The sequence below is a fragment of the Marinobacter sp. MBR-105 genome, assembly GCF_053628895.1.
Genome location: NZ_JBRJHG010000012.1, coordinates 1 through 54,452 on the forward strand (window position 1 = coordinate 1; position 54,452 = coordinate 54,452).

Annotated in this window: 64 protein-coding genes (1 of these 64 running past the window's edge); 44 read left to right on the top strand and 20 right to left on the bottom strand. The window is 55.3% G+C overall.

Features of this window, described 5'->3' with window-relative positions; genetic code table 11:
• The 29 genes from ACSSVV_RS14060 to rplQ form a co-directional block, all read left to right on the top strand.
• The coding region (locus ACSSVV_RS14060; protein ID WP_020411129.1) for an EF-Tu C-terminal domain-related protein at positions 1-95 on the top strand (95 nt) is incomplete at its 5' end.
• Positions 96-279: 184 nt separating this feature from the next.
• The gene (gene rpsJ / locus ACSSVV_RS14065; RefSeq protein ID WP_004580743.1) at positions 280-591 is read left to right on the top strand and encodes a 30S ribosomal protein S10; all 312 of its coding nucleotides are present in this window, start codon (positions 280-282) and stop codon (positions 589-591) included.
• A 75-nt stretch (positions 592-666) separates the two neighbouring features.
• A complete protein-coding gene (rplC, locus tag ACSSVV_RS14070) occupies positions 667-1,305 on the top strand; it encodes a 50S ribosomal protein L3 (protein WP_454106429.1) in 639 nt (212 codons plus the stop codon).
• A gap of 11 nt (positions 1,306-1,316) precedes the next feature.
• Positions 1,317-1,922: a 50S ribosomal protein L4 gene (rplD, locus tag ACSSVV_RS14075; RefSeq protein ID WP_011784247.1), complete on the top strand. Its 606-nt coding sequence runs from the start codon at positions 1,317-1,319 to the stop codon at positions 1,920-1,922.
• Positions 1,919-2,212, top strand: coding sequence for a 50S ribosomal protein L23 (gene rplW / locus ACSSVV_RS14080; RefSeq protein ID WP_008174862.1), 294 nt, complete (start codon positions 1,919-1,921; stop codon positions 2,210-2,212). Before rplD ends, rplW begins: the two co-directional genes overlap by 4 nt.
• Positions 2,213-2,229: 17 nt before the next feature.
• Entirely contained in the window at positions 2,230-3,057 is an 828-nt protein-coding gene (gene rplB / locus ACSSVV_RS14085; protein ID WP_011784248.1) for a 50S ribosomal protein L2, read from the top strand.
• A gap of 23 nt (positions 3,058-3,080) precedes the next feature.
• Positions 3,081-3,356, top strand: a complete 276-nt coding sequence (gene rpsS / locus ACSSVV_RS14090; RefSeq protein WP_007154011.1) for a 30S ribosomal protein S19 — start codon at positions 3,081-3,083, stop codon at positions 3,354-3,356.
• Positions 3,357-3,372: 16 nt separating this feature from the next.
• Positions 3,373-3,705 carry a 50S ribosomal protein L22 gene (gene rplV, locus ACSSVV_RS14095; protein ID WP_008940674.1) on the top strand — a complete coding sequence of 111 codons (333 nt, stop codon included), beginning with the start codon at positions 3,373-3,375 and terminating at the stop codon, positions 3,703-3,705.
• 11 nt (positions 3,706-3,716) lie between these two features.
• Positions 3,717-4,400, top strand: coding sequence for a 30S ribosomal protein S3 (gene rpsC, locus ACSSVV_RS14100; RefSeq protein WP_011784249.1), 684 nt, complete (start codon positions 3,717-3,719; stop codon positions 4,398-4,400).
• A gap of 12 nt (positions 4,401-4,412) precedes the next feature.
• Complete coding sequence (gene rplP, locus ACSSVV_RS14105; protein ID WP_011784250.1) at positions 4,413-4,826, top strand: 50S ribosomal protein L16; 414 nt, start codon at positions 4,413-4,415, stop codon at positions 4,824-4,826.
• Positions 4,826-5,017, top strand: coding sequence for a 50S ribosomal protein L29 (rpmC, locus tag ACSSVV_RS14110; RefSeq protein WP_008174877.1), 192 nt, complete (start codon positions 4,826-4,828; stop codon positions 5,015-5,017). The genes rplP and rpmC overlap by 1 nt, the downstream gene beginning before the upstream one ends.
• A 1-nt stretch (position 5,018) precedes the next feature.
• Positions 5,019-5,285, top strand: coding sequence for a 30S ribosomal protein S17 (gene rpsQ, locus ACSSVV_RS14115; protein ID WP_011784251.1), 267 nt, complete (start codon positions 5,019-5,021; stop codon positions 5,283-5,285).
• 18 nt (positions 5,286-5,303) lie between these two features.
• A complete protein-coding gene (rplN, locus tag ACSSVV_RS14120) occupies positions 5,304-5,672 on the top strand; it encodes a 50S ribosomal protein L14 (protein WP_454106430.1) in 369 nt (122 codons plus the stop codon).
• A gap of 17 nt (positions 5,673-5,689) precedes the next feature.
• Positions 5,690-6,010, top strand: a complete 321-nt coding sequence (gene rplX, locus ACSSVV_RS14125) for a 50S ribosomal protein L24 (protein WP_011784253.1) — start codon at positions 5,690-5,692, stop codon at positions 6,008-6,010.
• A gap of 15 nt (positions 6,011-6,025) precedes the next feature.
• Positions 6,026-6,565: a 50S ribosomal protein L5 gene (rplE, locus tag ACSSVV_RS14130; RefSeq protein WP_011784254.1), complete on the top strand. Its 540-nt coding sequence runs from the start codon at positions 6,026-6,028 to the stop codon at positions 6,563-6,565.
• A 12-nt stretch (positions 6,566-6,577) separates the two neighbouring features.
• Complete coding sequence (gene rpsN / locus ACSSVV_RS14135; RefSeq protein WP_011784255.1) at positions 6,578-6,883, top strand: 30S ribosomal protein S14; 306 nt, start codon at positions 6,578-6,580, stop codon at positions 6,881-6,883.
• 88 nt (positions 6,884-6,971) lie between these two features.
• Positions 6,972-7,364 (top strand): 30S ribosomal protein S8, encoded by a 393-nt coding sequence (rpsH, locus tag ACSSVV_RS14140; RefSeq protein ID WP_023010931.1) that lies wholly within the window; start codon positions 6,972-6,974, stop codon positions 7,362-7,364.
• 9 nt (positions 7,365-7,373) lie between these two features.
• Positions 7,374-7,907, top strand: coding sequence for a 50S ribosomal protein L6 (gene rplF / locus ACSSVV_RS14145; protein WP_011784257.1), 534 nt, complete (start codon positions 7,374-7,376; stop codon positions 7,905-7,907).
• A gap of 9 nt (positions 7,908-7,916) precedes the next feature.
• On the top strand, positions 7,917-8,264 hold the full coding sequence (gene rplR, locus ACSSVV_RS14150; protein WP_011784258.1) for a 50S ribosomal protein L18: 348 nt from the start codon (positions 7,917-7,919) through the stop codon (positions 8,262-8,264).
• 12 nt (positions 8,265-8,276) lie between these two features.
• The gene (gene rpsE, locus ACSSVV_RS14155) at positions 8,277-8,777 is read left to right on the top strand and encodes a 30S ribosomal protein S5 (RefSeq protein ID WP_023010932.1); all 501 of its coding nucleotides are present in this window, start codon (positions 8,277-8,279) and stop codon (positions 8,775-8,777) included.
• A 4-nt stretch (positions 8,778-8,781) separates the two neighbouring features.
• Positions 8,782-8,970, top strand: coding sequence for a 50S ribosomal protein L30 (gene rpmD, locus ACSSVV_RS14160; protein WP_008174894.1), 189 nt, complete (start codon positions 8,782-8,784; stop codon positions 8,968-8,970).
• A gap of 1 nt (position 8,971) precedes the next feature.
• Complete coding sequence (gene rplO, locus ACSSVV_RS14165; protein ID WP_011784260.1) at positions 8,972-9,406, top strand: 50S ribosomal protein L15; 435 nt, start codon at positions 8,972-8,974, stop codon at positions 9,404-9,406.
• 17 nt (positions 9,407-9,423) lie between these two features.
• Complete coding sequence (gene secY, locus ACSSVV_RS14170; protein ID WP_011784261.1) at positions 9,424-10,746, top strand: preprotein translocase subunit SecY; 1,323 nt, start codon at positions 9,424-9,426, stop codon at positions 10,744-10,746.
• A gap of 33 nt (positions 10,747-10,779) precedes the next feature.
• Positions 10,780-10,893 (top strand): 50S ribosomal protein L36, encoded by a 114-nt coding sequence (gene rpmJ, locus ACSSVV_RS14175; RefSeq protein ID WP_008174902.1) that lies wholly within the window; start codon positions 10,780-10,782, stop codon positions 10,891-10,893.
• Positions 10,894-11,035: 142 nt separating this feature from the next.
• Positions 11,036-11,392 carry a 30S ribosomal protein S13 gene (gene rpsM, locus ACSSVV_RS14180; RefSeq protein ID WP_011784262.1) on the top strand — a complete coding sequence of 119 codons (357 nt, stop codon included), beginning with the start codon at positions 11,036-11,038 and terminating at the stop codon, positions 11,390-11,392.
• Positions 11,393-11,405: 13 nt separating this feature from the next.
• Entirely contained in the window at positions 11,406-11,795 is a 390-nt protein-coding gene (rpsK, locus tag ACSSVV_RS14185) for a 30S ribosomal protein S11 (protein WP_007153992.1), read from the top strand.
• 18 nt (positions 11,796-11,813) lie between these two features.
• Positions 11,814-12,434: a 30S ribosomal protein S4 gene (gene rpsD / locus ACSSVV_RS14190; RefSeq protein WP_014420494.1), complete on the top strand. Its 621-nt coding sequence runs from the start codon at positions 11,814-11,816 to the stop codon at positions 12,432-12,434.
• A gap of 35 nt (positions 12,435-12,469) precedes the next feature.
• Positions 12,470-13,474: a DNA-directed RNA polymerase subunit alpha gene (locus ACSSVV_RS14195; protein ID WP_008174911.1), complete on the top strand. Its 1,005-nt coding sequence runs from the start codon at positions 12,470-12,472 to the stop codon at positions 13,472-13,474.
• A gap of 33 nt (positions 13,475-13,507) precedes the next feature.
• A complete protein-coding gene (gene rplQ, locus ACSSVV_RS14200; RefSeq protein ID WP_022992024.1) occupies positions 13,508-13,906 on the top strand; it encodes a 50S ribosomal protein L17 in 399 nt (132 codons plus the stop codon).
• A gap of 71 nt (positions 13,907-13,977) precedes the next feature.
• On the opposite strand, the gene uvrA is transcribed toward rplQ, so the two are convergent.
• On the bottom strand, positions 13,978-16,800 hold the full coding sequence (gene uvrA / locus ACSSVV_RS14205) for an excinuclease ABC subunit UvrA (protein ID WP_454106431.1): 2,823 nt from the start codon (positions 16,798-16,800) through the stop codon (positions 13,978-13,980).
• Between the two features lie 164 nt (positions 16,801-16,964).
• On the opposite strand from uvrA, the gene ACSSVV_RS14210 reads away from it, so the two are divergent.
• On the top strand, positions 16,965-18,335 hold the full coding sequence (locus ACSSVV_RS14210) for an MFS transporter (protein ID WP_153741279.1): 1,371 nt from the start codon (positions 16,965-16,967) through the stop codon (positions 18,333-18,335).
• Between the two features lie 57 nt (positions 18,336-18,392).
• Positions 18,393-18,917 (top strand): single-stranded DNA-binding protein, encoded by a 525-nt coding sequence (ssb, locus tag ACSSVV_RS14215; protein ID WP_113880451.1) that lies wholly within the window; start codon positions 18,393-18,395, stop codon positions 18,915-18,917.
• 56 nt (positions 18,918-18,973) lie between these two features.
• Here the strand turns inward: ssb and ntrC are convergent, their stop codons facing one another.
• The 4 genes from ntrC to glnA form a co-directional block, all read right to left on the bottom strand.
• Positions 18,974-20,404, bottom strand: coding sequence for a nitrogen regulation protein NR(I) (ntrC, locus tag ACSSVV_RS14220; RefSeq protein ID WP_303293364.1), 1,431 nt, complete (start codon positions 20,402-20,404; stop codon positions 18,974-18,976).
• Positions 20,401-21,501, bottom strand: a complete 1,101-nt coding sequence (gene glnL / locus ACSSVV_RS14225) for a nitrogen regulation protein NR(II) (protein ID WP_023010937.1) — start codon at positions 21,499-21,501, stop codon at positions 20,401-20,403. Before glnL ends, ntrC begins: the two co-directional genes overlap by 4 nt.
• A gap of 243 nt (positions 21,502-21,744) precedes the next feature.
• A complete protein-coding gene (locus ACSSVV_RS14230) occupies positions 21,745-22,269 on the bottom strand; it encodes a DUF4124 domain-containing protein (RefSeq protein ID WP_031209479.1) in 525 nt (174 codons plus the stop codon).
• Between the two features lie 205 nt (positions 22,270-22,474).
• Positions 22,475-23,878: a glutamate--ammonia ligase gene (gene glnA, locus ACSSVV_RS14235; RefSeq protein WP_011784288.1), complete on the bottom strand. Its 1,404-nt coding sequence runs from the start codon at positions 23,876-23,878 to the stop codon at positions 22,475-22,477.
• A gap of 393 nt (positions 23,879-24,271) precedes the next feature.
• Here glnA and typA point away from each other — a divergent pair, with 393 nt between their 5' ends.
• The 5 genes from typA to ACSSVV_RS14260 all read left to right on the top strand — a co-directional run bounded on the left by typA (position 24,272) and on the right by ACSSVV_RS14260 (position 30,170).
• Complete coding sequence (typA, locus tag ACSSVV_RS14240) at positions 24,272-26,083, top strand: translational GTPase TypA (protein WP_011784289.1); 1,812 nt, start codon at positions 24,272-24,274, stop codon at positions 26,081-26,083.
• A gap of 119 nt (positions 26,084-26,202) precedes the next feature.
• Entirely contained in the window at positions 26,203-27,165 is a 963-nt protein-coding gene (pip, locus tag ACSSVV_RS14245) for a prolyl aminopeptidase (protein ID WP_183580426.1), read from the top strand.
• A gap of 107 nt (positions 27,166-27,272) precedes the next feature.
• A complete protein-coding gene (dtd, locus tag ACSSVV_RS14250; protein WP_014420516.1) occupies positions 27,273-27,743 on the top strand; it encodes a D-aminoacyl-tRNA deacylase in 471 nt (156 codons plus the stop codon).
• A 463-nt stretch (positions 27,744-28,206) separates the two neighbouring features.
• Complete coding sequence (locus ACSSVV_RS14255; protein WP_023007593.1) at positions 28,207-29,214, top strand: porin; 1,008 nt, start codon at positions 28,207-28,209, stop codon at positions 29,212-29,214.
• Between the two features lie 95 nt (positions 29,215-29,309).
• Positions 29,310-30,170 (top strand): CYTH domain-containing protein, encoded by an 861-nt coding sequence (locus ACSSVV_RS14260; protein WP_023007594.1) that lies wholly within the window; start codon positions 29,310-29,312, stop codon positions 30,168-30,170.
• On the opposite strand, the gene ACSSVV_RS14265 is transcribed toward ACSSVV_RS14260, so the two are convergent.
• Entirely contained in the window at positions 30,147-31,340 is a 1,194-nt protein-coding gene (locus tag ACSSVV_RS14265; RefSeq protein ID WP_454106432.1) for a potassium channel family protein, read from the bottom strand. The two genes, ACSSVV_RS14260 and ACSSVV_RS14265, sit on opposite strands and share 24 nt — an antisense overlap.
• Before the next feature lie 80 nt (positions 31,341-31,420).
• Between ACSSVV_RS14265 and glnE the strand changes: the two genes are divergently transcribed.
• The 3 genes from glnE (at position 31,421) to ACSSVV_RS14280 (ending at position 36,145) form a co-directional block, all read left to right on the top strand.
• Positions 31,421-34,321 (top strand): bifunctional [glutamate--ammonia ligase]-adenylyl-L-tyrosine phosphorylase/[glutamate--ammonia-ligase] adenylyltransferase, encoded by a 2,901-nt coding sequence (glnE, locus tag ACSSVV_RS14270; RefSeq protein WP_454106433.1) that lies wholly within the window; start codon positions 31,421-31,423, stop codon positions 34,319-34,321.
• A 79-nt stretch (positions 34,322-34,400) separates the two neighbouring features.
• A complete protein-coding gene (locus ACSSVV_RS14275; RefSeq protein ID WP_022992054.1) occupies positions 34,401-35,324 on the top strand; it encodes a branched-chain amino acid transaminase in 924 nt (307 codons plus the stop codon).
• Positions 35,303-36,145, top strand: a complete 843-nt coding sequence (locus tag ACSSVV_RS14280) for a 3-deoxy-D-manno-octulosonic acid kinase (protein ID WP_081432058.1) — start codon at positions 35,303-35,305, stop codon at positions 36,143-36,145. The genes ACSSVV_RS14275 and ACSSVV_RS14280 overlap by 22 nt, the downstream gene beginning before the upstream one ends.
• On the opposite strand, the gene ACSSVV_RS14285 is transcribed toward ACSSVV_RS14280, so the two are convergent.
• From ACSSVV_RS14285 to ACSSVV_RS14325, 9 genes are read right to left on the bottom strand one after another with little or no spacing between them, the layout of a single operon-like run.
• Positions 36,135-37,241 (bottom strand): glycosyltransferase family 4 protein, encoded by a 1,107-nt coding sequence (locus tag ACSSVV_RS14285; protein ID WP_011784298.1) that lies wholly within the window; start codon positions 37,239-37,241, stop codon positions 36,135-36,137. The two genes, ACSSVV_RS14280 and ACSSVV_RS14285, sit on opposite strands and share 11 nt — an antisense overlap.
• Positions 37,238-38,485 (bottom strand): O-antigen ligase family protein, encoded by a 1,248-nt coding sequence (locus tag ACSSVV_RS14290; protein ID WP_011784299.1) that lies wholly within the window; start codon positions 38,483-38,485, stop codon positions 37,238-37,240. The genes ACSSVV_RS14285 and ACSSVV_RS14290 overlap by 4 nt, the downstream gene beginning before the upstream one ends.
• Positions 38,482-39,489, bottom strand: a complete 1,008-nt coding sequence (locus tag ACSSVV_RS14295) for a WavE lipopolysaccharide synthesis family protein (protein WP_049756919.1) — start codon at positions 39,487-39,489, stop codon at positions 38,482-38,484. The genes ACSSVV_RS14290 and ACSSVV_RS14295 overlap by 4 nt, the downstream gene beginning before the upstream one ends.
• A gap of 20 nt (positions 39,490-39,509) precedes the next feature.
• Complete coding sequence (locus ACSSVV_RS14300; RefSeq protein ID WP_011784301.1) at positions 39,510-40,586, bottom strand: hypothetical protein; 1,077 nt, start codon at positions 40,584-40,586, stop codon at positions 39,510-39,512.
• Positions 40,587-41,450 carry an aminoglycoside phosphotransferase family protein gene (locus tag ACSSVV_RS14305; protein ID WP_011784302.1) on the bottom strand — a complete coding sequence of 288 codons (864 nt, stop codon included), beginning with the start codon at positions 41,448-41,450 and terminating at the stop codon, positions 40,587-40,589.
• A gap of 40 nt (positions 41,451-41,490) precedes the next feature.
• On the bottom strand, positions 41,491-42,045 hold the full coding sequence (gene gmhB / locus ACSSVV_RS14310) for a D-glycero-beta-D-manno-heptose 1,7-bisphosphate 7-phosphatase (protein ID WP_011784303.1): 555 nt from the start codon (positions 42,043-42,045) through the stop codon (positions 41,491-41,493).
• Positions 42,042-43,085, bottom strand: coding sequence for a glycosyltransferase family 9 protein (locus tag ACSSVV_RS14315; RefSeq protein WP_011784304.1), 1,044 nt, complete (start codon positions 43,083-43,085; stop codon positions 42,042-42,044). The genes gmhB and ACSSVV_RS14315 overlap by 4 nt, the downstream gene beginning before the upstream one ends.
• 1 nt (position 43,086) lies before the next feature.
• Positions 43,087-44,535, bottom strand: a complete 1,449-nt coding sequence (gene hldE, locus ACSSVV_RS14320; RefSeq protein ID WP_396627806.1) for a bifunctional D-glycero-beta-D-manno-heptose-7-phosphate kinase/D-glycero-beta-D-manno-heptose 1-phosphate adenylyltransferase HldE — start codon at positions 44,533-44,535, stop codon at positions 43,087-43,089.
• Entirely contained in the window at positions 44,532-45,116 is a 585-nt protein-coding gene (locus ACSSVV_RS14325) for a D-sedoheptulose-7-phosphate isomerase (RefSeq protein WP_022992058.1), read from the bottom strand. The genes hldE and ACSSVV_RS14325 overlap by 4 nt, the downstream gene beginning before the upstream one ends.
• Positions 45,117-45,378: 262 nt before the next feature.
• On the opposite strand from ACSSVV_RS14325, the gene rfaD reads away from it, so the two are divergent.
• The 3 genes from rfaD to ACSSVV_RS14340 are packed head-to-tail and all read left to right on the top strand — an operon-like array spanning position 45,379 to position 48,070.
• A complete protein-coding gene (gene rfaD, locus ACSSVV_RS14330) occupies positions 45,379-46,320 on the top strand; it encodes an ADP-glyceromanno-heptose 6-epimerase (protein ID WP_011784307.1) in 942 nt (313 codons plus the stop codon).
• A complete protein-coding gene (gene waaF, locus ACSSVV_RS14335) occupies positions 46,317-47,324 on the top strand; it encodes a lipopolysaccharide heptosyltransferase II (RefSeq protein ID WP_011784308.1) in 1,008 nt (335 codons plus the stop codon). Before rfaD ends, waaF begins: the two co-directional genes overlap by 4 nt.
• On the top strand, positions 47,321-48,070 hold the full coding sequence (locus ACSSVV_RS14340; RefSeq protein WP_011784309.1) for a glycosyltransferase family 2 protein: 750 nt from the start codon (positions 47,321-47,323) through the stop codon (positions 48,068-48,070). The genes waaF and ACSSVV_RS14340 overlap by 4 nt, the downstream gene beginning before the upstream one ends.
• On the opposite strand, the gene ACSSVV_RS14345 is transcribed toward ACSSVV_RS14340, so the two are convergent.
• On the bottom strand, positions 48,054-49,085 hold the full coding sequence (locus ACSSVV_RS14345) for a glycosyltransferase family 4 protein (RefSeq protein ID WP_454106434.1): 1,032 nt from the start codon (positions 49,083-49,085) through the stop codon (positions 48,054-48,056). The two genes, ACSSVV_RS14340 and ACSSVV_RS14345, sit on opposite strands and share 17 nt — an antisense overlap.
• Before the next feature lie 133 nt (positions 49,086-49,218).
• Between ACSSVV_RS14345 and ACSSVV_RS14350 the strand changes: the two genes are divergently transcribed.
• Positions 49,219-50,247 (top strand): glycosyltransferase family 4 protein, encoded by a 1,029-nt coding sequence (locus tag ACSSVV_RS14350; protein WP_022992060.1) that lies wholly within the window; start codon positions 49,219-49,221, stop codon positions 50,245-50,247.
• Positions 50,248-50,270: 23 nt separating this feature from the next.
• Here the strand turns inward: ACSSVV_RS14350 and ACSSVV_RS14355 are convergent, their stop codons facing one another.
• The 3 genes from ACSSVV_RS14355 to ACSSVV_RS14365 form a co-directional block, all read right to left on the bottom strand.
• Positions 50,271-51,179 (bottom strand): lysophospholipid acyltransferase family protein, encoded by a 909-nt coding sequence (locus ACSSVV_RS14355; RefSeq protein WP_011784312.1) that lies wholly within the window; start codon positions 51,177-51,179, stop codon positions 50,271-50,273.
• Positions 51,176-52,594, bottom strand: a complete 1,419-nt coding sequence (locus ACSSVV_RS14360) for a mannose-1-phosphate guanylyltransferase/mannose-6-phosphate isomerase (RefSeq protein WP_011784313.1) — start codon at positions 52,592-52,594, stop codon at positions 51,176-51,178. Before ACSSVV_RS14360 ends, ACSSVV_RS14355 begins: the two co-directional genes overlap by 4 nt.
• A gap of 83 nt (positions 52,595-52,677) precedes the next feature.
• Entirely contained in the window at positions 52,678-53,349 is a 672-nt protein-coding gene (locus tag ACSSVV_RS14365; protein WP_011784314.1) for a YrbL family protein, read from the bottom strand.
• Positions 53,350-53,373: 24 nt separating this feature from the next.
• Between ACSSVV_RS14365 and ACSSVV_RS14370 the strand changes: the two genes are divergently transcribed.
• Positions 53,374-54,030 (top strand): SGNH/GDSL hydrolase family protein, encoded by a 657-nt coding sequence (locus ACSSVV_RS14370; protein ID WP_011784315.1) that lies wholly within the window; start codon positions 53,374-53,376, stop codon positions 54,028-54,030.
• Here ACSSVV_RS14370 and ACSSVV_RS14375 read toward each other — a convergent pair.
• A protein-coding gene (locus ACSSVV_RS14375; RefSeq protein ID WP_011784316.1) for a glycosyltransferase crosses the window boundary here: on the bottom strand, positions 54,008-54,452 show its 3' end. The gene runs 569 nt beyond the window's last position; the window shows 445 of its 1,014 coding nt (coding positions 570-1,014); the start codon falls outside the window, past its right edge — the gene reads right to left on this strand; the stop codon is at positions 54,008-54,010. The two genes, ACSSVV_RS14370 and ACSSVV_RS14375, sit on opposite strands and share 23 nt — an antisense overlap.

Consider the following 54,452-nt stretch of genomic DNA (forward strand, 5'->3'; position numbering starts at 1 on the left):
TCGCTCCGATCGCCATGGAAGATGGCCTGCGCTTCGCGATTCGCGAAGGTGGTCGTACCGTTGGTGCCGGCGTGGTCGCCAAGATCATCGAGTAATTTATTCGATTGATCAGGAAAAAGGGGCTGAGCGTTCAGCCCCTTTTTCTGTTTAGGTCGCAAATGTCGCTCAACCCTGTCAATGGCAATGCTGTTGACAGGGTTGGGTATTATGCATACAATGCGGCTCCTTTTTTTGAAGGTCGGCTAACTAGTAGCTGCTACGAGTGGAGTTTGGTGCATCATGCAAAGCCAAAAAATTCGAATCCGGTTGAAGGCGTTTGATTATCGCCTGATCGACCAGTCCACGCAGGAGATTGTCGATACCGCCAAGCGGACCGGCGCTCAGGTGCGTGGTCCCATTCCTCTGCCGACGCGGAAGGAAAAGTACACGGTATTGATCTCTCCGCACGTCAACAAAGACGCGCGTGATCAGTATGAAATTCGTACGCATAAGCGTTTGCTCGACATTGTTGAGCCGACGGAAAAGACAGTAGATGCTCTGATGAAACTGGACCTGGCAGCAGGTGTAGACGTTCAGATCAGCCTCGGCTAATACCGCCCGGTATTAGTCTGTGTAACTGTCATAGGCCATAGAGGGTGCAAGCCCCGTACACTTAAGAGGTGAAACATGGCAATTGGTGTTGTCGGTCGTAAGGCCGGTATGACCCGTATTTTTACGGATGAAGGGCAGGCGCTGCCTGTCACGGTAATTGAGGTTGAGCCCAACCGCATTACCCAACTCAAGACCCTCGAAAGCGACGGCTACCGTGCAGTGCAGGTAACCGTAGGTTCTCGTCGTTCCTCCCGTGTAAACAAGGCGGCTGCCGGGCACTTTGCAAAAGCAGGTGTTGAAGCTGGTCGTGGCGTTTGGGAATTCCGTTTGGCTGATGGCGAAGGTGAAGACCTGGCCGCCGGTGGCGAGCTGACCGTTTCCGTGTTTGAAGACGGTCAGATGGTTGACGCAGTAGGTCAGTCCAAGGGTAAGGGCTTCCAGGGCGGTGTTAAGCGCTGGAACTTCTCCATGCAGGACGCTACTCACGGTAACTCCCTGTCTCATCGTGCTCCGGGTTCCATTGGTCAGAACCAGACTCCGGGTAAGGTGTTCAAGGGCAAGAAGATGGCCGGTCAGATGGGTAATGCGCAGGTTACTGTGCAGAACCTGAAAATCGTCCGTGTCGATGCCGAGCGCAACCTGCTGCTGGTAAGTGGTGCCGTACCTGGCGCAACTGGCGGCGACGTTGTCATCAAGCCTGCAGTTAAAGCCTGAGGAGCGGTGCGATGGAATTGACAATTACTGGTAGCGGCAAGGGGATTTCTGTTTCCGACGCTGCGTTTGCCAAAGATTTTAACGAAGCTCTGGTGCATCAGGTGGTTACTGCTTACATGGCAGCTGGCCGTCAGGGTACCAAGGCCCAGAAGACACGTTCCGAAGTCAGTGGTGGTGGCAAGAAGCCATGGCGTCAGAAGGGTACTGGTCGTGCCCGTGCTGGTACCATTCGTAGCCCGATCTGGCGTTCAGGCGGCGTAACCTTTGCTGCCAAGCCCCGTGACTTCGAGCAAAAGGTTAACCGCAAGATGTACCGTGCGGCGATGCGTTCCATTTTCTCCGAGCTGGTACGCCAGGAGCGTCTGGTTGTGGTTGACGACATGAATGTCGATACGCCCAAGACCAAGGCCTTCACTGCCAAGTTGAGCGATCTGGGTGTGTCCAACGCCCTGATCCTGTCTGAGAATGTTGAGCAGAATCTGCACCTGGCTTCCCGCAACGTTCCTCATGTGGACGTTCGCGATGTGGCAGGTCTGGATCCGGTCAGCCTGGTTGCCTTCGAGAAAGTCGTGGTGACTGTTCCCGCTCTGAAGAAGATCGAGGAGATGCTGGGATGAATCAGGAACGTATTTACAAGGTCCTGTTAGGGCCGCACGTATCAGAAAAAGCGTCTCTGGCGGCAGAGCGTGGTCAGGTGGTGTTTCGTGTAGCGCCTGATGCGACCAAGCCCGAGATCAAGAAAGCCGTTGAGCAACTGTTCAACGTCACCGTAGAAGGTGTTCAGGTTCTGAACCGTAAGGGTAAGCTCAAGCGCACTATCCGCGGGTTCGGCAAGCGTAATGACATTCGTAAGGCTTACGTCAAGCTGGCAGAAGGTCAGGACATCGATTTTCTGGATGTGGAATAAGGTAAAGGGGTCGTAATATGCCGATCGTCAAAACCAAGCCAACATCTGCCGGACGCCGTCACGTTGTAAAACTTTACAACCCGGATCTGCACAAAGGACGTCCTTACGAGCCGTTGGTAGAAACAAAGAGTAAGTCTGGTGGCCGTAACAATGTTGGCCGCATTACTACTCGTCACATTGGTGGTGGTCATAAGCAGCACTACCGTGTTATCGACTTCAAGCGGACCAAAGATGGTATCCCGGCGGTCATTGAGCGCCTGGAATACGATCCTAACCGCTCTGCGCACATTGCACTGGTCAAATATGCCGATGGCGAGCGTCGTTACATTATCGCTCCCAAAGGTATGAAGGCTGGTGATCCTGTGCGCTCCGGCGTCGACGCGCCGATCAAGGTGGGCTCCACGCTGCCGCTCCGGAACATTCCGGTCGGTTCCGTAATCCACTGCGTCGAACTCAAGCCTGGCAAAGGTGCACAGCTGGCTCGCTCTGCGGGCGCATCCGTACAGCTGGTTGCTCGGGAAGGGGCGTATGCCACCATCCGCCTGCGTTCAGGTGAAATGCGTAAGGTGCTTGTAGATTGCCGTGCCACTCTGGGCGAAGTGTCCAACAGTGAGCATAGCCTCAAGCAGCTTGGTAAAGCGGGTGCATCACGTTGGCGCGGCAAACGGCCAACAGTACGTGGTGTTGCTATGAACCCAGTTGACCACCCGCATGGTGGTGGTGAAGGGCGTACCTCTGGCGGACGTCACCCGGTTACTCCGTGGGGTGTTCCGACCAAAGGGCATAAGACTCGTAAGAACAAGCGTACTGACAAGATGATAGTACGTCGTCGTTCGGCCAAGTAAACGACTACATAGAGGTAATTGCTGTGCCACGTTCTTTGAAGAAAGGTCCTTTTATAGACCTGCATCTGTTGAAGAAGGTCGAGGCAGCTCTGGAAGCAAATGACAAGCGGCCCATTAAAACCTGGTCCCGCCGGTCAACAGTCTTCCCGGAGATGGTAGGCCTGACCATTGCAGTCCACAACGGCAAGCAGCACGTGCCGGTTTATGTCACCGAAGATATGGTTGGACATAAGCTGGGTGAGTTCGCGGCAACGCGTACTTATCGTGGTCATGCGGCCGACAAGAAAGCTAAACGCTGATTCTGAGGTAATAGAAATGGAAGTAGCAGCCAAGTACAAGGGCGCTCGCCTCTCAGCTCAGAAAGCACGTCTTGTCGCTGACCAAGTACGCGGCAAGGCTGTTGAGGACGCCCTGAACATTCTGACTTTCAGCCCTAAGAAGGCAGCGGTTGTGATCAAGAAAGCTCTTGAATCCGCCATTGCCAACGCTGAGCACAACGAAGGTCTGGACGTAGATGATCTGCGGGTTTCCACCGTGATGGTGGATGAGGGCCCAACGCTCAAGCGAATCAAAGCTCGAGCCAAGGGGCGCGCTGACCGTATTTTCAAGCGCACCTGTCATATCACCGTCAAGGTCGCCGACAAGTAGGAGATGCTCAGATGGGTCATAAAGTAAATCCAACCGGCATTCGCCTGGGTGTGATCAAAGAGCACAACTCAGTGTGGTACGCCGACAAAAAGGACTACGCGAAGAATCTTCTGAATGATATTCAGGTTCGCGAATTCCTGGACAAGCGTCTGGTTAAGGCGTCTGTCAGCAAGATCGTGATCGAGCGCCCTGCTCAGAACGCCCGGATCACGATCCATACCGCCCGCCCCGGTATTGTTATCGGTAAGAAGGGTGAAGATGTTGACCGTCTGCGTCGCGAAGTCAGCGACATGATGGGTGTGCCTGTGCACATCAACATCGAAGAAGTCCGCAAGCCGGATCTGGATGCCCGCCTGGTAGCGCAAAACGTTGCCGGCCAGCTGGAGCGTCGTGTGATGTTCCGTCGCGCTATGAAGCGTGCGGTTCAAAACGCCATGCGTCAGGGAGCCAAGGGTATCAAGATTCAGGTTGGCGGTCGTCTTGGGGGTGCTGAAATCGCACGTTCCGAGTGGTATCGCGAAGGTCGTGTACCTCTGCACACACTGCGTGCAGATATTGATTATGCAACCTATGAAGCGCACACCACTTACGGCGTTATCGGCGTAAAGGTATGGATCTTCAAAGGTGAGATTCTTGGTGGTATGGAGCAGGTCCGTGCTGACAAGAAAGCCTCTGGGAAGAAAGGTTCTAAGTAAAGGGGCACTCTTATGCTGCAACCAAAACGCACCAAATTCCGCAAGGTAATGAAAGGCCGTAACACCGGTCTTGCTCAGCGCGCAAACAAGGTGAGCTTCGGTGAATACGGATTGAAGGCGACCAGCCGTGGGCGTATAACTGCGCGCCAGATTGAGGCAGCGCGTCGTACCATGACTCGCCGCATCAAGCGGGGCGGTAAGATCTGGATCCGGGTATTCCCGGATAAGCCGATCACCGGTAAGCCGCTGGAAGTACGTATGGGTAAAGGTAAAGGTTCTGTCGAGTATTGGGTGGCTGAGATTCAGCCAGGCCGCATGTTGTACGAGATGGAAGGTGTCGCGGAAGAAATCGCACGCGAAGCTTTCACTCTGGCTGCCGCCAAACTGCCGGTACAGACCACCTTTGTTAAGAGGACGGTGATGTGATGAAAGCAACAGAGCTGCGTGAAAAGTCAGTCGAGGAGCTGAACAAAGAGCTGATCGACCTCCTGAAGGAGCAGTTCAACCTGCGCATGCGCAAGGCGACAGGTCAGCTGAATCAGTCTCACCTTCTCGGCAAGGTGAAGCGCGATATCGCTCGCGTGAAAACAGTATTGAACGAAAAGGCAGGACAGTGACATGACCGAAGCTACCCAAACTGCCAGAACTCTGAGCGGCAAGGTCGTGAGCAACAAGATGGACAAGTCCATCGTGGTCCTGGTTGAGCGTCAGGTTAAACACCCGCTGTACGGTAAGTACATGAAGCGTTCAACCAAGATTCATGCACACGATGAAAGCAATCAGTGCAACATTGGTGACACCGTAACCATCCAGGAAACCCGTCCGGTCTCCAAGACCAAGAGCTGGGCCCTGGTGGAAGTTACCGAACGCGCTGCCAAGGTGTAATTCGCCCGGAGAACAACCATGATTCAGACTCAAACAATGCTTGAAGTCGCGGATAACAGTGGTGCACGTCAGGTTATGTGCATCAAGGTCCTGGGCGGATCTCACCGGCGTTATGCAACCGTTGGGGATATCATCAAGGTAACCGTCAAGGAAGCCATCCCCCGCGGCAAGGTGAAAAAAGGCCAGGTCCTGAAGGCTGTTATAGTACGTACCCGTAAGGGTGTGCGTCGTCCGGACGGTTCTCTGATCCGTTTTGACGGTAACGCGGCGGTACTTCTGAACAATCAGGACGCTCCCATTGGTACCCGTATCTTCGGACCGGTTACCCGTGAACTGCGTAACGAGAAGTTCATGAAGATTATCTCACTGGCACCCGAAGTACTTTAAAGGACCAGAGGCCGGTTATGAAAAAGATCAAACGAGATGACGAAGTAATCGTCACCACGGGGAAAGACAAAGACAAACGTGGTAAAGTCCTGAAAGTTCTGGACGACGGTCGCGTGCTTGTTTCTGGCATCAATATGATGAAGAAGCACACAAAGCCGAACCCGATGCTTGGCACCCCGGGCGGTATCGTCGAAAAAGAAGCGCCTATCCAGGCTTCCAACGTGGCTATTTTTAATCCGCAGACCGGCAAAGCCGATCGTGTTGGCTTCCAGATCAAGGAAGACGGCACCAAAGTGCGGATCTTCAAGTCCACGAACGAAGCTGTCGATAACCAGTAAGCGGTGGTGGTTACGATGCTTAACATGAAAGAGCAGTACACTAAGGAAGTGGTACCCGCCCTGCAGAAAGAGTTCGGTTACAAGAACGTGATGCAGGTGCCGCGTATCGAGAAAATCACCCTGAACATGGGTGTTGGCGAAGCGGTTGGTGACAAGAAACTGATTGAAAATGCCGTGGCAGATCTTGAGCGCCTGGCAGGTCAAAAAGTGGTTGTTACCAAAGCGCGTAAATCCGTCGCGGGCTTTAAAATCCGTGAAGGTTGGCCGATTGGCTGTAAAGTGACCCTGCGCGGTGAGCGCATGTGGGATTTCTTTGATCGTCTGGTGCACATTGCGGTTCCCCGCATTCGTGACTTCCGCGGTCTGAACCCGAAATCCTTCGACGGTCGCGGTAACTACAGCATGGGTGTGCGTGAGCAGATCATCTTCCCGGAGATCGAGTACGACAAAGTCGACAAGATCCGCGGGTTGGATATCACCATCACCACCACTGCCGGTACCGACGACGAAGGTCGCGAACTGTTGAAAGCCTTTGGCTTTCCGTTCAAGAAATAAGGAACGAGTGACATGGCGAAGGTTTCAATGAAAAACCGTGAGCAAAAGCGCGAAAAACTGGTAGCAAAGTATGCTGCCAAGCGCGCCGAGCTCAAGGCGATTATCAAAAACCCGAATACCAGCGATGATGACCGTTGGGATGCACAGATGAAGCTCCAGCAGCTTCCGCGTGATTCATCTCCTTCGCGTCTTCGGAATCGTTGCCAGGTGACTGGTCGTCCCCACGGCGTTCTGCGCAAGTTCGAGCTGTCACGGATCAAACTCCGTGAATACGGCATGCGCGGTGACGTTCCGGGCCTGACCAAGGCAAGCTGGTAAGATAGGCCGCCTGACTTCGGTCAGGTGCCTGTTGGTAAGCGGTGCGGCAAGCCGCTGCACAACTAAAAAGATCAGGAGCCTCATACCAATGAGTATGCAAGACACGCTTGCGGATATGTTTACCCGTATCCGTAATGCCCAGATGGCGTCAAAAGCTGACGTAACGATGCCATCTTCAAAAATGAAGGTCTCAGTAGCCCAGGTCCTCAAGGACGAAGGCTACGTAGCAGATTTTTCTGTTTCAGCTGACGCGAAGCCCGAGCTGACCATCACTCTGAAATACTTCGGCGGCAAGCCGGTTATTGAGGAGATTCAGCGGGTCAGCCGTCCGAGTCTGCGCCAGTACAAAGGCGCCGGGGAACTGCCGAAAGTAGCCGGTGGTCTGGGAGTCGCGATTGTCTCAACGTCCAAGGGCGTTATGACAGACCGCGCCGCACGAGCTGCAGGCGTGGGTGGCGAAGTCATCTGCACCGTATTCTAGGAGATACACATGTCCAGGGTTGCCAATAATCCTGTCGTGCTGCCTTCCGGTGTTGAGGTTAAGCTGAACGGACAGGAAATCAATGTGAAGGGTTCCAAAGGAGCGCTTCAGTTCACCATTCACCAGGCGGTTGAAGTAAAGCAGGAAGAAAACGTCCTGCGTTTTGCGGCCCGCGATGGTGCAAAACAGTCCCGCGCTCTTGCTGGTACTACTCGTGCGCTGGTTAACAATATGGTTACCGGCGTATCCACAGGCTGGGAGCGTAAGCTGCAGCTGACGGGCGTAGGTTACCGTGCGCAGGCGCAAGGTAAGAAGCTCAACCTGACACTGGGTTTTTCCCACCCGGTCGAGTATGAGCTGCCCGAGGGTGTTACCGCTGAAACTCCGTCCAATACGGAAGTTGTGATTCGCGGTATCGACAAGCAACAGGTTGGCCAGGTCGCTGCGGAAATCCGCGCGTTCCGTCCGCCCGAGCCGTATAAGGGCAAGGGTGTGCGTTATGCGGATGAGCAGGTCAGACGCAAAGAAGCCAAGAAGAAATAAGGCGGGACTATGAGCGCAAATAACGAAAGACTGCGTCGCGCGCGCAAAGTGCGCATGAAGATCCGTGAGCTGGGTACTGACCGTTTGTGCGTGCACCGTACACCGCGTCATATGTACGCCCAGGTTACGACTGCAGATGGCAGCAAAGTGCTTGCCACTGCCTCCACGTTGGATAAGGAGCTGCGCCAGGGTGCAACCGGTAACGTGGACGCTGCCAAGAAGGTCGGTCAGCTGATTGCTGAGCGCGCCAAGGCAGCAGGCATTGAGAAGGTCGCTTTTGACCGCTCAGGTTACCGTTATCACGGTCGTGTTCAGGCTCTTGCCGACGCTGCCCGTGAAGCTGGCTTGCAATTCTAAGAGGTGGAGAAGATGAGCGTTAACGAACAGAAGGCGCCTGAGCTCCAGGAGAAGCTGGTTCAGGTCAATCGCGTCGCCAAGGTAGTTAAAGGCGGCCGTATCTTTGCCTTCACTGCACTGACTGTAGTGGGTGATGGTAAAGGTCGCGTTGGTTTCGGTCGTGGCAAGGCCCGGGAAGTTCCGGTTGCCATCCAGAAGGCCATGGAAGCTGCACGCAAAAACATGGTAGACGTAGCGTTGGACGGCACTACCCTGCAGTACCCGGTTCGGGCGCAGCACGGTGGTTCCAAGGTCTACATGCAGCCTGCTTCTGAGGGTACCGGTATCATTGCCGGCGGTGCGATGCGCGCCGTACTCGAGGTGGCCGGTGTGCAGAACGTACTGTCCAAGTGTTACGGGTCCACCAACCCGGTGAACGTAGTACGTTCCACCATCAAGGGTCTGCAGGCCATGAAGGCGCCTGAAGACGTTGCAGCCAAGCGCGGTAAATCCGTGGAAGATATTCTGGGTTGAAGTCATGGCGAACGCAAAAACGATCAAAGTAACTCTGACCCGCAGCCCGATCGGCTGTCAGCCCAAGCACAAGCTGTGCGTCAAGGGCCTGGGTCTTCGTAAAATCGGTCACACCGTGGAAGTGGAAGACACTCCTTCCATTCGCGGCATGATCAACCGGGTAAATTACCTGGTTCGGGTTGAGGAGAACTAAGATGCGTCTGAACGAACTTGCTCCGGAACCCGGTTCACGTCCGTCCGCCAAGCGTGTCGGCCGTGGTATCGGTAGCGGTCTCGGCAAAACCGGCGGTCGTGGTCATAAAGGTCTGAAATCCCGTTCCGGTGGCTCCGTTGCCCCTGGTTTCGAGGGTGGTCAGCAGCCTTTGGCCCGTCGTCTGCCTAAGTTCGGTTTCACCTCGCGTCAGCAGCGTTACGTGGCGGAAATCCGCCTGAACGAGCTGGCCAAGGTTGAAGGCGACGTAGTGGATCTGGCGGCCCTGAAAAAGGCTGACATCATTCGCGAAGAAATTCGCGAGGCCAAGGTTATCCTGTCCGGCGAGCTGGACCGTGCGGTAACCGTGAAAGGCCTTCGAGTCACCAAGGGCGCACGCGAAGCGATTACCGCCGCGGGTGGTAAAGTCGAAGACTAAGACGAGTCGAGGACTAAATGGCCAAGACAGCATCATTGCCTGCGGGCGCCGGAAAAGGATTTGCAGAGCTGCGCTCGCGGCTCTGGTTCGTGTTTCTGGCGCTGCTGGTGTACCGGATCGGTGCCCACATTCCGGTTCCCGGTATCAACCCGGATCGGCTGGCGGCACTGTTTGATCAGAACCAGGGAACCATCCTGAGTCTGTTCAACATGTTCTCCGGTGGTGCGCTTGAGCGCATGAGTATCTTCGCACTCGGTATCATGCCGTACATTTCGGCTTCTATTATCATGCAGCTCATGACTGCGGTTAGTCCGCAGCTTGAGCAGCTGAAGAAAGAAGGCGAGGCTGGTCGTCGCAAGATCAGCCAGTATACGCGGTATGGTACGGTTATCCTGGCCCTGGTTCAGGGCTTTGGTATTTCTGTGGGTCTGGCATCACAGGGCGTTACCTTTAATGACAGCTTCAGCTTCCACTTTGTGGCGGTTGTGTCTTTTGTCTGCGGTGCGGTCTTCATGATGTGGCTTGGTGAGCAGATCACCGAAAGAGGTATTGGTAACGGTATTTCGCTGCTGATCTTCGCGGGTATTGTTGCCGGTCTTCCTGGCGCCATTGGCCAGACTCTGGAGCAGGCTCGTAACGGTGAAATGAGCTTGCTGGTTGTTCTCGGAATTGGTGTTCTGGCGATTGCTGTTGTCGGTTTCGTGGTCTTCATGGAGCGTGGGCAGCGTCGTTTGACCATCAACTATGCCAAACGGCAGCAAGGGCGGCGGGTATTTGCCCAGCAGTCCAGCCACCTGCCGCTGAAGGTGAATATGGCCGGCGTCATTCCGCCGATCTTCGCCTCTTCGATTCTTCTGTTCCCGGCTTCTCTGGGGCAGTGGTTCGGTCAGGGCGAAGGCATGGAGTGGCTGAGCGATATCTCTCAGGCATTGGCACCGAGCCAGCCGTTGTATATTATCCTGTTCGCAGCAGCAGTTATCTTCTTCTGCTACTTCTATACAGCGCTGATGTACAACCCCAAGGAAGTTGCGGATAACCTCAAGCGTTCCGGCGCGTTTATCCCCGGTATTCGTCCCGGCGAACAGACGGCCAAGTACATCGATGGTGTGCTGACCCGTTTGACTCTGTTCGGTGCTATGTATATTGCAGCAGTGTCCCTGTTCCCTCAGTTCCTGATGGTGGCCGGGAATGTGCCTTTCTATCTTGGGGGCACCTCTCTGCTGATTGTTGTAGTCGTGGTGATGGATTTCATGGCTCAGGTTCAGTCGCACCTGATGTCTCACCAGTATGAATCGCTGATGAAGAAATCCAATCTCAAGGGCTATGGACGGAACGGCTGAACAAGCCGTTCCCCTTGAAAACTGGAGTCGACAATGAAAGTACGCGCTTCGGTAAAGAAAATTTGCCGTAACTGCAAAGTAATTCGACGCAATGGCTCAGTTCGAGTCATCTGCTCGGAGCCTCGTCACAAGCAGCGCCAGGGCTGATCCGTTACGGATAAGCACTGACATTGTAAAAGGGGTTCGGAATAGTGGCGCTTGACTCACAGGTGGGTCAGGCGCTATTATTTCGCGCCCTTTTTGTGGCGGAAAATTCACACAGCAAAGCTTTGAACGCGGAGTAATTTGGATGGCACGTATAGCCGGTGTCAATATACCCGATAACAAACATGCTGTTATCTCGCTGACCTACATCTTCGGTGTTGGCAAGACAACAGCCCAGAAGCTTTGCGATGCAACCGGCGTTAAGCCGGACGCCAAGGTCAAAGACCTGAGCGACGAGCAGCTTGAAGCACTTCGTACTGAAGTGGGCAAGTTTACCGTCGAAGGCGATCTGCGTCGTGAAGTACAGATGAACATCAAGCGTTTGAAGGATCTCGGTTGCTTCCGTGGTCTGCGTCATCGTCATGGCCTTCCGGTCCGTGGCCAGCGCACCAAGACCAACGCCCGCACCCGTAAAGGTCCTCGCAAACCTATTCGTAAGTAACAGGTAGGCAAACATGGCAAAGCCAGGTACACGTACCCGTAAAAAGGTGAAAAAGACGGTTGTTGATGGCGTCGCGCACATTCACGCGTCCTTCAACAACACCATCGTGACCATTTCGGACCGTCAGGGCAACGTCCTGTCCTGGGCCACTTCTGGTGGTTCCGGTTTCCGCGGCTCACGTAAGAGTACACCTTTTGCTGCGCAGGTAGCAGCTGAAAGAGCCGGTAATGCGGCTGCTGAATACGGCCTTAAAAACCTGGACGTAGAGGTTAAGGGTCCTGGGCCCGGACGTGAATCTGCAGTTCGCGCGCTGAATGCGTGTGGCTACAAGATCACCAACATCACTGATGTGACGCCGATTCCCCACAACGGCTGTCGTCCGCCCAAGAAGCGCCGCGTCTAACACAGGAGACAGTGAAATATGGCTCGTTATATAGGCCCGAAGTGCAAGCTGTCTCGTCGTGAAGGGACAGATCTTTTTCTGAAGAGCGGCGTTCGCGCGCTCGATTCCAAGTGCAACATCGAGACTCCGCCGGGTATGCACGGCGCGCGTCGCGGTCGTCTGTCCGAGTACGGCGTTCAGCTTCGTGAAAAACAGAAAGTTCGTCGTATCTACGGCGTTCTCGAAAAGCAGTTCCGCAACTATTACAAAGAGGCTGCCCGAGGCAAAGGTGCAACTGGTGAAAACCTGCTGCAACTGCTGGAAGGCCGGCTCGATAACGTTGTATATCGCATGGGTTTTGGTTCTACCCGTGCAGAAGCCCGTCAGCTCGTCTCTCACAAGGCGATCCTGGTCAATGATAAGCCGGTTAACATCCCGTCCTATCAGGTCAAGCCGGGCGACGTTGTGAGCGTGCGCGAGAAGGCCAAGAATCAGCTGCGTGTTAAAGGCGCGCTGGATCTGGCTTCAAGCCGTGCACCGGTAAGCTGGGTAGAGGTTGACGCCAACAAGATGTCCGGCGTTTACAAGTCAGTACCTGAGCGTACTGAACTGCCGGCCGACATCAACGAGAACCTCATCGTCGAGCTTTACTCCAAGTAAAGCCCAGTTAGCAACGATAGCAGATAGGGGCGTCTATGCAGCGTTCAGTACATGAGTTATTGACACCTCGTACCATTGACGTGAAAGAATCCAGCGCCACGCGCGCCAAGGTGACCCTGGAGCCGCTCGAGCGCGGTTTCGGGCACACCCTGGGCAGCGCGCTGCGTCGTATTCTTCTGTCTTCGATGCCGGGCTGCGCCGTGACTGAAGCACAGATCGACGGTGTCCTGCACGAGTACAGTGCCATTGAAGGTGTCCAGGAAGACGTCATCGAGATTCTGCTGAATCTCAAGGGCGTTGCCGTAAAGATGAACGGTCGTGACGATGCTGAGCTTACCCTCAGCAAGAAAGGTCCGGGCGTGGTGACTGCCGGCGATATCAAGCTGGACCACGATGTGGAAATCGCGAACCCGGAGCACGTGATCTGTCACTTGAGCGAAAACGGCGAAGTGAACATGCGCTTGCGCGTGGCACGTGGCCGTGGCTACGAGCCGGCTGATCAGCGTGGTCTGGACGAAGACGAAACTCGTGCCATCGGACGCTTGCAGCTGGATGCAACGTTCAGCCCGGTTCGTCGTGTGGCTTATGCCGTCGAGAGCGCTCGGGTTGAGCAGCGTACAGACCTGGACAAGCTGGTTATTGATCTGGAGACCAACGGTACCATCGATCCGGAAGAAGCGATTCGCCGGGCCGCTACCATTCTCCAGCAGCAGCTGGCTGTGTTCGTCGATTTCGATCATGAGAAAGAGCCAGAGCGTGTAGAGGAAGAGGAAGAAATTGATCCGATTCTGCTGCGCCCGGTCGATGATCTGGAGTTGACTGTACGTTCAGCTAACTGCTTGAAGGCTGAAAACATTTACTATATCGGCGATCTGATCCAGCGCACTGAAGTTGAGCTGCTGAAGACGCCTAATCTTGGCAAAAAGTCGCTGACCGAGATCAAGGACGTTCTAGCGTCCCGTGGTCTGTCTCTGGGTATGCGTCTTGATAACTGGCCGCCGGCAAGCCTTCGTGGTGATGACCGGGTTCTGGGCGGTTGATCGCCGATTAGTTTAAGGTAAGGAATCAGAGCAATGCGTCATCGTAAGAGTGGTCGTAAGTTCAACAGGACCAGTGCGCATCGCAAGGCCATGTTCCGTAACATGACTGCGTCACTGGTTGAGCACGAGCTGATCAAAACGACGCTCCCGAAAGCCAAAGAGCTGCGTCGGGTAGCTGAGCCGTTGATCACGCTCGCAAAGAATGATTCGGTAGCAAATCGTCGTCTGGCGTTCTCTCGCCTGCGTAACGATGCTGCGGTAGCCAAGCTGTTTGATGAGCTGGGTCCCCGTTACAGCGAGCGTCCGGGTGGTTACCTTCGTATTCTGAAGTGCGGTTTCCGTGCTGGCGATAATGCCCCGATGGCATTCGTTGAGCTGGTCGGCCGTCCTCTGGACATCGAAGCTGAAGAGATGGACGACGACGAAGAGTAAGTTCTTCTGAGTCCATAAAAAACCGGGTTCCGCGAGGTTCCCGGTTTTTTTGTGCCCGCCGTTCCGGCGGGCTATTTGGTGAGCATCGGTTTGAGGTAGCGTCCGGTGTGCGACGCCGGATTGGCGGCCACTTCCTCGGGCGTTCCTTCAGCAATAATCTGTCCGCCACCGGACCCACCTTCCGGGCCGAGGTCGACAATCCAGTCTGCGGTCTTGATGACGTCCAGGTTGTGCTCAATGACAACGATGGTATTGCCGTGATCGCGCAAGCGCTCTAGCACGTTCAAAAGTTGCTGGATATCGTAGAAGTGCAGGCCGGTGGTGGGCTCGTCCAGAATGTACAGGGTTTTGCCTGTGTCCCGTTTGGACAGCTCCTTAGCCAGTTTGACCCGCTGTGCTTCGCCCCCCGAGAGGGTCACTGCGCTCTGGCCCAAACGAATGTAAGACAGGCCCACGTCGATCAGCGTTTGCAGTTTTCTGGCGATGAAGGGGACGGCGTCAAAAAACTCGCGGCCCTCCTCAACGGTCATTTCCAGCACCTCGTGGATGTTTTTGCCTTTATACCGAACCTCAAGGGTTTCCCGGTTGTAGCGTTTGCCCTTACAGATGTCGCAGGGCACATAGACGTCTGGCAGGAAGTGCATTTCGACTTTGATGACACCATCGCCCTGGCAAGCCTCGCACCGGCCGCCCTTCACGTTGAAGGAGAAGCGGCCAGGTTTGTAGCCGCGTGAGCGTGCCTCCTGAGTGCCGGCGAAGAGTTCCCTGATGGGGGTAAACAGGCCGGTGTAAGTGGCGGGGTTAGACCTAGGTGTCCGTCCGATAGGGCTCTGGTCAATGTCGATCACCTTGTCGAGCTGATCAAGTCCTTTCAGGCTTTTGTAGGGCGCATGATTGAGGCTGGTCGCTTTGTTCAGTTTGGCGGCCGCGACCGGGTAGAGGGTGCTGTTAATCAGAGTTGATTTGCCTGAGCCCGATACCCCGGTAACGCAGGTCATCACGCCTAGCGGCAGCGTGAGCGTTACGTCCCGGAGATTGTTGCCAGAGGCGCCGGTCAGTACCAGCTTCTTGCCATTACCCTTGTTTCGCGCTTGCGGTACCGAGATCTCTTTTTCGCCACTGAGATACTGGCCAGTCATTGACGCCGGGTTGGCGATGATTTCCTCCGGGGTGCCCCGCGCGACAATCTCTCCGCCGTGGACGCCTGCGCCCGGGCCAATGTCGATCACATAGTCGGCCGCCCGGATGGCATCTTCGTCGTGTTCCACCACGATCACCGTGTTGCCCAGATCCCTTAGGTGGGTGAGGGTGGCGAGCAGTCGGTCGTTGTCCCGCTGGTGCAGGCCGATGGACGGCTCGTCCAGAATGTACATCACGCCCACCAGGCCTGCGCCTATCTGGCTGGCCAAGCGGATGCGCTGCGCCTCGCCGCCTGAAAGGGTGTCTGCGCTGCGTTCGAGAGTTAAATACTCGAGGCCCACGTTGACCAGAAACTGCAGCCGCTCCCGCACTTCTTTCAGGATTTTCTCGGCGATCTCACCTTTGCGTCCGGGCAGCGCGAGAGTGCTGAAGTAGCGATGGGCATCGCCCACGGGCAGGTGGGTAATTTCCGGAAGGTTTCGCTCTTCGATAAAGACGTGACGGGCACTGCGACGCAGGCGCGAACCGCCGCAATCTTTACAGGGCTGTGTACTCAGGTTGCGAGCCAGTTCCTCACGCATGCTCTGGGATTCCGTCTCGCGGTAACGGCGTTCCAGATTCGGCAGTATGCCCTCGAACGGGTGGGCCTTTTCCATGATATGACCGCGAGAGTTCACATAACGAAAGGGAATGTCCTCGTCGCCGGAGCCATACAGGAGCACCTCCTGGAAGTTTTCGGGCAGCTCTTCCCAAGGCGTTTCCAGGTCAATGCCGTAGTGTTCGGCAACACTGGTCAGCATCTGGAAGTAGTACACGGCACGACGGTCCCAGCCTTTGATGGCTCCTGATGCGAGGGTCGCTTCCGGGCTCTGGATCACCTTTTCGGCATCAAAGAACTGGCGCACCCCCAGACCGTCGCAGGTGGGGCAGGCGCCGGCCGGGTTGTTGAACGAAAACAGGCGAGGTTCCAGTTCGCTCAGGGAGTAGCCGCACTGGGTGCAGGCATAGCGCGCCGAGAAGGTGTGTTCCTCGCCTTCTCCACTCATGGGCGCCACCAGAGCAATGCCGTCGGCCAGCTCCAGGGCGGTTTCGAAGCTCTCGGCCAGTCGTTGCTCCAGCCCCTCCTTGACTTTGAATCGATCGACCACAACGTCAATCTGGTGCTTGCGCTTCTTGTCCAGGGCAGGAACGTCGTCTATGTCGTATACCGCTCCGTCCACTCTCAGGCGGATGAAGCCCTGGCTGCGCATGGTGTCGATCACCTGCAGATGCTCACCTTTGCGATCCCGGATCACCGGCGCCAATATCATCAGCTTGCTGCCTTCCGGCATGGCGAGAACCTGGTCAACCATCTGACTCACGGTCTGGGCTTCCAGCGGCTGGCCGTGATCAGGACAGCGGGGTTCACCAGCACGAGCGAAAAGCAGTCTCAGATAGTCATAGATCTCGGTGATGGTCCCCACGGTAGAGCGGGGGTTGTGAGACGTGGATTTCTGCTCGATGGAGATGGCTGGCGACAAGCCTTCAATATGATCCACATCGGGCTTTTCCATCATCGAGAGGAATTGCCGTGCGTAGGTGGACAGCGACTCGACATACCGGCGCTGGCCCTCGGCATAGAGCGTATCGAACGCCAATGAGGACTTGCCGGAGCCGGACAGACCGGTAATGACGATCAGTTTGTCCCTTGGCATATCCAGGTCGATGTTTTTCAGGTTGTGGGTGCGCGCGCCCTTGATCTGGATATGGTCCATAACACCTCGCTTGGTAAAAACTGCCAGTATATCGGTTTCGGGTCGTTCCGGCTAAGTGCGGAACGACCCGCTCTGCGGGTGTCCCGTCGCCGGGGTGGTTCTGGTACAATTCGCCGCCTGCGGTTACCGGCCGCTCACCATTCATTCAAACCGCACGGGTAGGCATGAACGCGCTCGAAAAACGCTCAGTTGTGGCTCTGGCTTCGGTATACGCCATGCGTATGCTGGGCCTGTTTATGGTCATGCCCGTGTTTGTGCTGCTGGGTACGGACCTGCACGGTGCGACGCCGGCGCTATTGGGCCTGGCGATTGGTGCTTACGGCCTGAGTCAGGCGCTGCTTCAGATCCCCTTCGGCCTGTTGTCGGATCGGGTTGGCCGCAAGAAGATGATCTACCTGGGGCTTATTCTGTTTGCCAGCGGGAGCCTGCTGGCCGCGTCGACCGACTCAATATACGTTGTGATCGCCGGTCGGATTCTTCAAGGTGCCGGTGCCATCGCCAGTGTACTGATGGCACTGCTGTCAGACCTCACCCGAGAGGAAGAGCGCACCAAGGCCATGGCCACGGTGGGCATTTCCATTGGCCTGTCGTTTTCCGTGTCGCTGGTGCTGGGCCCGTTGCTGGGCGCGGCCTGGGGCTTGTCTGGCATCTTCTACGTGACGGCAGTGATGGCCCTGTTGGCCCTTGTTGTGGTCGCCAGAGTGGTGCCTACGCCACATACCCATAAAGTCAGCGCCGATACCCATCCTGCCCGCGAAATGGTCGGGCGCGTTCTGGCCGATGGCCGCCTGCTGCGGCTCGACTTCGGGATCTTTGTGCTGCACCTGGTTCTGACGGCCCTGTTCCTGGTCTTTCCGACCATGCTTCAGGATCAGTTGGGCCTGGCCAGCAGCTCCCACTGGTGGTTCTATTTGAGTGTGATGGTGCTTTCTTTCTTTGCCATGGTGCCCTTTATCATCATTGGCGAAAAGAAACGCAAAATGAAGCCGATACTGTGCATGGCCATTGCCTTGCTGACAGCGGCAACAGCAACGCTGACCCAGGTGAATGCCAGTCTCTGGGCGGCCTGGGGTGTGCTATTTTTCTTCTTTATGGCGTTCAATCTTCTGGAAGCCAGTCTGCCTTCGTTAATCAGTAAAGAGGCTCCGGCTGCCAGTAAGGGAACGGCCATGGGGGTTTATTCCACCTCCCAGTTTTTTGGTGCTTTTCTGGGTGGGGCTTTGGGAGGTTATCTGCTGCAGAGCGCTGGCGTGGAGGGAGTGCTCTGGTTGATGGCAGGGTGCCTCCTGGTGTGGCTGCTGGCAGCCTTGACCATGCCGGCCCCGAGCTACACGACCAGCCTGGTTCTGGAGCTGAGGGGTGCACTGGAAAATACCTTTGACGACGTGGACCGTCAGCTACGGAGGCTGCCGGGCGTGAAGGACGTTGTGATTGTTGAAAATGCATCGACAGCCTACCTGAAGGTGGATCGTCAGCATTTTCGGGAAGATCAGCTTGCGGACTTTGACTTTGTCCGGCAGGGTAAGAGTACTTAAACACAGGATGCTGGCATGGACGGCTGGCACTCCGCAAAACATGATCAGGAGCATACGATGGCACGAGGCGTAAACAAGGTAATTCTCATTGGTAACCTGGGGCAGGACCCGGACACTCGTTATACCCCCAACGGCAACGCTGTGGTTAACCTGAACCTCGCCACAGACGAGAGTTACAAGGATCGCCAGACCGGACAGCTGGTGCCGAAGACCGAGTGGCATCGGGTTGTGTTGTTCGGCAAGGTGGCTGAGGTGGCTGGGCAATACCTGCGCAAAGGCTCCAAGGTCTACATTGAAGGCAAGCTGCAGACCCGGAAATGGCAGAACAAGGAAGGGCAGGATGTCTACACCACCGAAGTGGTTGTGGATATCAATGGCCAGATGCAGATGCTGGACAGCCGTGGCTCTGAGGGCGGTATGAATCCGGGGGCGCCCCAGGGACGGCCGCAGCAACAGCCGCAATACAATGCGCCGCCCCAGCAGGGTGGACAGGCTGGTGGCTACAACAACCCGGCACCCCAGCAGCAAGGTGGTGGCATGCCTGAGCCGATTGATGATTTTGATGACGATATTCCGTTTTAGTCGAGAGCATACGGATAAACTACCAGCGAGAGAGCTGAGCAGCAGCCGGGTGGGGGTCAGTCATCCCCCTCCGGCTGATCCATCCCCAACTCATTGATTTTCCGGGTCAGCGTATTCCGCCCCCAACCCAGCAGAATAGAGGCATCCCGGCGGCGGCCACTGGTGTGCTTCAATGCCGTTTCAATCATGATCTTTTCGAACTCGGGCACCGCGGTATCGAGTATGCCTTTCTTGCCGCGCTTCAGTTCCTGTTCTGCCCAGTTTCTCAGCCCTTCCTGCCAGGTGAGGCCGGTGGCGGCGTGCTCGGTGTCGGCCTGGTGTAGCAGTTCCGGGGGCAGGTCATCAATGTGGATTTCCCGGCCGCTGGCCATGACCGTCAGCCAGCGGCAGGTGTTTTCCAGCTGGCGGACGTTACCGGGCCAGGGCAGGGTGGTGAGGTATTCCTCGGCGTCCGGGCGCAGGATCTTGGGTTCTACTGCCAGCTCTTTGGCTGCTCGCTTGAGGAAGTGCTGCATCAGGCGTGGAATGTCTTCGCGGCGTTCAGCCAGCTTGGGCAGGTGCACGCGAATGACATTCAGGCGGTGGAACAGATCTTCCCGGAAGTTGCCGGCCTGTACCAGTTTTTCCAGGTCTTGATGGGTTGCGGCGATGATGCGCACATCCACTTTGATGGGGGTGGTGCCGCCTACCCGGTAAAACTCGCCATCGGCCAGCACCCGCAGCAGTCGAGTCTGAGTGTCGGCGGGCATGTCGCCGATTTCATCCAGAAACAGGGTGCCGCCGTTGGCCTGTTCAAAGCGGCCCTGGCGGGCGGCCCCGGCGCCGGTGAAGGCGCCTTTTTCGTGGCCGAACAATTCGGATTCAATCAGGTCTTTCGGAATTGCCGCCATGTTCAGGGCGATGAACGGGTTTCGTGCTCTGGGGCTGTGATTGTGCAGGGCCTGGGCCACCAGTTCTTTACCGGTGCCGCTCTCACCGTTGATCAGTACGGTGATGTTGGAGTGAGACAGCCGGCCAATGGCCCGGAAAACCTCCTGCATGGCCGGGGCTTCACCAATAATTTCGGTATTGCGCGGTGTGGCATCGGCCTGTGGTTCGCTGGCGGCGCGTTTTTCATGGCTGTGAGCAACGGCCCGTTTTACCAGTGCGACGGCGTCATCCACATCAAAGGGCTTGGGCAGGTATTCGAAGGCGCCGGTCTGGTAGCTGGTCACCGCGCTTTCAAGATCCGAGTGCGCGGTCATGATGATCACCGGCACATCCTGATGCAGTTCGACGATCTGGGAGAGCAGGGTAATACCGTCTACCCCCGGCATCCGGATATCGCTGATGATGGCGTCCGGTTGCTCGTGTTCCAGCCGCATCATGATGCTGTCGCCGCTGTCGAATACGCGCGGTTGCATGCCCGCCTGGCTCAGGGCGCGTTCCAGCACCCATCGAATACTTCTGTCATCGTCGATAATCCAGACGTTTGCCGGTTGGCTCATTTGCTGTCCTCCAGAGGCAGGAAGATGATGAAATCGGTTCTTCCGGGCTCACTCTCGCACTCCACCAGCCCCCGATGCTGGCCGATGATGCTTTGGGTAATGGAAAGGCCGAGTCCGGTGCCCGAGGCCCGACCACTGATCATGGGGTAGAAGATGTTCTGCACCAGCTCCGGCGGGATGCCCGGGCCGTTATCGATGATGTCGACCCGGCACACCAGCCGGTGGCGACGATGGCCGATGGTGAACTGCCGCAAGGCCCGGCTGCGAAAGGTAATGGTGGGCGTTGCGGAACGCCCGCTTGCGGCTTCGTTTTCGAACGCCGCCTCCATGGCGTTGCGGGCGATGTTCAGGAAGGCCTGGATCAGTTGCTCTTTGTCGCCGGGAAATTCCGGGATGCTCGGGTCGTAGTCGCGTCTCAGGCGCACTCGGCCTTTGCTTTCGGCCTCAATCAGAGTACGGACCCGCTCCAGAATTTCGTGGATATTGGTGGGCGCAATCTTCAGGGCTTTGTTCGGGCCGAGCATGCGATCCACCAGGCTGCGCAGACGGTCCGCCTCGTCGATAATCACACGGGTATACTCACGCTGGTCGTCGTCTGAAAGCTCACGGTCCAGCAGTTGCGCCGCGCCACGGATTCCGCCCAGCGGGTTCTTGATCTCGTGGGCCATGCCCCGCACCAGGATTCGCGTGGTCTCCTGTTGCGAGATGATGTCTTCTTCCCGGCTGATACGCATCAGTCGGTCTCGGGGCTGGATCTCGATCAGCAGTTCGGTCGGGTCCAGGCTGATGGGAGTCACTGAATAATCCACCGTCAGTCTGGCACCGCTGATCAAAGCAAATTCAGCTTCCCGGCGGGTGTAGGACTGGCCGTTCTCCACCGCGGCATGCAGAGTGGTCAGGGCATCCTCGGAATCCACCAGAACCTCCTGTAAGGGGAGGCCATGGCTTCGGGTCATACTGGTTTCAAACAGGCTCTCGGCGGCGGGGTTGAGGTAACGGATAGCCAGATCATCGCCAAGTACCAGTACTGCGGTTGTCAGACTGTCCAGAATGCTCTTGTAACTGCTTCCGGATGTGGTGACTGGATGGGATGGCATGCGTTGCTTCCGTTCTCGACTCATTGGTTGTATCCCTGTGGCTGCAAAAAGCGAACCAGTTTTGTGATGTCGGGTAGCCAATGGGCAAGGGTCGGGCAGAGCGGGCGCAGCGGCCGGTGCGTGCTGCTGTAGCTTGGTGCAGTAGTGAACGGTCAGGCGACAGGCAGCCCGGATTTTGCCCCTTGGCTGCCCAAAGTATGGTCACAACATGGTGCAATTGCACCATGGTGGTGCAGATAAGATTTAGTTGAGAACGGATGGGCGGTGAATCGTGAAGGTAATTGAATTGCCGGATTTCACGCGTACTCCGTTTTCATCGACAATATGAACGCCCGCATTGTGAGTGCCCCGGTCGATATTGCTGACGGCTACTGAGCCTGAGCTGCTTTGCCCGACCGGTTGTCCATCCAGGGTCACTTCAAATTTATGGCCCCGCTTCAGCGGTGGTGTACTTTGAACCTCGAAAGTGACGTTGCCGTTGCCGCTGTGAAAGGCCTGTTCATTGGCCGGATACTGGAATGAGACAGCCTGGTAGGCTGCGCCCTCACGTTCCACCCGCTCGCGGAGTTGTTCGGGTTCCTGAACCGCTTCCGGCTTGGGCAGGGTGATGGTGGTCACGGGCTTCACCTGGACCTCTTCACCGCCTTCCATGGGTTCGTCGGAAAAGGTGACGTTGCCATAGGCGTCAACGTGGCGGTAGACCTCGCTATGTGCTGTGGTCGAAGCCAGCATCAGCAGGCCAGCGGCGAGTACGAACGGTGCTTTCATGGCGATAACCTGTGGTAATGAACTGCTTTGATTATCGATTGCGGGCAAGGTCATTTCAATGTTGTGGCCTGCTTCCTTGGTTACATATCGTTAAGGGCGTGGGTCTTGGTTAAGAACTGGGATTGAGGCCACAAAAAAGCCCCGCACGGGGCGGGGCTTCTGGTCTGCATAGTCTGCATAGTCTGCACCGAATTGGTGCAGGGCTTTAGCAGGAGTAGTACAGATCGAACTCGACCGGGTGAGTGGTCATGTTCAGACGCTCGACTTCGCCACGCTTCAGGTCGATGTAGCCTTTGATCATGTCTTCGGTGAACACGCCGCCACGGGTCAGGAACTCGTGGTCTGCTTGCAGGCAGTCCAGGGCCTCGGACAGAGTCTCGGCAACCTTCGGAATGTTCAGGGCTTCTTCCTTCGGCAGGTCATACAGATCCTTGTCCATGGCATCGCCAGGGTGGATCTTGTTCTGGATACCGTCCAGGCCGGCCATCATCAGGGCAGCAAAGGCCAGGTACGGGTTAGCGGCCGGATCCGGGAAGCGCACTTCAATACGACGAGCTTTCGGGCTGTTCACGTACGGAATACGGATGGAGGCAGAACGGTTACGGGCGGAGTAGGCCAGCATAACCGGTGCTTCGTAACCCGGAACCAGACGCTTGTAGCTGTTGGTGGCCGGGTTGGTGAAGGCGTTGATGGCCTTGGCATGCTTGATCACGCCACCGATGTAGTACAGAGCCGCTTCGCTCAGGCCTGCGTAGCTGTCGCCGGCAAACAGGTTCTTGCCGTCTTTGCTCAGGGACATATGAACGTGCATACCGGAGCCGTTGTCACCCACAACTGGCTTGGGCATGAAGGTGGCGGTCTTGCCGTAGGCGTGAGCTACGTTGTGCACGCAGTACTTCAGGATCTGAACTTCGTCTGCCTTGCGGGTCAGGGTGTTGGCGCCAACACCGATTTCACACTGGCCAGCGGTGCCCACTTCGTGGTGGTGAACCTCAATTTCCAGGCCCATGGATTCCATGGCGGCACACATGGCGCCACGCAGGTCGTGCAGGCTGTCGACCGGCGGAACCGGGAAGTAGCCGCCTTTTACGCCCGGGCGGTGGCCAATGTTGTTGCGGTCGAAATCTTCACCGGAAACCCACGCGGCTTCTTCAGAATGGATGTGGTAAGAAGCGCCTTGCATGTCCACGTTCCATTTGACGGAATCGAACACGAAGAACTCAGGCTCCGGGCCGAACAGAGCGCCATCAGCGATGCCGGTGGACTTCAGGTATTCTTCGGCGCGACGGGCAACAGAGCGGGGGTCGCGCTCATAACCCTGCATGGTAGAAGGCTCTACAATGTTGCAGGTGATGTTGACGGTGGTTTCTTCGGTGAACGGGTCCAGAACGGCGGTTTCGTCGTCCGGCATCAGGATCATGTCGGATTCGTTGATGCCTTTCCAGCCGGCAATGGAGGAGCCGTCGAACATCTTGCCGTCAGCGAAAAAGTCTTCGTCCGCCTCGGTGGCGGGCAGGGTTACGTGCTGCTCTTTACCACGGCTGTCGGTGAAACGCAGGTCAATCCACTTGACTTCGTGTTCTTTGATCAAATCAATCGTCTTGGACATTGTGCATGCTCCGTAAGGTTTTACATGTTCGTTGTGCCGGATCGTTCAGTGTTCTGAGGCCCGATCTTTTTTCAGGTCAGGGAAGCTTACCAGAAGCTTGTGGTCCTTACCTTCACTATGCGGCTGCTTTGGCATAAGCAATCGGCTTGCCAGTTTTTGTCGGCTGCGCCAGAACAGCGCAGCGACAAGGCTTTCGGGCTAATGTGGCGCAGCTTCCTGGCCGAAGACCATGCTTATTGCACCACTGCCATGCACCATGGTGGTGCAAGTTCTCTGATAACGCATAATTATGGTGCAAGCCCCGATTGGTTACATATTAGGCACTAATCTTCATATTATCGCCATGGACTTTTCGATATACTGCGCGCCGCTAATTTCTTCAGGATACCCGTTGTGATTGATAAGCTTAGAAACGTTGCCATTATTGCCCACGTTGACCATGGCAAGACCACCCTGGTTGACCAGCTGCTGCGCCAGTCTGGCACGCTGGACCGGAAAGAGCTCGAGAACGAGCGTGTAATGGACTCCAACGACCAGGAAAAAGAACGTGGCATTACCATTCTGGCAAAAAACACTGCTCTAAAATGGAAAGACTACGACATCAATATCGTAGACACCCCGGGCCACGCTGACTTTGGTGGTGAAGTAGAGCGTGTAATGAGTATGGTGGACAGTGTGCTGCTGGTGGTGGATTCCATCGACGGCCCCATGCCGCAAACCCGTTTCGTGACTCAGAAAGCTTTCGCAGCGGGCCTGAACCCGATTGTGGTCGTGAACAAAATTGACCGTCCGGGTGCCCGCCCGGATTGGGTGGTGGATCAGGTGTTTGACCTGTTCGACAACCTTGGTGCCACCGATGAACAGCTCGACTTCCCGATAGTCTATGCCAGTGCGCTGAACGGCATCGCCGGCATGGATCATGAGAATCTGGACGACAACATGGACGCTGTGTTCCAGGCCATTGTTGATCATGTGCCAGCGCCTTCGGTTGATCTGGATGGCCCGTTCCAGATGCAGATCTCCCAGTTGGACTACAACAGTTTCCTGGGTGTCATCGGTATCGGTCGCATTATGCGCGGTAAAGTGAAGACCAACACCCCGGTGGTGGCTATCGGTGCCGACGGCAAGAAGCGTAACGGTCGTATCCTGAAGATCATGGGCCATTCCGGCCTGCAGCGTGTGGAAGTTGAGGAAGCCCAGGCTGGCGACATTGTGTGCGTGAGTGGTCTGGACCAGCTGTTCATATCTGACACTCTTTGTGATCCCTCCAACGTAGAAGCCCTTCCGGCGCTGACCGTTGATGAGCCCACCGTATCCATGACGTTCCAGGTAAATGATTCACCGTTTGCCGGTAAAGAAGGCAAGTATGTGACCAGCCGGAACATCAAGGAGCGCCTGGAAAAAGAGCTGCTGCACAACGTAGCGCTGCGGGTTGAAGAAGGCGACTCGGCCGACAAGTTCAAGGTATCCGGCCGTGGTGAACTGCACCTGTCGGTTCTGATCGAGAACATGCGTCGCGAAAACTTCGAGCTGGCCGTGGGGCGGCCGGTGGTGGTCATCAAGGAAGTCGACGGCCAGAAGCAAGAGCCGTACGAAAACGTGATCATCGACATCGAAGAGCAGCACCAGGGCCCGATTATGGAGCAGATGGGGCTGCGCAAAGGTGACATGACTAACATGATCCCGGACGGCAAGGGCCGTATCCGCCTGGAATACACCATTCCGGCCCGTGGCCTGATCGGTTTCCGTAACACCTTCCTGACCATGACTTCCGGTACCGGCATCCTGACCTCCACCTTCAGCCACTACGGCCCGGTGAAGATGGGTGACGTAACCAGCCGTCAGAACGGTGTCATCGTTTCCATGGCCACCGGTACTGCGCTGACCTACTCCCTCGAGACTCTGCAGAGCCGAGGCAAGCTGTTCCTGGACCCAGGCCAGGAAATCTATGAAGGCCAGCTCTGCGGTATCCATAGCCGTGACAACGACCTGGTGGTGAACCCCACCAAGGGCAAGAAGCTGGACAACATGCGTGCCTCTGGAAAGGACGAAGTGATCGGCCTGGTGCCGCCCATCAAGTTCACTCTGGAGCAGGCGCTGGAGTTTATCGACGATGATGAACTGGTTGAGGTAACGCCCAAGTCGATTCGTCTGCGCAAGAAGCTCCTGACCGAAAACGAGCGTAAGCGCGCTAACAAGAAGTAATCCCTCAGGGGCCAGGAAATCGTTGTGAGGCGGTAAACGCTTCCGCCTGTTTTCCTGGCCCCTGTATTTTTCTCGCCTGTCTCAGCTAGACTGCCGTTATCCCCGAAACGGAGTTTTTCATGCTGACCCTCTATCCTGAAATCGAGCCTTACGCCCGCCACCGACTGGCGGTGGATCATCCCCATGAGCTGTACCTCGAGGAATCCGGCAATCCGGACGGAATTCCGGTGATTGTCGTTCATGGCGGGCCGGGTGGCGGTTGTGAGGATTACCACCGGCGCTTTTTCGACGCCGAACGTTTCCGGATTATTTTGCTGGATCAGAGAGGTGCCGGAAGATCGACCCCGTTGGCCGAGCTGGAGGGTAACAGCACAGACAAACTGGTTGAGGATCTTGAGGCGGTTCGGCATTTTCTCGGCATCGATCGCTGGTTGCTGTTCGGGGGAAGCTGGGGATCGACGCTAAGTCTGGTTTATGCCGAGACCCACCCTGACCGGGTTCTGGGGTTGGTGTTGCGGGGTATCTTTCTGTGTCGGCCCCGGGATATTCACTGGTTTTATCAGGACGGCGCCAGCCGGGTATTCCCGGATTACTGGCAGGATTACCTTGCCCAGATTCCGGAGGTGGAGCGCGACGATATGGTGGCGGCCTACTACCGGCGCCTGACCAGCGCTAATGAGCTGGAACAGATTCAGGCCGCGAAAGCCTGGTCCGTCTGGGAAGGGCGGTGCGCCACTCTGCATCCCAATCCCAAGGTGGTGGAGCATTTTGGGCATCCTCATGTGGCCATCGCGCTGGCCCGGATTGAATGCCACTATTTCATGAATAATTCGTTCCTTGAGCCCGACCAGATCGTGCGTGATGCCTCGCGGCTAAAGGACATTCCGGGCGTGATTGTGCACGGCCGCTATGACATGGTTTGCCCGCTGGATAATGCCCTGGCTCTGAGCAAGGCCTGGCCGGAGGCGGAGCTTCAGATCATTCGTGATGCCGGCCACTCGGCATCCGAGCCAGCGATTGTGGATGCCCTGATGCGGGGCGTTGAGAGTGTGGTTGCCAGAAGTCTTCCCTCAGTTGGCTGAGAATGCGACTTTTTATTGATCTGACAGGGTTGCGGTGGTCTTGCGGGCTCTATACACTTTTCGCGTTTCAGAAATTTAACCTTCGGTGTTACCGCTCAAGGGACTGAATGAAAGGACTGATCCAGCGTGTTTCGGAAGCCAGCGTAGCCGTAGATGGTGAAACGATTGCCCGTATTGGTCCCGGGCTGCTCTTGCTCCTTGGCGTAGAAAGGAACGATACACTGAATGAGGCAAAGGAACTGTGCCGAAAAATCCTCTCCTACCGGGTTTTCCCCGATGAGCAGGGCCGGATGAACGTGAATGTTCAGGATGCCGGTGGCTCATTGCTTGTTGTCCCCCAGTTTACGCTTGCTGCTGACACGTCATCTGGCACGCGCCCGGGTTTTTCCCTGGCGGCTGCACCGGAGCTGGCGAATCGGCTTTATGGTGACTTTGTGGCTGAAGCGAGTGGGCTGCTGGGTGCTGGACGTGTGGGTACGGGGGAGTTTGGTGCTGATATGAAAGTGGCACTGATCAACGATGGTCCGGTTACCTTTATGTTGGAATCTGGCCAGAGAGGGTCGTGCACAAAAATGTGACGCAGTTGCCAGCAGTGCCTCACGAAAGTGCGTGATTTGAGGTATTGTTTTGTGGCTCTCAGCTGAGGAAGCGTTGAGCGTAAGATAACCGGTTGTTTTTCAGATTTTTTTGGTTATCTGGCCCTGAATTTGTTGTGGAAATGGGAGAGGTTGTTAGTCCAGGCTGATCTAACGACAAAGGTTACGAATGCAAATGGGGCTAAAAAATAGCCATTAAAAATTTGCAAAAAATGGCACATTGTATTAAAACAGGTTCATTACGCAGAGCTTTAATAAAGCTGTGTAAGTGGTTGAGATCTAAGGCAAGCGTGCTTGTCTTATAAAAAGAAGAAAAGCTGGTCCCGCAGGAATGACAGGGGCCAGTCAGATACCCGGCAGGCAGAGCCAAGCGTTGTGCCGGCCAATAAAAATCGGGATTTAGACCCGTCGAAAACCTGAGTTAACTCAAAAAGGAAGACGCAACATGAAAAAAACGATTCTTGCTTCTGCTATTGCAGCTGCAACCTTCTCTGGCGCTGCCATGGCACAGTCTACTCTGTCTGCCTCTGAGCTGGCGGCAAAGATGGATTCCATGCCGACTGTTTACGGTAACATTCAGTACGCGATCACCCACACCAACGTTGACGGTGGTGGCTCCGAGGTCAAGCACTTTGACAACGGCACTACTCTTGGTGTGAAGCATGACCACGAAGTTGCTCCGGGAATCACAGGCTTCTTCAAGCTGGAGCTCGAAGGTATCAATGCTGATGATAAGAGTGGCAGCAACGGTATCGACGGTCTTGACGAAGCCTACATCGGTATTAAGGGCGACAGTTTTGGTCAAGTTTGGGTGGGTTCTGACGACTCCATGTACGAGTCTGCCATTGACGAAATCTACAACTTTCACGAAGTTGGTTCAGATATTCAGGGCAACTACGACACTGGCGAAGGTGACTTGATTCAGTATCTGTCTCCGAGCTTCAGTGGCCTGACTTTCGGTGCTGCTGTGCAGTTCAATGGCGACAACGATGCTAAAGATGGCGACAAGTCGTTCCCGTATCAGCTGGCTGCCATGTATGAAGTTGACGCCCTCGAGTTGGCATTCGCGATTGACTCCAACGATAACGGCAATGGCAACAACGAAAACACCTATGGCCTTCGTGCAAGCTATAACCTGGACAATCTGCGTCTGACAGGCTCATACGAAACCCGTAAAGATGTTGCTGACATTTTCGGTGTGATGGGCGTTTACACCATGGGTAAAAACCAGTTCGCTCTGTCCTATCAGCTGAATGACGACGATGAGTCTGGTGATAAGAACGACACCATCATTCTGCAGGCGCTGCACAACGTGTCTGACCACATGTACGTGTATGTTGAAGGCTACCTGAGCAACGCAGACGAAGAAATCTATTCTATTGAAGATGAGCCCGCGTCAGGTTCTGGCGACGAGCAGTCCATCGCCGCTATCGGCGCTGTTTACTACTTCTGATCAGCTAATAAGCTAGTCAAGTAGTATCGAAAGCCGGTGACTCTGTCACCGGCTTTTCTGTTTTTACAGGAAGAGAAATCATCAGGAGCGTTTCAGTGGCCACGGAACTTGAAGTAAAGCTGACCCTTTCAGAATCCGCGCAGTCCCGGGCCTTCGAGTGGCTCAAAGGTCGACCGGGTGCAAGCGAAGGTCCGGTCAAAACACTGGTCAATCGCTACTACGACACCCCGAATGCCGGGTTAAACCAGGCCCGTGCTGCTTTGCGAGTCCGTCAGGCTGGTGATCGCTATATCCAGACTTTGAAAACCCAGGGCGAGTTCGTAAACGGAGCCCATCGCCGCCAGGAGTGGGAGTGGGATCTGCCGGGGCCGGATCTGGATCTTGGGCTGTTGGAGCAGACTCCGTTGAGGTCTCAGGTCGACCTTGACGAGTTGGCGTTGGCATTCGAAACCAACTTCCAGCGGCGCATTATCATGCTGGAGCAAGCGGAGTCTGTAATTGAGGTTGCTCTGGACTCAGGCGAAGTGGTGGGTGGAACGCGGGCAAGGCCTCTTCATGAGGTGGAATTTGAGCTGAAAGCGGGAGAGCCCGCAGCGCTGCTTGAAAACGCCCGTGCTCTTGCGCAAGCGGTCCCGGTTTTTCTTAACCTGGTAAGCAAAGCCGAGCAAGGTTACTACCTTGCCGGAATCTACCGCCCGTCTCTGGTGCTGCCCGCTTCCGGGTTCAGCTCGGTATCTTTTCTGCATTACGTGAGTCAGGCCTGGTTGACCGGTGACGCGATGTGTTTGCCCGCCAGCGCGCTTGCGGAGATTGAGCCGCAGGTGGAAGCGGCCGGACTATTGCCCGTTTGGAGGCCGGTAGCCAAGGCGCTGGAAGCCGGAATTACGGTGCCGACCCTGGTTGAGCAATTTCCTGAGTTCGGTCAGTTGCAACTAGCGCTCGCTGCCGCCGGCTGAAGGGGGCTCTTCAGAGCTCTCGGTGGCGGCTTTCTGGTTTTGCTCATGCATGGTGCGCCACTGCTTGAGAAACTCCCAGTACCGGTCCAGCGCTTCCTCTACCACGGAAACCTCCGGCGTCTCGCTGGAACGCACCAGAACAATCAGCCCTTTGCCCTCAACCTCAGCGTTGGTATCCGGGTGGCAGATGACTTCATTGTCGTGATCGATGTAGGCCAGAGCGGTTCCAATACCGTGGCGGATCAGAGCACTGACAATATCCGCCCAGGTAAGGTCGTCGAGTTTGAGATCATAACGATGCGGATGATCTCGCTCGTAGTTGAACATGTCTTCCAGAACCTTTTCGGAACCTGGGGCGACCACGGAGCGAACCATGATTTCAGGGTAGGTGCGCACGGGGCGAATGGTGGTGCGAACGCCCAGTGCTTTGAATCTTGCACGGTTGTGGTCGCCGACACATTCAACCGTGGTTCTGCCGCCCAGATTGGATTCGGCCAGTCGATGGGCGATATCGAAGGTCAGGCTGTCTGACATCGGGTCTGATTCGTCGGCTGCCAACACGATGATGTGCTTGGCGCTGCCAGCGTGCACGGATTTCAGGGCTTCCGGGTCATTTCCTGCGCCGTGAAAGTGAACGACGCCGCAGTCGGACAGTTCCGCAGGCAGCCCTCCTGGAAATTGCCGCGTAAGCAGCATAATCGGCACCGTGTGGTACTCGGGGACCGAGCGAATCTGCGAGGCGAATCGCATGAAGTACTGCTCGCCGCCGCTTCGGGGAGTGTTGATGATGACAATGTGGTCTTTCATTTTGTAGATCCAACGTCCAGTCAGTATGCGTTCTCTGCGATAGAAACGGTATTCGATGTAATCACTGACGATCAGGGTCAGTAGTGTAATGGCGGAGATAAACATCAGCAGGATGGTACTGATGCGGCCTACGGGCGTGACCGGGGAGTAGTCGCCATAGCCCACGGTAACCAGCGTCGTCATGGTGAGCCATACGGCTTCAAAGAACGAGAGTGGCTCTGCTGCCCACAGGATAAGAATCTGCGCCGATACCAGTCCCCCGAGGATGGCAAAGAGCCGGTTGATCCGACTTCTTATAAGTCCGCCCATAGGGAGGTGGGATTGGGTATGTTCCGGATTCAGAGGGCGTTTATTTCGCATCATGGAGAGCGGGTGCCTGTTCAGTCCTTGGCGAGTTCGTTATACAGTACCTGAAATATATCAGAGAGACAGAGGGTTGCGTTATGTCTGAGCCATGGGCTTCACTGCCGGACGTACTCAAGGAGGAGATTTCCGGATGCTGGCCATCGGTATTCCCGGAGGGGCTGCCAGGCTGGCTGGCCGGTGACCCTGTCTCCGAGGCCGATGCGGCAGAGGCTATTTCCCGTAGCCTGTTTCTCCGGCAAACCCTTGAACGACATCCGGAGCAGATTCAGCCCGCCGTTGCTGCCCGGCCTTTAGCCGAACCAACCACCGAGGCCTGGCTGGCTGATCGCTGGCGCGATTACCTCCAGAACGTTGACTCTGAACCGGCGTTGCATGCGGCACTTCGCCAGTACCGGCGGGAAGTGCAGTTCCGGATTATCTGGCGCGATCTCATGAAGTGGGCCGATCTGCATGAAACCATGACGGCCACCAGTGCCTTTGCGGATACCGCCATCGATGGTGCCTTGAATTGGCTTTACGAGCGAGCCTGTGAAGAGTTCGGTACTCCAATGGGCGATGATCCGGTAACAGGGCAAGAGGCACCCCAGAAAATGGTGGTGCTTGGAATGGGCAAGCTTGGCGGCCGGGAGCTGAACGTTTCCTCGGATATCGATCTGATTTTTGCGTTTCCCTCGAAAGGCGAAACCCATGGCGGCCGGCGTGCTCTGGATAATCAGCAGTTCTTTATCCGGCTTGGCCAAAGGCTGATTCAGGCGCTGGACCAGATTACCGCCGATGGTTTCGTGTTTCGGGTGGATATGCGCTTGAGGCCATATGGCCAGAGTGGTGCGCTCGCCCTGAGCTTCGCCGCCCTGGAAACCTATTACCAGGATCAGGGGCGCGACTGGGAGCGTTATGCCATGGTCAAGGCCCGCGTCGTGGCGGGCGACCAGCGCGCCGGTGAGGTGCTGATGGCTAGCCTCAAACCCTTCGTTTACCGCAAATACATTGATTTCAGCGCCTTTGAATCGCTTCGCAGCATGAAAGAAATGATCAGCCGGGAAGTTCGCCGGAAGGGGCTGGAGAACAATATCAAGCTCGGCAGTGGTGGCATTCGGGAAATTGAGTTTGTGGTGCAGGCGTTCCAGTTAATCCGCGGCGGGCGTGATCGGGAGCTGCAACAGCGTGAGTTGCTACAGATCTTGAAGGAGCTGGAGGAACTGGAGTTGCTCCCCTCCCGGGTGGTCGGTGAGCTGAGGGGCGCCTATGTGTTCCTTCGCAATCTGGAACATGCCCTTCAGGGTATGGAAGACAAACAGACTCAGGTTCTGCCTGAGGATGCGCTGTCCTGCGCTCGGGTTGCGAGGATTATGGGCTTCGATAGCTGGGAAGACTGCCTGTCTGCGCTGGAGGAACATCGAAGCCGGGTGGCTCGTCATTTTGCGGATATCATCGCCACGGAAGAACAGGATGACGCCGATGAGGGTGGTGTCGACGATGGCTGCTACGAACTGTGGCTGGCGGAAATGGATGAAGCCAGTGCCTTGGGCTGGCTGGAGCAAAGCGGGTTTGAGGACCCGGATGGCAGCTATAAGCGCCTGACCAGTCTGCGAGACAGTCGCACCGTGCAGACTCTGCAGACCCAGGGGCGTAAGCGGCTCAATCAGTTTGTGCCGCTCCTGATTAACGCCCTGATGGATGTGGCGAATCCTTCGGAAACGCTGGACCGTGTGCTGCAACTGGTTGAAGCCATTCTGCGCAGAACCGCCTATATGGTTCTGTTGATGGAAAATCCCGGAGCCATGACGCAGTTGGTGCGGCTGTGTAGTGAAAGCCCCTGGATTGCGCGCTTGCTGGCGGATACGCCCTTGCTCCTGGACGAACTTTTGAATGCGGAGAGCCTATACAGTCCGCCGGCCAAGGAGGAGTTGCAGGATGATTTGCGTCAGCAAATGCTGCGGATTCCGTATGAAGATCTGGAAGAGCAGATGGAGGCTCTGCGTTACTTCAAGAAGGCCCATGTGTTGAGGGTGGCGGCCTCAGAGTTAAAGGGCACGCTGCCGCTGATGAAAGTGAGTGATTACCTGACCTGGATTGCCGAGGTGGTGCTGGATCATGTGGTGGATGTGGCGTTCTCGAATCTGGTCAGCCGGCACGGTTACCCGCGGCGCGCCGATGGCTCCGCCTGTGATACCGATTTCGCCATCATCGGTTACGGCAAGCTCGGCGGTATCGAGCTGGGCTACACCTCAGATCTGGATCTGGTGTTTGTGCACCAGGCTGATCCTCAACTGGCCACCGATGGCGACAAGCCTATTGATAACGCCGTGTTCTATACCCGGCTCGGCCAGCGAATCGTGCACATTCTCAGTACCCAGACACCCTCCGGGCAGCTCTACGAAGTGGATATGCGATTGCGCCCCTCGGGTAACTCCGGCTTGCTGGTGAGTACCTTGCAGGCGTTCGAGAAATACCAGCAGGAGGATGCCTGGACCTGGGAGCATCAGGCGCTGGCCCGCGCCAGGGGAGTGGCAGGCTGCGACGATACGCTCAAAGCGTTCGAGGATATTCGCCACCAGATACTGTGCCGACAACGGGACAAGGCGTCGCTTCGGCAGGAGGTGGTCGATATGCGTGAGAAAATGCGCAGCAACCTCGGGACACCCGCAGCCCGGCAGAATGACGTTTTCCACATCAAGCATGACAACGGTGGCATCGTAGATGTCGAGTTCATGGTGCAGTACCTGATGCTGGCTTGGTGCCCGGAACACCCGGAGCTGACCCAGTGGAGTGATAACATCCGCCAACTGGAAGAATTAGGCCGCGCAGGCGTTTTGCCAGTAGAAGACACTGAGCGGCTGCGGGAGGTGTTCATCACACTGCGCTCCACCATCCACCGCAGAGCTTTGCAGAATCTCAACAGCCAGGTCGAGGGCGGAGCCTTCACAGAAGAGCGTGGCTACATCCAAAGTATGTGGAAAAAAGTCATGGTTGAGTAGCAAGCTAAATTTATTTCAGGCGGCGTTTGCTGCTAGAATGCCAGTTCCCCGAAAACCGCTTACTCAGGAGCAGAACAGAATGTCGATGGCTGATCGCGATGGCCTTATCTGGCTGGATGGTGAAATGGTTCCCTGGCGGGAAGCCAAAACCCACGTCCTCACCCACACCCTGCACTATGGCCTGGGTTGCTTTGAAGGTGTGCGTGCCTACAACACCGCGAATGGCCCGGCGATTTTCCGCCTGAAAGAGCATACCGATCGTCTGTTCCGTTCAGCGCACATCCTGAACATGAAGATGCCGTTCTCCAAGGACGAGATCAATGAAGCCCAGCGTGCCGCGGTGCGGGAAAATAATCTTGATGAAGCTTACTTGCGCCCGATGGCATTCCTGGGCTCTGAAGGTATGGGGCTGCGTGCCGATAACCTGAAGGTGCACGTGATGGTTGCCGCCTGGAGCTGGCCGTCTTACATGTCTCCGGAAGCGAAGGAGCTGGGCATCAAGGTGCGCACCTCGTCCTACACCCGCCACCATGTAAACATCACCATGTGCAAGGCGAAGGCCAACGGTAACTACATCAATTCCATGCTGGCCCTGAATGAAGCCATCTCCGGTGGTGCCGAGGAAGCGCTGCTGCTGGATAACGAGGGCTACGTGGCGGAAGGTTCCGGTGAGAACATCTTTATCGTGCGTGATGGTGTATTGCACACCCCCGAGCTGACTTCCTGCCTGGAAGGTATCACCCGCGCCACCATCATCGATTTTGCCCGAGATCTTGGTCTTCAGGTTAAAGAGCGCCGTATCACCCGTGACGAGGTTTATGTGGCGGAAGAGGCTTTCTTTACCGGTACGGCTGCGGAAGTGCTGCCCATCCGTGAACTGGATGGCCGTCAGATTGGCGAAGGTAAGCGCGGGCCGGTTACCGAGAAGCTGCAGAGTATGTATTTTGACGCGGTGAAGGGGAGGTTGGCTGCGCATCAGGAGTGGCTGACGGCAGTTCGCTAACCCGGAAATCGTGTTCGATCAGTGTAGAAGCCGCCCCAAGTTTCCCGTGGGGCGGCTTTTTATTAGAGTTGTTGGTGAATGGCCTTGTGAGAGGTTCAGTGGTGGGCTCAGATACGGAAGTACATATAAAACGCGATGGCATCAACGCACTGGTGGTGCCTGGGTGGGCAGGGCAGTTCGACCCTGATTGGTTTGACCCTGGTTACTGGGGTGAGCGTGCGGTGCCGGTTTCGTCGGGAGGGCGTGGGAGTGCCTGGTTTGTTGAGCGCAGCCCTGAGCATTGGGTTCTCCGTCATTATCGTCGGGGAGGACTGGCTGGAAAGCTGATACATGACCGGTACCTGTACGCAGGCGAGGCGCACGTTCGCTCGTTCGCTGAATTCCGGCTGTTAATCCAGCTTCGTGTTTTGGGACTGCCTGTACCTGAGCCTGTGGCTGTTATGTACCAGCGCAGAAGATTGTTTTATTCCTCGGCCATTATCATCGAACGCCTTCACGGTGTTCGCCCATTAGGGGATGTTGCTCTAGCCTTGGACAAGCACCGTTGGCGCGAAATCGGGCAAGTGATTCGCCAATTCCATGATGCGGGTGTGTATCACGCGGATTTGAACTGTTTCAATATTCTGGTCGGAGAGACCTCAATCCACCTGATCGATTTTGATAAAGGTGAGCTTCGAGCGCCTCTATCACCGTATCGCACCTCTTGGAAAGGCAATACTGTAGGTCGGTTGAAGCGTTCCCTGAACAAGGCTTATGGTGACGAACTGGAGCGCCAATGGCAGTTTTTCCTTGAGGGGTACAACGTCTCCACTAACGTGTAATGAGAGAACTCAAGAGATCCTGCATAGCGTGTTTTTGATTCACCATTGAATACGTTTGGGCAAGACATGCCGCCGCCTGACTGGCCCGCCTGCCGGCGCCGGGGTCTGTCAGAATGTTCTGCGCGGTTTTTCCCCAGTCCTCCAGGTTGTATCCGCTTATTACTTCTGGCACTGAGTTGTCCCGCATCAACTCAGCAACGCCGACGTTGTCACTTGCGATCGTCGGTACTCCACAAGCCAATCCCTCCAGGACTACACGGCCATACTCTTCAAGTAAGGCAGGGAAGATGTGTAAATCCAAGGCATGAAACAATTCGTGAACGTTTGGTACCGGGTCAATAAATCGAATCCGGGACTGCAAGTCGTGTGCAGATATTTGTTCGGCAAAACGAGTACGGTCTGATTTTCCCACGACAAGGAATTCAATAGGCAAAGATGTGTTTGCTGCGAGAAATCCGGCGATCTCCAGAAAGAAGTGAACGTTTCGCTTGGTAAAGTCTCCGGACGTGATCAGCCCAACAACCGTGGAGGTTTCCGGTATCTGCAACTCTCGGCGAGCTATTCTCCGTAGCTCCTCTTTGCCCGATGTACTGAACAGACTGGTATCAACGCCCTGGTAGAAAACACGTAGCTTCTCTTCGGGTACTGAATATCGGCGATGGAAATCATCGGCCATAAGTTTGGAGTTGGTGATGAGTACCCGGTAATCTCCATCGGAGATAACGGAGTCGTGGAAGGCTGCTACATCAAGCTCCGGAGTGCCGCATTTTTCTTCATGCAACCTGACACAGTTGTGCATCACCAAGATGTCGTTGCTGTGGCTGTCACCATGACTGAAAAAGAGGTCGAAAGAGTTTGCTCTTAACCAGCGTTGTACTCGCGTATCAAACCAGGTTCTGCGATAGGCTCCTTTGATTGGCCATCGCATGATGCGAACGAAATCCGCTCCACATTCATCCAGGATTTTTCGGTTATAGCGTTCTGCGATGATCGTAATGTCATAGCCCAACGCCTTGAGGTACTGGCAGTGTTCAATAACATTCCGAACAGCACCTGTGTACCTCTGAATTTGTCTGATAGCGATGACGGCTTTCAATTTAGATTCTTCCTGTGAGTGTTACAGATGAACCACGCAGCAATAGCATAATACAAACCATAGTTCTGAATAACTCTCCTCTGATCAAACAGGGTGATTGTAAGCCCAAAGAAGATGAAGGATAGAAAAATCACAGCCAGCGTAACACGGAGAATATGGTGGTTCCGATGGCTGCCAGGGCGAGGTGTGGCCAGGTAGAACAAGGGAAGAGTCAGCATTAATAGCAAAAGAAACAGACCTATCAGGCCGTGAGATGCAAGCTGATACAGGTATTGATTGTGAGGCTCGGAAGAAAAATCGGACATGAGTGGTTTTAGGTGCCCTTCTGAAATCCGGGTAAGGATTTCGGTTCGGTATCCAGAGAAACCAGAACCAATAACAGGTGCCTCGGTAATCACATTCAATGCTGCATCCCACATGAGCAAGCGCATTCCCATGGAGGTGTACAACTGACCTTCTGAAAATTTATCCAGCTCACTCAGGGTTAGCTCATATCGTTCGGAGATAGGGTCAACATACTTGACTGAGACGATGGCAGCAGACGCGACGAGCGCGAGCGTAATGACGAAGTAGCGAATTTGGTTTCGAGTAACGCTGAACCAGAACCCAACAGCGAGGAGTGCCAGAAATAGTGCAACGAGGCCGCCCCGGGATCCGGACTCCATAAAGGCTATCAGTGCGCCAACACTTCCCGCCGCGGCTATCACATACCAGTGACGTTTGCTCTGGGTGAGTAATCCTCCAACGCAGAGTATCAAGGTAATTAGGGCGATATTGCCAAAATGGATGGCATGAACCAGTCCGTCTAACCTGCCCTCGCCATCGTGCACAATCCAATACCCCAGAAACACCAGACCGCTCAGGGAAAAACTCAGTAACAGATCTTTTGACCGGAACCGCGCATGAAACAGGAGTGCGATGACAGGAATGCTGATCAAGAGCAGGGCATGTCGCTCGACACGGGATTTCGCGAAATCGCTGGGATCAACGAGCCAGTAAATAATGATTGACCACACAAAGAAGAGAAAAGGCGTGGCAACGAATAGCAGGGCTTTTGGTTCAAAGCAGAGTCTCTCTCGCACATTGGCGCTGATCGCAAATGAGACGATTCCCACGAGACCCAAAAGATACCAAAGGGCACTGCCGTACCCATCAACGATGACGCTGAGTGCAGGGAAGGTGCCAATGACGATAAGCAGTAAATATTTGAGTGTGGATGCCAGGCCACTTTGAACTGGGGTCATTTTATGCTGCCTGACTCACTGATGCGTCTGATTTTGTGGAGTTTGAAGAGGGTCTCCAGCTTGACAGGATGCACATGGACCAAGCGTTTCAGAAACAGGTTTGCCTTCACTGAAGCTGGTGCTTTAGGGAAGTCCGGGTCACAGTAACGGCGATAAATCTCTTGCCATTCCCAGTGTTGCCATTGGGCGCATTGCCCTTTGGTACGTGAGATTCGGGCGGTTCCGAGAAATTTCTGGCAAAGCCCCAAACCGAGCTCTGGAGGGGAGGCAATTATCAGATTGTTGGCGAAACACAGATCAGACTGGTTCATCTTGAGGGGCGATCTGTCAAGTAAGCCGTTGATACTTAATGATGAATCAAATTTCCTCAGGGCTTTTATCCAGAACATCTGGGTGCAATCGGGCGGATAATCTGTAAATAGAGTGTCCTCGCTATCACGAATCGGGTCCTGGGCGTCGTCAAAAAGGGCAAGATCCCAAAGGGCTTTCAAATCTTCGGTTAAGCCAAAATAGAAGAAGTCGGAGAGGTGGAAGGGTACCCGGAATCCTTTGGCATACTGTCTTGTGAACACGTTTGAGACGACAACTCTCTCTTTCAGAAAGCAATGCGTTGAGGTTCTTTTGGGGTATGCTCGTTGCAGGGCTACGAAGTTATTTCCCGTCAGATAGTTGTCACTGCGTAATTTGACGGCGTATTTTGTGGTGACTTCTTTCAGGCCCTCACGGGTTGAAACTATCTGCCTGTTATTATTGAAACGATGTGGTGCGCCGTCCCTTCCAAAAAACCTGACATTAGACCCTGGATCGTCGGAAATAACGAGCCGATCGAAATCGAGTCCAGCGAGCTCCTGGCCGGGCCATGTTGAGAGAATCAAGGTGCTGCCAGGAAGATGCCGTCGAACTGACTCCAGGCATTTTTGGGTAATGCCTGGTTCTTGTTCGCGGTCTTGAAAGCTTTGAACAGGACCCTGGACAACCACGCTAATGTCAGAAAAGTCGCTCATTCTCATGCTCGTATCAGGTTTCATATGCCAATATCGAAGCCAATAGACTCTTCAAGCATTTCTTTTAGGTCGTCGCTGTTTCGTTTGATATTTATCGCGTCACAGCTCTTGAACGGGTTTGTTCTGGCGTAATCATTGATTACGATTCTTCGGCCATGCACCAGGCCAAAAATAATATCGTCGTAAGGAATATTTAATCGCTCAAGTTGCTGGATGGTCGCTTCTCGAAAGCTTTCCTTTCGCGACGTAGTGATAATTATCTGGACTTTCCCAGATTTGTGGAGTTTGTTCAGGACCTGAATGTTCTTTGTTATACCATCGGTTTCGCCCCAATATGGAGAGTTGTACTGGGCCGAATTCTCTACTAAGGTTCCATCAAGGTCTACGAAAAGCGTAGAGTATTGAGCCTTATATTGATTCCACTCGCGAATCGTTCCCCAGTCACAATAATCTTCACTATGCAGGGCGTTGAAAGTGTGGCCGTCGAGAAGCATCTGATAAATGATATTAGATATGTAAAGGTCGGGCGAGTCGCTGCTCAGCTTTTCATAAGTGTCCATAAATGTTTGGGCTGACTCAAAAACGTAACCTCCCACACAGAACGTTGAGCTAACGATCTTTTTCTCAACAATATTTTGGACAAAGCCGTATTCATCAATGTCTATATAGCTTTTGTTTCGTGCGTTAACGGTTTCTAGCTCGTGGAGATCCAGACAACAGACGTGGTTTCCCTCCCTAACGGGAGCAGAGAACTGGTTGTCAGAGTCTTTAATGAATATTGGACCGGTGATGCCCGCAGTCTTGAGTCCTTGATAAACCGTCTCGGGCTGGTTTCGTGTGCGTTCTTCCAGCATGATAAAACGAAGTTTGTCTCTGTGGCCAATTTCATCAAACTGAGTTTCAATCGCGACTCGTACGGAATGTTTGTCTTCATGCTCCTGTAAGCAGATCAAGTTGATACTTTCAAATTTATCCAGGTCCAGCTTTTTGATCGCTTCGACAATCATCATGTGGCCCCTGGGGTGAGTAAGGAGCCATTTTGGTTTCATGTCTGGGAACCGTGATGAGCTTCCAGCAACTGGCAGAATAAGGTGCATTTAGTCCTCCAGAGTCTTCAGGGATGTTTGAATGAAATTTAAAGTGGTTGTGTCGTTGGCGTACGGCAAAATTCTTAGAACGTTGACAGATTGGAGTATGTTGTACTCTTTCCCGGAGATTCCGAGAGCTGAAAGCTTACTTTTTGTAAATATATCCAATTGCCGGAGGCCTTGGCAGACTCGAAGATGAGAGAATGGCTTTTTGGATTTGGCGAGAGACCAGTGAAGGTGTGTATCCTGTCGAAGCTTGACTAGGTCCATGATTGGGGAATCGATGTAGCTGTCCAGGAAATCGAATAGGCCGATGCAATCACCATTGGCAGAAAAAACGATGTTGGACAGGGTAAAATCGCCGTGACACCAACCATTCGGAATATTAATTTCTTTTTTTGTTAATCGGTTTCGCAATTTATTCCCGAAGTGCTGGTCGATCTCTTGTTTTTGAGGCTCCCCTGAAATGTTGCGAGATATTTCATCCAGCTTTAACAAAGCCGACGTATTAACTGTTTGGTAGTCGGTTCGCAGGTTGTGATCGATGAAGCCTTCGATTGCTTTGATACTTTGCATTAACGCAGGCACGGAACAAACGCCAAGGAAGTCGATGAAGTTCAGGTAGGGTAGAAATTCCATTCGTGCGGAATAGAGGCCGGGATTATCCGCTTCATCATAGAGTTCTGGGACTATTATGGCAGGGTTCGTAAGTGCGTGTCGGAAGTCGTTTTGTTTGCGAATTTGTGCCTGGAGACGCGGAATATACGACGGGAGTGCGCATTCTTTTTCAACCATGATTCGCTGGTCATGAGTAAGCAGCCTTACGGTGCATCCCGAATTGCCAGAAATCTCAATTGAAGGCTGATGTAGCATTCCCGCTCCTTAGCTTTCTATTTGGTCTTATGTAATCACACTAGACCGATGATCTATCGTGGATAATCTGGTCAACATGCGTTAGCAGAGATAGTGAGGCCTCGTTGTTCGACAACGTCACAAAGAGGCTGCCGGTCAACACCCTTACCTTTGTGCCGATACCGGCTCGTTCCGCTGCTGCAACGTCACTTGGTTTATCCCCGACCATAATGCACTCCGCCGGGTCCAGCTCAAACTCCTCAATCCCCCTCAATATCATCCCCGGCTTCGGCTTCCTGCAGTCACAGTCTCGTTCACCTGCAGGTCCGAAATCCGGATGATGCGGACAATGATAAACCTTGGAGATGGTCACGCCCTGTTCCTTGAAGCGTTCCACCATCCAATCTGTGAGTTCCCGGAATTGGGCTTCGGAGTACATACCTCGGGCAATGCCGGATTGATTGGTGACGACAATCAACAGGTAGCCCCTTTCCTGAAAATGCCGGCAGGCTTCGAAAATCCCGTCTACAAACTCGAAATCCTCTTTGCGGTATACATAGCCGTGATCCACGTTGATCACGCCATCCCGGTCCAGAAATACGGCTTTGTTGGTCATAGGTTCTGTTCCTGAATACAGCGGTCCAACATGTCGATAACCTGTTCTGTCGTGATGTTTTCCATCAACTCTGCGCCCTTGAGTCTCTGGCCCCAGCGGCTCTGCTCTGGGGTCTCGCCTCGCGTCTGCTTCAGTGCGGGGGTATAGGCGTCTACCACGTAGTTTTGCCAAAGGTAGGGGCCGGTACGTTTCGGGTTGCTGTGAGCGTAGAGGCCAATAACGGGTGTGCCGGCAGCAACGGCCATGTGGGCCGGGCCGGTGTCTGGTGCGAGCACGAGGCTGGCCTCACCAATCAGGGCGAACAATTGCTTCAGGCTCGACTGGCCAACCAGATTGTGCAAGGAATGTTTGGCATGGGCCTGAATGTTGGCAGCCAATTGCTTTTCATAATCGGCCGGCCCGCCACACAGATACACGGAAAAACCCTGACTGGCGGCGTAGTCGGCTACCGCGGCGTATCGGTCTGGCAGCCAGTTCCGCTCGGTGTTGGAGGCGGCGGCGGTGATGATCAGGTGTTTGCTGGTGTTCGGGTCGAGCTGGGCTTTGGCCCAGCCCCTGTCTTCCGCATTAACCGGAATGTTCCAGTCGGGCTCTTCGAGTGGGATGCCCAGCGATTTCTGGAACTGTCGGAAATTGTCCAGCACATGGACCTTGTCCGTTGGCTCGATCCGCTCGTTGATAAACAGGCTGTGCAGCTCTTTGCTTTTGGCTTTGTCGTAGCCAATTCGCCGCTTGGCGGAAATACACAAGCTGGCGAGATTCGCTCTCAGGGCGACTTGCATCAGTAGCAGGGCGTCAAATCGTTTGCCCTGGAGTTGGCGCCGAAGGTTGCGGTACGCGGCCATGCCCCGCTTCTTGTCAAACACGACAAAGTTGACGCCGTCCATGCCTGCCATCAGCGCGGCTTCGGCCTTGCCTATCACCCAAGTGATCTCAGCTTCCGGGTAATGTTGCCGGATGGCATTCACTACGGCAGCGGCGTTGCAGGTGTCGCCGATGGCCGACAGGCGCAGCAGGCAGATGGAGCGTGGCGCAGACAAGTCAGCCTCGAACTTTCTTGATCAGCCCGGTGGTGGAACGGCCTTCAACCGTGGGCAGGATGGCAACCTCACCGCCGTTTTCCTGAACAAAGTCCGCGCCGACGATGGTGTCGATGGAGTAGTCGCCGCCTTTGGCGAGCACCTGCGGATTCACCCGTTTGATGAGTTGCTCGGGGGTGTCGTTCTCCACAGTGTTGTCACCGAAGGGGATGACCCAGTCCACGCAAGCCAGGGCGGATAGCACTTCCATCCGGTCTTCCAGCGAGTTTACCGGGCGTTCTTCGCCTTTAAGGCGACGCACGGAAGCATCGGAGTTTAACCCCACGACCAGCCGGTCACCGAGAGCCCTAGCCTGCGCCAGGTAACGCACATGGCCGGCGTGCAGGATATCGAAGCAGCCGTTGGTAAAGACAATCCGCTCGCCCTGTTGGCGGGCGTAGTCAATGTGCAGCAGGCTCTGCTCGACGCTGGGGTGGTAGCCGCTGGTCTTGGCCGACCACTGATGGCTGGCGCGGGCCGCCAGTTCCTCCGGGGAAACGGTTGCGGCGCCTAGTTTGGCCACCACGATGCCGGCCGCAAGGTTGGACAGCCAGGCCGCGTCTTTCAGATCAAACCCGGCACTCAGCAGGGTGCCCAGGGTGGCGATCACGGTGTCACCGGCACCGGTGACGTCACTCACTTCCAGGACTTCCGCCGGGAAATGGTGGTGCTCCGTCGGGGTGATCAGGCTCATGCCTTGCTCGCTGCGGGTCAGCAGCATGGTATCGATGCCCGCGTCGGTCAGCATGGCGCGGGCCGAGCTCAGCATGGCGTCATCTGAGGAGGCATCTCCGCCGGCGGCCTTGAACTCACTCAGATTCGGGGTAATGACAGTTGCGCCACGATACAGGGAGAAGTCTTTGCTTTTCGGGTCCACCAGCACTTGCTTGCCGGCCTTTCGCGCAGCCTGGATCAAGTCGCCAACACAGGCGAGGGTGCCTTTGGCGTAGTCGCTGATGATGACCGTGTTGTATTGCTCGATCAGTTCGGCATAGCGTTGCTTGACACTCTCGGCCTGTGCGACGGGGAAGGTGTCTTCCATGTCCAGCCGAACCATCTGTTGATGGCGGGAAATGATTCGCGTCTTGGAGATGGTGCGGGCGTCGTCCAGCTCCAGCAGTTCGGAGTGGACTTTCTCCTTAATAAGGAGGTCTTTCAGCAAACGACCGTCTGTGTCGTTGCCGATGATGCCAAGAATGGCAGCTTGGCCGTCGAGGTGGGCAATGTTCCTGGCAACGTTGGCGGCACCACCGGCACGGTCTTCGGTGTGGGCAACGCGCACCACCGGCACCGGCGCCTCTGGTGATATGCGGTTGGTGTCGCCAATGAAGTAGCGGTCAAGCATCACATCGCCGATCACCAGAACAGAAGCATTCTGAAGCTGGTCCAGCCGGGCCAGGTCAAGCATCAGTCAAGGCCTCCGGACAGCACCACCTCATCCATCGCTTCACACAGCCAGTGGCCGATGAACATATGGGCCTCCTGGATACGGGCGGTTTCGTCGCTACGAATAATAATAGATAGCTTCGCGATGTCTCTGACTTTGCCTCCGTCCCGGCCGGTAAGGGCAACGGTTGCTGCGCCCAGGTCGTTTGCGGCTTTCAGGGCACGGTTGATGTTCTCGCTCTGGCCGGAGGTGGTCAGGCCGATCACCAGGTCTTCCGGCTTGCCCAGCCCCAGAACTTGCCGCTCGAATACGGTCTCGAATTCGTAGTCGTTCGGGTGTGCCGTCAGAATGGAGGTGTCTGTGGTCAGGGCGATGGATGCCAGGGGGCCGCGCTCTTTTTTATAGCGGACCATGAACTCGGCTGCCAAATGCTGCGAATCTGCGGCACTGCCACCGTTGCCCAGAAAGATGATCTTGCCGCCCCGTTTCAGGCTTTGGCGCGTCAGCTCCAACAGTTGCTCGACGGCTTCCTGGTGTTCTTCCATCACGGCAAAAGTTTTGCGGTGCCGTTCCAGGGTGGCGAGGTAACTGCTTGGCTGGGACATGTGAGCCTCCGGTATGAACAATCCCAAAGTCGACCCGGTGCGGCAGCACCAGTTCCAATCGCGAAGTGTATCATGGCCGCAACAGGCGTCCCATATGCTTTTTCACAGGCTAACCGCCCGTTAATCCAGTGTTCATCATGCTTCTGGCCGATGGCCGCTCGGGCTCTGGTTGTTTTAGGCAGGTACAAAAGAGGTTAGTATTATGGCTGAACACAGTGGCCATCTTCTGGCCTGTCCGCACAGAAATTTCAGGAGCCTTACCATGATTGTCGTCACTGGCGGTGCCGGTTTCATTGGAGCCAACATTATTCACGCCCTTAACCTGCGTGGCGAAACCGATATTCTGGTGGTGGACGATCTGACCGACGGTACCCGTTTCCGGAATCTGGCGGAGCTAGATGTCACGGACTACATGGACAAAGGTGAGTTTCTGGAACGGGTGAAAGCCAACGATTTGCCCATGGGTATCCGTGCCGTGTTCCATGAAGGTGCCTGCTCAGACACCACCGAGTGGGACGGCAAGTTCATGATGGAGAACAACTACACCTACTCCAAGGTGTTGTTGCACTGGTGCCTTGATCGCAAGGTGCCGTTCCTCTACGCGTCCAGCGCGGCGGTCTACGGTGCCAGTGACGAATTCCGTGAAGAGCGGGAGTGCGAGCGGCCGCTGAACGTTTACGGTTATTCCAAGTGGCAGTTTGACCAGTATGTGCGCAAGATTCTGCCCTCCGCCCGCAGCCAGATTGTTGGTTTCCGCTACTTCAACGTGTACGGCCCCAGGGAGCAGCACAAGGGCAAGATGGCTTCGGTTGCCTATCACCTGCACGAGCAGATCAAGGCCGGCCAGAACCCCAAGCTGTTCGAGGGGTGGGATGGTTACTCTGATGGTGGTCAGCAGCGGGATTTCGTTTACGTGGATGATGTCTGCAAGGTTAACCTCTGGTTCTACGACAACCCCGAACAGTCCGGCATTTTCAACCTGGGTACAGGGCGCGCCCAGTCGTTTCTGGATGTGGCTCAGGCTGTTATCCGCTACCACGGCAAGGGCAGTGTTGAGTTCATTCCCTTCCCGGATGAGCTGAAAGGGCGCTATCAGAGCTTTACCCAGGCCGATATTACCGCTTTGCGTGATGTTGGCTACACCGCTGAGTTTGCTGATGTGGCCAGTGGTGTTGAGAGCTATCTGGCCTGGCTGGACCGATGAAATACCTGGTGGTAGGGCCGTCCTGGGTGGGTGACATGGTCATGGCCCAGGCGCTGTTCATGTCCCTCAAACAACAGGACCCGCAAGCAGAAATCGACGTGCTGGCTCCCGGGTGGTCGCTCCCGATCATCGCGCGTATGCCTGAGGTCAACACAGGCATCGCGGCACCCTGGAAAAGTGGTCAGCTGGCCCTGAAGGCTCAGTGGCGACTGGCCAGAATGCTAAAAGGGTATGATAAAGCCATTGTCCTGCCGCGTTCGTTCAAGTCCTCTTTGATCCCTTTCTTTGCAGGCATTCCCGAGAGGGTTGGTTTCAGTGGGGAAGGACGCTCGATTCTGCTGACCGATGCCCGGCGCAGACACCCGACTCGAGACGGCTCTACCATCACTGACAAAACCGTGTGGCGTTACATGGGGCTTGGGGCCAGCAAGGCGGATTACGAAACCTATCAGTTTGATGTGCCACAACCGTCACTGACGATTAACAAGACAAACCTGAACGACGTGATGGGCAAGCTGGGCCTGGACCCGGAACGCCCCGCCATTGCCATCTGCCCTGGTGCGGAGTTCGGCCCAGCAAAGCAGTGGCCTCTTGAAAGCCACCGGGCGCTCGCCGAAAAACTGGTACAGCAGGGTTTTCAAGTATGGGTTATGGGCGGTCCGAAAGATGTGGAGCCGGGTGACCAGATTGCCAATGGTCAGAAAGGCGTGTTCAATCTTTGTGGCAAAACCCGCCTGGAAGATACCGTGGACCTGTTCAGTCATTGCCGCAAAGTGGTCAGTCACGATTCCGGCTTGATGCACGTGGCCGCCGCTTCTGGTGCTGATGTGGTTGCCATCTACGGTTCCACCAGCCCGGATTTCACGCCTCCGCTGACGGATAAGGCGACGATTGTCCGGCATCCGGTGGAGTGTAGTCCCTGCTTTGAGCGGACCTGCCGTTTTGGTCATTACAATTGCTTGACCGGTATTTCCGTGCAGCGGGTTCTGGAGGCTTGCCAGTGAAACTCAGCGCGGTACTGATCACTAAGAACGCAGGGCCTGAGTTTGCCAAATGCCTGGAGAGTCTGGCTTTTGCCGATGAGATTGTAGTGCTGGACTCTGGTTCGACGGACGATACGCTGGCCGTCGCCGAGCGATTCAGGGCGCGCATTTTCAAATCGGACGACTGGCCAGGCTTTGGTCCGCAGCGTCAGAGGGCCCAAAGCCACGCACAGGGCGAGTGGTTGTTCTGGATCGATACCGACGAAGTGGTCACCCCTGAGCTGGCCTCCTCCATTCAGCACGCCATCGAGCAGGCAAGGGCGAAGCAGGTGTTTCAGGTAAAGCGGTTGTCGTGGTTTTTTGGCCGCTTTATCCGGCACTCCGGCTGGTATCCCGATAAAGTGGTTCGGTTATACCGCCGCGAAGAATACCGGTATGACGATGCGTTGGTGCACGAAAAGGTGCACTGTCCGGATGCCAGCGTGGAAACGCTTGAAGGGGATCTTCTGCACTATACTGCCACTAATTTCCCGGAGTATATGGCGAAATCCGTTCGCTATGCTGAGGATTGGGCCGAAGGGCGGGCCCGCCGCGGCAAGACAGCATCCCTGCTCTCTGCATGCATCCACGGCGTTGGCGCCTTTGTCCGAAAGTATCTGCTTCAAAGAGGGTTTCTGGACGGCCGGCATGGGTTTTTGTTGGCCGTCACCACCGCCATTTATGCCTTTAACAAATACGCAGCGCTCTGGATTAAAACTCGCCGTTGACGGTTTCGTTCAGCACCTTCAAAAGGGCTTCAGACGACTGCTGTACATGAAAGTGCGAGGCGATTCTTTTTTGGGCGCTTTGACCCATATTGGTGCATAGCTCTGGGGATTCATGTAGCCGCTGAATGCCTGCAGCAATTTCTTCAGCGCTACCGGGCGTTACGCGTATGCCGGATACACCATCTTCAATGAGCTCTGCACTCCCTCCGGTATCGCTGACGATCGGTGCAACGCCATAGGCCATAGCTTCAATCACCGTTTTTGGAAGCCCCTCCCGTTTGGTTGAAGCCAGCACGGATACCTGGCAGGACGCAATGATGGCCGGCGCGTCTTTTCTAAATCCAGTCAGGTGAATTCTGTCGGCCATCGGGCTGGCCTGGATTAGAGTCTGAACCTCTGGATTGTCCATTCCCCGGCCCACGAGCAATAGGTGGATGTTGCTGTCCGCGGGTAAAAGGTGTGTGGCTTTCAGCAGAATTGGCAGTCCTTTTCTGGGGCGGATATTTGCCACCGACCCAACCACAAAGGCGCCATCCGGTACGCCGAATTGTTTGAGGTCTACCGGAGTATCCTGGTACCAGTCGAGATCGTGGCCTTTATAGACCGTACAAACTTTGTCTTTGTTGCCCCAGACGTGCTTTTGTAGGTCATCGCGGGTTGCTTTGGAAACGCAGATAATTCGATCCACCCGTGGGCTTAAGTGGGTCAGGTAGCCACTTGGGTCCCAGCGGCTGATATTGCCGGTTTGGCCTCGATAGGTCATAACTTTGACTGGCAGGCCGATTGCCGCAAGGTTGGTGTTAGCGATGGCTTTGTTGTTAAAGCAGTACACGGCGTCAAACTTGCCTTCGATCAGGAGGTGACGAATTCGACGAATGGCTTCAGGCTCTATTTTCTTTCGGGGATGGAAACCGTGTACCTTGATGCCGTTTTCTTCAAATCGGGAGCGGTACTCTGCATCCGGCTGTGTCATCAGCTCAACTTCGACACCCAACTTTGCCAGCCCGATCAGCATTTCGGCTTCAGGCCGAACAGAATTCCAGGTATCTACATAGGAGCTGATTACAAGTAGCTTCACAGTGTTATGTCCTTTTCATGGTCGATCTCTTACACTGCCGCCATTAAAACATCGACGGGGCCGAGTTGGTATGCACATTTGCCACGTAAATCTGGCCGGAGGTTTTTCCGGTGGTGAGCGACAGACCGTAAACCTGATTCGGGAGCTGGCGAAGCGTGGCATTCAGCAATCGCTGGTGGCCCGGCCGGGGAGTCGTCTATGGGCTGAGCTGGAAAGCATCCAATCGCTCGGTAGGCGAGAGACTGCACATTTTCTGCTGGGCCACGGCAAGGGGGATTGGGACCTCGTTCATTGCCACGACGGTAAATCAGTCTACTGGGCCTGGATCGAGTCCCGCCTGCGTAGAACGCCTTACGTCGTCACACGGCGAGTCGATAATCCCATCGGAACCGGGCGCCTGACGTCTGCGGCCTATGGCGGAGCCGCGACCGTCGTCTGCCTGAGTTCGGCCATTGAATCAGTTGTACAACAGCGACTGGGCCGCGTGGACACTGTCATCATTCCCTCGAGTTTCTCAGGCTTTCCCGCCGCACCAGACGCCGTCGAAGCTATCCGGCAGCAGTATCCCGCCAAACGCCTGGTTGGCCAAGTGGGGCGCCTCCTGAAGCACAAGGGTTATCACATCACGATTGAGGCAGCGCGTTTGCTGGGCAGCCTCAGGCCAGACGTGCAGTTCATTTTCCTGGGAGAAGGGCCAGATGAACAGTGGCTCAAGTCCCAGGCACAGGGTTTGCCCAACGTCAGTTTTCTGGGGCATAAAGATAACGTCGGGGATTGGTTGGCAGCTCTGGATGTCTTCGTGTTCCCCTCACTCTCCGAGGGGCTTGGCTCAACGATTCTTGAGGCCATGCAACATCGTGTGCCGGTGGTTGGGGCCAAAGCCGGAGGCATTCCTGATCTGATCTCCGATAAAGCGAATGGTCTTCTGGTATCTCCGGGTGACCCGGAGGCTTTGGCTTCGGCGATTCAGTTTATCCTCGATAGCCCTGAGCAGGCCGCCGCTTTCGCAGACGCTGCCCAGGCTGGATTAACAGCGTTCAGCCCTGCGTCGGTAGCGGAGCGTTACCTGGGACTCTACTCCGCAACCTTGCAATCCTAAGGTAGTTCCTGGCAGCCGGGCGGTTAGTCGCAAATCTGCCCGGGCTTATAAGGATTCGGGTTCCCCGGCGGCCGGTGCCGCATACGTTTGTACTCCCACTGGTACTGTTCAGGGGCCATTCGTACCACCTTTTCCACGGATTGATTCAATGCGGTGGCGCCGGCCACTGCATCATCGGCACCAATGCCAGGCTCCGCCGGAGTGACCAGAATCTTGAAGCCTTCGCCGTTGGGCAGGCGCTCGGCGTAGGTCACCAGAACATTGGCCCCGGTTTTCTGTACCAACTTGCCGACCAGGGTCATGGTCATCACGTCCATGCCAAAAAAGGGCGCGTAGGCGTTGGTTTTGCCCCGGGGAGACTGGTCGGGAAGAATGCCGGCTACGCCACCTTCCTTCAAAATGCCCATCAGGCGCATCAGGCCTTTACGGTCGCCGCGTACCAGTTCGGAGCCCAGGCGCCCCCTCACCCGAATCATGTAATCTTCGAATTCCTTGATGTGCGGAGGGCTATATAGCGCGGCCATCTTATAGCGGGAAGAGAAAAACAGGCCGGCCAGCTCCCAGTTGCCAAGGTGGGGCGCGAGCAAGATCAATCCTTTGCCGGTCGCCAGGGCCTCATCAACCAGCTCCAGGCCTTCCGTTTCCTTGATCAACCCAAGGCACTTATCTACGGGCCACTCCCACATCAGCGGAATTTCCAGGGCCGTCATGCCGGTGTGGGCCAGGGAGTCTCTGGAAAGGTCCCTGCGCTGCTCTTCGGTGAGTTCCGGCAGGCAGATGTCCAGATTGATGTCGGTGATCTTCTTTGGCCTGCCGCCCAGTTTCCAGGCCAGGAGCCCCAGCCATTTGCCGATGAACTGTGCGGCTCCCAGGGGTAAATAGCTAACCATCCGCAACAGGCCGGCAATCAGGTAATACTTGAATTTGCTCATGATCTGCCGTACCGGTCCTCGAATCGTACAATATCGTCTTCGCCCAGATAGGATCCGGACTGCACTTCAATCAGTTCCAGATCAATAACGCCGGGGTTTTCAAGGCAATGGATCTGGCCGACCGGTATGTAAGTGGACTGGTTCTCGGTCACCAGGTACGACTCCTCGCCATTGGTTACCTTTGCGGTGCCGCTGACGACAATCCAGTGTTCTGCCCGGTGGTGGTGCATCTGGACAGACAGCTTGGCGCCGGGCTTCACGGTGATGCGTTTCACCTGGTAGCGGTGGCCATTATCGATGGAATCATATACACCCCAGGGCCGGTAGACTTCCCGGTGATTCATGTGCTCGTGTCGACCATCATTCTTGATGCGTTCAACCACCTTTTTGACATCCTGGACCTGATCTTTATGGGCGACCAGCAAGGCGTCTTTGGTTTCAATGATCACCAGATCTTTCACGCCAACCGTGGCCACAAGGCGGCTGTCTGCCCGGACCAGAGTGCTCTCTGTGTTATGGGCAATGACATCACCGCTGAATGCGTTTCCGCAGCTGTCTTTCTCGGAAACTTCCCACAAGGCGGACCAGGAGCCGATATCGCTCCAGCCGGCATCGAGCGCTACCACGGCGGCGTTATCGGTCTTTTCCATCACGGCGTAATCGATGGAATCTTCCGGGCACTCGGCGAATACGCTTTCATTCACGCGGGTGAAGTGCAGATCCTCGCTGGCGTCGTCCAGCGCTGCCTGGCAGATCGCAAGAATGTCCGGGCGGTGTTTCTGCAGTTCCTGAAGGTAGGTGCGGGCGCCGAACAGGAACATGCCACTGTTCCAGAGGTAATCACCGGATGCGAGGTATTCTTCCGCGGTAGTCTGGTCGGGCTTCTCTACAAACCGGCTAACGCTGAAGCTGTCGTCCGCCAATTTCGGGCCTTGCTGGATGTAGCCGTAACCGGTTTCCGCATGGCCGGGTACTATGCCGAAGGTCACCAGCTTGTCCTGCTGAGCCAGGGGTATGGCTTTCTGGATGCCGCTCTGGAACGCAGCGATATCTTTGATCAGGTGGTCTGCGGCCAGAACCAGCATCAGCGGGTTCTGGTTTTCATCGATGTTCTTGACCAGTTGCAGGGCTGCCAGAGCGATGGCCGGTGCCGTGTTGCGTCCACAAGGCTCCAGAATAATTCGGGCATCTTTGTAGCCCGCCTGGCGCATTTGCTCAGCCGCCAGAAAACGGTGGTCTTCATTGCAGATCAGGAGTGGATCGGCGGATTCCATACCATCCAGCCGCGCCACGGTCAGCTGCAGCATGGATAGATGTTGGTCCGTCAGTTTCAGGAACTGCTTGGGGTTCAGTTGCCTGGATAACGGCCAAAGGCGAGAGCCGGTGCCTCCGGCCATAATGACGGGGTGAATCATGTGCGCGCTCCAGGGTGTTGAATTGTTGCCAATTCGGCTAAGAATCACTGACACTATATGTTAACACGCAGATCTTAACGGTTTTATCTTAGGCGTTGGAAATCTTCCCAGGATAGACCTTCGCCGTTTTGTTCCCAGGCCAGTCGTTTTCTGAACCTGTCGATCTTTCTATCTATGTAATGTGAACTCCAGCCCGGTAGCGGCGCCAGCGCCTGGGGGATCGTTGGCGCCCCGAGACCATCCACCAGAAACAATTGAGTGCGGCCAATCCGATCCGTGACGACCAGGTTATGAGGGAGCAGGTTTCTGGTGAGTATTCGGGTTTGTTTCAGCCAGTCGAGAAATTCTCTGATGCCTGTTTCCAGTTCCGGTGTCAGGCCATGGTCTTGCATCAGTGTTTCGAGCGTTGGCGCAACATTGCCATCAGCACAACGAATCAGTTCGCTTTCATTGGCCTCGCCAAGGGAAGTTTGCACGCTTCCATAGAACCTTGGCAGATGCGACCAGACAAGATCTTCGCGACCTTTAGCGAGCAGTTCTCGTATGGCACGCTGATTGTGCGCGATGATCTCCTGGGTGTTATCGTTGAGCCGATTGGTTCCTAAAAGCTGCTTGAGGCGTGATTGCCTTTGGGTGCGGGCTGCAATATTTTCGGGGCGAACGATCTTCAGGCAGCGGGCTGAATCTAACGGGTGTTCGTAACACAGGCGATTGTAGCCCTGCGCGAACGGCAACTTGTCAGACAGGTCTAGCATGGTTTCATTAGTTGAGGCGAGAGAGTGAATCGGGCAATAGCATACGGGGATTGCAACACAGAAGGGCTTAAAGGTGAATGTTTCCCTTTATGGCCACAGATTGTTTGTGAGTCGGAAGCGCTTGAGCTGACCAATTGCGGACACACTATGAGCACGACTCGTGAACTGCTTGAGTACAATCGTGCTTTCCCCGCGTCACAGTACGCTGTTGCTTTTGTCCAGTATGGTCTGGTGGACTCCTGGCTAACGTTTCGCGGGGCACCCTATGTGCTTTATTACCCTGATTTCCCCTTGCGTAAACTGGCCAGAAAGCTGGTTAAGAAGCTCAAGAAACTGGCGCGTGTATGGCAGCTGCAAAAGCGTTTGGGGGCTGTTGAACAGGTACCGTTATCAGAATACGTGGATAACCTTCATCAGGTGATTGTATCGGCGCCCAAGACCCGTTTTATTCTTGTTGCAACGGCGCCCAACCTGGATGAGCCACGCAACCCAAGGATCAAAGTCTACAACGAAGCATTAGCGAGGATTGCGGAATCCCACGATAATGTGATGTACGTGGATGTTTATGAGGATATCTGGGCGCATCGCGACCTCACTCTCATGGAGGACGGTACTCACCTGACAGCCGCAGGGCATGAACGGATTGCGGCGAAGATTATTAGTGTATTGAAACAAGGTTAGCGATAGCTCTCTGATAGACATTCAGCGTTTGGCTAGCCATGCTGGAAAGCGATAGTTGATCAGCAGCAAATGCTTGTGCTTCTGCCTGCTCGGCGACCAATGTTGAAGTGTCTTGGCTTAGATAAGCAGCAAACCGCTTTGGGTCTTCACCACGAAAGATGTGTTTTTCAGGCAAGATTTCGTTGGCTATCGGTACGTCGGTTGAAATGACGGGCTTACCGAGCAAGAGCGCTTCTGCACACACATAAGAAAACCCTTCTCTTTCAGAGCTGATCACCACCCCATCTGCCGCAGCCATCAGTGCGGGAACGTCTGAGCGGAAGCCAAGCAACTTCACCGTCTCAGACTGATGGGTTGAGCTGATGAGATCCGCAAGTCGCTGCCGCTCAGGCCCGTCACCCGCTATGAGCAGGGTTCCCGGG

What these genes read in the sequence shown, in the direction of transcription:
- rpsJ (WP_004580743.1), top strand. Translation starts at nt 280, where the DNA reads ATGCAAAGCCAAAAAATTCGAATCCGGTTGAAGGCGTTTGATTATCGC.
- rplC (WP_454106429.1), top strand. Translation starts at nt 667, where the DNA reads ATGGCAATTGGTGTTGTCGGTCGTAAGGCCGGTATGACCCGTATTTTT.
- rplD (WP_011784247.1), top strand. Translation starts at nt 1,317, where the DNA reads ATGGAATTGACAATTACTGGTAGCGGCAAGGGGATTTCTGTTTCCGAC.
- rplW (WP_008174862.1), top strand. Translation starts at nt 1,919, where the DNA reads ATGAATCAGGAACGTATTTACAAGGTCCTGTTAGGGCCGCACGTATCA.
- rplB (WP_011784248.1), top strand. Translation starts at nt 2,230, where the DNA reads ATGCCGATCGTCAAAACCAAGCCAACATCTGCCGGACGCCGTCACGTT.
- rplV (WP_008940674.1), top strand. Translation starts at nt 3,373, where the DNA reads ATGGAAGTAGCAGCCAAGTACAAGGGCGCTCGCCTCTCAGCTCAGAAA.
- rpsC (WP_011784249.1), top strand. Translation starts at nt 3,717, where the DNA reads ATGGGTCATAAAGTAAATCCAACCGGCATTCGCCTGGGTGTGATCAAA.
- rplP (WP_011784250.1), top strand. Translation starts at nt 4,413, where the DNA reads ATGCTGCAACCAAAACGCACCAAATTCCGCAAGGTAATGAAAGGCCGT.
- rpmC (WP_008174877.1), top strand. Translation starts at nt 4,826, where the DNA reads ATGAAAGCAACAGAGCTGCGTGAAAAGTCAGTCGAGGAGCTGAACAAA.
- rpsQ (WP_011784251.1), top strand. Translation starts at nt 5,019, where the DNA reads ATGACCGAAGCTACCCAAACTGCCAGAACTCTGAGCGGCAAGGTCGTG.
- rplN (WP_454106430.1), top strand. Translation starts at nt 5,304, where the DNA reads ATGATTCAGACTCAAACAATGCTTGAAGTCGCGGATAACAGTGGTGCA.
- rplX (WP_011784253.1), top strand. Translation starts at nt 5,690, where the DNA reads ATGAAAAAGATCAAACGAGATGACGAAGTAATCGTCACCACGGGGAAA.
- rplE (WP_011784254.1), top strand. Translation starts at nt 6,026, where the DNA reads ATGCTTAACATGAAAGAGCAGTACACTAAGGAAGTGGTACCCGCCCTG.
- rpsN (WP_011784255.1), top strand. Translation starts at nt 6,578, where the DNA reads ATGGCGAAGGTTTCAATGAAAAACCGTGAGCAAAAGCGCGAAAAACTG.
- rpsH (WP_023010931.1), top strand. Translation starts at nt 6,972, where the DNA reads ATGAGTATGCAAGACACGCTTGCGGATATGTTTACCCGTATCCGTAAT.
- rplF (WP_011784257.1), top strand. Translation starts at nt 7,374, where the DNA reads ATGTCCAGGGTTGCCAATAATCCTGTCGTGCTGCCTTCCGGTGTTGAG.
- rplR (WP_011784258.1), top strand. Translation starts at nt 7,917, where the DNA reads ATGAGCGCAAATAACGAAAGACTGCGTCGCGCGCGCAAAGTGCGCATG.
- rpsE (WP_023010932.1), top strand. Translation starts at nt 8,277, where the DNA reads ATGAGCGTTAACGAACAGAAGGCGCCTGAGCTCCAGGAGAAGCTGGTT.
- rpmD (WP_008174894.1), top strand. Translation starts at nt 8,782, where the DNA reads ATGGCGAACGCAAAAACGATCAAAGTAACTCTGACCCGCAGCCCGATC.
- rplO (WP_011784260.1), top strand. Translation starts at nt 8,972, where the DNA reads ATGCGTCTGAACGAACTTGCTCCGGAACCCGGTTCACGTCCGTCCGCC.
- secY (WP_011784261.1), top strand. Translation starts at nt 9,424, where the DNA reads ATGGCCAAGACAGCATCATTGCCTGCGGGCGCCGGAAAAGGATTTGCA.
- rpmJ (WP_008174902.1), top strand. Translation starts at nt 10,780, where the DNA reads ATGAAAGTACGCGCTTCGGTAAAGAAAATTTGCCGTAACTGCAAAGTA.
- rpsM (WP_011784262.1), top strand. Translation starts at nt 11,036, where the DNA reads ATGGCACGTATAGCCGGTGTCAATATACCCGATAACAAACATGCTGTT.
- rpsK (WP_007153992.1), top strand. Translation starts at nt 11,406, where the DNA reads ATGGCAAAGCCAGGTACACGTACCCGTAAAAAGGTGAAAAAGACGGTT.
- rpsD (WP_014420494.1), top strand. Translation starts at nt 11,814, where the DNA reads ATGGCTCGTTATATAGGCCCGAAGTGCAAGCTGTCTCGTCGTGAAGGG.
- ACSSVV_RS14195 (WP_008174911.1), top strand. Translation starts at nt 12,470, where the DNA reads ATGCAGCGTTCAGTACATGAGTTATTGACACCTCGTACCATTGACGTG.
- rplQ (WP_022992024.1), top strand. Translation starts at nt 13,508, where the DNA reads ATGCGTCATCGTAAGAGTGGTCGTAAGTTCAACAGGACCAGTGCGCAT.
- uvrA (WP_454106431.1), bottom strand. Translation starts at nt 16,800, where the DNA reads ATGGACCATATCCAGATCAAGGGCGCGCGCACCCACAACCTGAAAAAC.
- ACSSVV_RS14210 (WP_153741279.1), top strand. Translation starts at nt 16,965, where the DNA reads ATGAACGCGCTCGAAAAACGCTCAGTTGTGGCTCTGGCTTCGGTATAC.
- ssb (WP_113880451.1), top strand. Translation starts at nt 18,393, where the DNA reads ATGGCACGAGGCGTAAACAAGGTAATTCTCATTGGTAACCTGGGGCAG.
- ntrC (WP_303293364.1), bottom strand. Translation starts at nt 20,404, where the DNA reads ATGAGCCAACCGGCAAACGTCTGGATTATCGACGATGACAGAAGTATT.
- glnL (WP_023010937.1), bottom strand. Translation starts at nt 21,501, where the DNA reads ATGCCATCCCATCCAGTCACCACATCCGGAAGCAGTTACAAGAGCATT.
- ACSSVV_RS14230 (WP_031209479.1), bottom strand. Translation starts at nt 22,269, where the DNA reads ATGAAAGCACCGTTCGTACTCGCCGCTGGCCTGCTGATGCTGGCTTCG.
- glnA (WP_011784288.1), bottom strand. Translation starts at nt 23,878, where the DNA reads ATGTCCAAGACGATTGATTTGATCAAAGAACACGAAGTCAAGTGGATT.
- pip (WP_183580426.1), top strand. Translation starts at nt 26,203, where the DNA reads ATGCTGACCCTCTATCCTGAAATCGAGCCTTACGCCCGCCACCGACTG.
- dtd (WP_014420516.1), top strand. Translation starts at nt 27,273, where the DNA reads ATGAAAGGACTGATCCAGCGTGTTTCGGAAGCCAGCGTAGCCGTAGAT.
- ACSSVV_RS14255 (WP_023007593.1), top strand. Translation starts at nt 28,207, where the DNA reads ATGAAAAAAACGATTCTTGCTTCTGCTATTGCAGCTGCAACCTTCTCT.
- ACSSVV_RS14265 (WP_454106432.1), bottom strand. Translation starts at nt 31,340, where the DNA reads ATGATGCGAAATAAACGCCCTCTGAATCCGGAACATACCCAATCCCAC.
- glnE (WP_454106433.1), top strand. Translation starts at nt 31,421, where the DNA reads ATGTCTGAGCCATGGGCTTCACTGCCGGACGTACTCAAGGAGGAGATT.
- ACSSVV_RS14275 (WP_022992054.1), top strand. Translation starts at nt 34,401, where the DNA reads ATGTCGATGGCTGATCGCGATGGCCTTATCTGGCTGGATGGTGAAATG.
- ACSSVV_RS14290 (WP_011784299.1), bottom strand. Translation starts at nt 38,485, where the DNA reads ATGACCCCAGTTCAAAGTGGCCTGGCATCCACACTCAAATATTTACTG.
- ACSSVV_RS14295 (WP_049756919.1), bottom strand. Translation starts at nt 39,489, where the DNA reads ATGAGCGACTTTTCTGACATTAGCGTGGTTGTCCAGGGTCCTGTTCAA.
- ACSSVV_RS14300 (WP_011784301.1), bottom strand. Translation starts at nt 40,586, where the DNA reads ATGCACCTTATTCTGCCAGTTGCTGGAAGCTCATCACGGTTCCCAGAC.
- ACSSVV_RS14305 (WP_011784302.1), bottom strand. Translation starts at nt 41,450, where the DNA reads ATGCTACATCAGCCTTCAATTGAGATTTCTGGCAATTCGGGATGCACC.
- gmhB (WP_011784303.1), bottom strand. Translation starts at nt 42,045, where the DNA reads ATGACCAACAAAGCCGTATTTCTGGACCGGGATGGCGTGATCAACGTG.
- ACSSVV_RS14325 (WP_022992058.1), bottom strand. Translation starts at nt 45,116, where the DNA reads ATGTCCCAGCCAAGCAGTTACCTCGCCACCCTGGAACGGCACCGCAAA.
- rfaD (WP_011784307.1), top strand. Translation starts at nt 45,379, where the DNA reads ATGATTGTCGTCACTGGCGGTGCCGGTTTCATTGGAGCCAACATTATT.
- waaF (WP_011784308.1), top strand. Translation starts at nt 46,317, where the DNA reads ATGAAATACCTGGTGGTAGGGCCGTCCTGGGTGGGTGACATGGTCATG.
- ACSSVV_RS14345 (WP_454106434.1), bottom strand. Translation starts at nt 49,085, where the DNA reads ATGCTGATCGGGCTGGCAAAGTTGGGTGTCGAAGTTGAGCTGATGACA.
- ACSSVV_RS14350 (WP_022992060.1), top strand. Translation starts at nt 49,219, where the DNA reads ATGCACATTTGCCACGTAAATCTGGCCGGAGGTTTTTCCGGTGGTGAG.
- ACSSVV_RS14355 (WP_011784312.1), bottom strand. Translation starts at nt 51,179, where the DNA reads ATGAGCAAATTCAAGTATTACCTGATTGCCGGCCTGTTGCGGATGGTT.
- ACSSVV_RS14360 (WP_011784313.1), bottom strand. Translation starts at nt 52,594, where the DNA reads ATGATTCACCCCGTCATTATGGCCGGAGGCACCGGCTCTCGCCTTTGG.
- ACSSVV_RS14365 (WP_011784314.1), bottom strand. Translation starts at nt 53,349, where the DNA reads ATGCTAGACCTGTCTGACAAGTTGCCGTTCGCGCAGGGCTACAATCGC.